At 63.3% G+C, this 55232-nt stretch carries 58 protein-coding genes; 18 read left to right on the forward strand and 40 right to left on the reverse strand.

Translation table 11 applies throughout. The features are described 5' to 3' along the window. Nucleotides 1-43 precede the first annotated feature (43 nt). Complete coding sequence (locus NMG70_RS29585) at nucleotides 44-640, reverse strand: L,D-transpeptidase family protein (RefSeq protein ID WP_254027757.1); 597 nt, start codon at nucleotides 638-640, stop codon at nucleotides 44-46. A gap of 84 nt (nucleotides 641-724) precedes the next feature. Between NMG70_RS29585 and NMG70_RS29590 the strand changes: the two genes are divergently transcribed. Both NMG70_RS29590 and NMG70_RS29595 read left to right on the forward strand, forming a co-directional pair. Further along, nucleotides 725-1408: a response regulator transcription factor gene (locus NMG70_RS29590; protein ID WP_254027758.1), complete on the forward strand. Its 684-nt coding sequence runs from the start codon at nucleotides 725-727 to the stop codon at nucleotides 1406-1408. Nucleotides 1409-1638: 230 nt separating this feature from the next. Then, nucleotides 1639-2094 (forward strand): cyclic nucleotide-binding domain-containing protein, encoded by a 456-nt coding sequence (locus NMG70_RS29595; RefSeq protein WP_254027759.1) that lies wholly within the window; start codon nucleotides 1639-1641, stop codon nucleotides 2092-2094. A 191-nt stretch (nucleotides 2095-2285) separates the two neighbouring features. Here the strand turns inward: NMG70_RS29595 and NMG70_RS29600 are convergent, their stop codons facing one another. From NMG70_RS29600 to tesB, 7 genes are all read right to left on the reverse strand, one after another. Further along, complete coding sequence (locus NMG70_RS29600; RefSeq protein WP_254027760.1) at nucleotides 2286-3092, reverse strand: exodeoxyribonuclease III; 807 nt, start codon at nucleotides 3090-3092, stop codon at nucleotides 2286-2288. Between the two features lie 371 nt (nucleotides 3093-3463). Beyond that, nucleotides 3464-4147, reverse strand: coding sequence for an outer-membrane lipoprotein carrier protein LolA (locus NMG70_RS29605; protein WP_254027761.1), 684 nt, complete (start codon nucleotides 4145-4147; stop codon nucleotides 3464-3466). A 167-nt stretch (nucleotides 4148-4314) separates the two neighbouring features. Then, nucleotides 4315-6969: an FtsK/SpoIIIE family DNA translocase gene (locus tag NMG70_RS29610; protein WP_254027762.1), complete on the reverse strand. Its 2655-nt coding sequence runs from the start codon at nucleotides 6967-6969 to the stop codon at nucleotides 4315-4317. Nucleotides 6970-7289: 320 nt separating this feature from the next. Beyond that, nucleotides 7290-7565 carry a hypothetical protein gene (locus NMG70_RS29615; RefSeq protein WP_254027763.1) on the reverse strand — a complete coding sequence of 92 codons (276 nt, stop codon included), beginning with the start codon at nucleotides 7563-7565 and terminating at the stop codon, nucleotides 7290-7292. Between the two features lie 277 nt (nucleotides 7566-7842). After that, nucleotides 7843-9270 carry an ammonium transporter gene (locus tag NMG70_RS29620; protein ID WP_254022546.1) on the reverse strand — a complete coding sequence of 476 codons (1428 nt, stop codon included), beginning with the start codon at nucleotides 9268-9270 and terminating at the stop codon, nucleotides 7843-7845. Nucleotides 9271-9301: 31 nt separating this feature from the next. Continuing rightward, the gene (locus tag NMG70_RS29625; protein WP_254027764.1) at nucleotides 9302-9640 is read right to left on the reverse strand and encodes a P-II family nitrogen regulator; all 339 of its coding nucleotides are present in this window, start codon (nucleotides 9638-9640) and stop codon (nucleotides 9302-9304) included. 220 nt (nucleotides 9641-9860) lie between these two features. Next, nucleotides 9861-10736 carry an acyl-CoA thioesterase II gene (gene tesB, locus NMG70_RS29630; RefSeq protein ID WP_254027765.1) on the reverse strand — a complete coding sequence of 292 codons (876 nt, stop codon included), beginning with the start codon at nucleotides 10734-10736 and terminating at the stop codon, nucleotides 9861-9863. 157 nt (nucleotides 10737-10893) lie between these two features. Here tesB and NMG70_RS29635 point away from each other — a divergent pair, with 157 nt between their 5' ends. After that, nucleotides 10894-12156, forward strand: a complete 1263-nt coding sequence (locus NMG70_RS29635) for a ubiquinone biosynthesis hydroxylase (protein WP_254027766.1) — start codon at nucleotides 10894-10896, stop codon at nucleotides 12154-12156. A 221-nt stretch (nucleotides 12157-12377) separates the two neighbouring features. Here NMG70_RS29635 and NMG70_RS29640 read toward each other — a convergent pair whose 3' ends face one another. The 3 genes from NMG70_RS29640 to NMG70_RS29650 form a co-directional block, all read right to left on the reverse strand. Next, nucleotides 12378-12905: a hypothetical protein gene (locus tag NMG70_RS29640; protein WP_367185625.1), complete on the reverse strand. Its 528-nt coding sequence runs from the start codon at nucleotides 12903-12905 to the stop codon at nucleotides 12378-12380. Nucleotides 12906-13017: 112 nt separating this feature from the next. Further along, on the reverse strand, nucleotides 13018-13374 hold the full coding sequence (locus NMG70_RS29645; protein WP_254027768.1) for a YciI family protein: 357 nt from the start codon (nucleotides 13372-13374) through the stop codon (nucleotides 13018-13020). Nucleotides 13375-13377: 3 nt separating this feature from the next. Then, nucleotides 13378-13590, reverse strand: a complete 213-nt coding sequence (locus NMG70_RS29650; RefSeq protein ID WP_254027769.1) for a hypothetical protein — start codon at nucleotides 13588-13590, stop codon at nucleotides 13378-13380. Nucleotides 13591-13785: 195 nt separating this feature from the next. Between NMG70_RS29650 and NMG70_RS29655 the strand changes: the two genes are divergently transcribed. Beyond that, a complete protein-coding gene (locus tag NMG70_RS29655) occupies nucleotides 13786-14211 on the forward strand; it encodes an OsmC family protein (protein WP_254027770.1) in 426 nt (141 codons plus the stop codon). 300 nt (nucleotides 14212-14511) lie between these two features. On the opposite strand, the gene NMG70_RS29660 is transcribed toward NMG70_RS29655, so the two are convergent. From NMG70_RS29660 to NMG70_RS29685, 6 genes are all read right to left on the reverse strand, one after another. Further along, complete coding sequence (locus NMG70_RS29660; RefSeq protein WP_254027771.1) at nucleotides 14512-15147, reverse strand: YceH family protein; 636 nt, start codon at nucleotides 15145-15147, stop codon at nucleotides 14512-14514. Nucleotides 15148-15211: 64 nt separating this feature from the next. Next, nucleotides 15212-15991 carry a succinate dehydrogenase iron-sulfur subunit gene (locus NMG70_RS29665; RefSeq protein WP_023800578.1) on the reverse strand — a complete coding sequence of 260 codons (780 nt, stop codon included), beginning with the start codon at nucleotides 15989-15991 and terminating at the stop codon, nucleotides 15212-15214. A 64-nt stretch (nucleotides 15992-16055) separates the two neighbouring features. Next, a complete protein-coding gene (sdhA, locus tag NMG70_RS29670; protein ID WP_254027772.1) occupies nucleotides 16056-17894 on the reverse strand; it encodes a succinate dehydrogenase flavoprotein subunit in 1839 nt (612 codons plus the stop codon). A gap of 4 nt (nucleotides 17895-17898) precedes the next feature. Beyond that, nucleotides 17899-18273: a succinate dehydrogenase, hydrophobic membrane anchor protein gene (sdhD, locus tag NMG70_RS29675; RefSeq protein WP_436798489.1), complete on the reverse strand. Its 375-nt coding sequence runs from the start codon at nucleotides 18271-18273 to the stop codon at nucleotides 17899-17901. A gap of 23 nt (nucleotides 18274-18296) precedes the next feature. Next, entirely contained in the window at nucleotides 18297-18716 is a 420-nt protein-coding gene (sdhC, locus tag NMG70_RS29680; protein ID WP_236378865.1) for a succinate dehydrogenase, cytochrome b556 subunit, read from the reverse strand. A gap of 467 nt (nucleotides 18717-19183) precedes the next feature. Then, the gene (locus tag NMG70_RS29685) at nucleotides 19184-19519 is read right to left on the reverse strand and encodes a hypothetical protein (RefSeq protein WP_254027774.1); all 336 of its coding nucleotides are present in this window, start codon (nucleotides 19517-19519) and stop codon (nucleotides 19184-19186) included. A gap of 224 nt (nucleotides 19520-19743) precedes the next feature. Between NMG70_RS29685 and NMG70_RS29690 the strand changes: the two genes are divergently transcribed. Then, complete coding sequence (locus NMG70_RS29690; protein ID WP_254027775.1) at nucleotides 19744-20109, forward strand: hypothetical protein; 366 nt, start codon at nucleotides 19744-19746, stop codon at nucleotides 20107-20109. Here NMG70_RS29690 and NMG70_RS29695 read toward each other — a convergent pair. Next, on the reverse strand, nucleotides 20093-21316 hold the full coding sequence (locus tag NMG70_RS29695) for a GGDEF domain-containing protein (RefSeq protein WP_254027776.1): 1224 nt from the start codon (nucleotides 21314-21316) through the stop codon (nucleotides 20093-20095). The genes NMG70_RS29690 and NMG70_RS29695 overlap by 17 nt on opposite strands. Nucleotides 21317-21664: 348 nt before the next feature. Between NMG70_RS29695 and NMG70_RS29700 the strand changes: the two genes are divergently transcribed. After that, nucleotides 21665-21976: a hypothetical protein gene (locus tag NMG70_RS29700; RefSeq protein WP_254027777.1), complete on the forward strand. Its 312-nt coding sequence runs from the start codon at nucleotides 21665-21667 to the stop codon at nucleotides 21974-21976. 69 nt (nucleotides 21977-22045) lie between these two features. Here the strand turns inward: NMG70_RS29700 and leuC are convergent, their stop codons facing one another. The 5 genes from leuC to rplS form a co-directional block, all read right to left on the reverse strand. After that, a complete protein-coding gene (gene leuC / locus NMG70_RS29705) occupies nucleotides 22046-23455 on the reverse strand; it encodes a 3-isopropylmalate dehydratase large subunit (RefSeq protein ID WP_254027778.1) in 1410 nt (469 codons plus the stop codon). 278 nt (nucleotides 23456-23733) lie between these two features. Continuing rightward, nucleotides 23734-24369, reverse strand: coding sequence for a class I SAM-dependent DNA methyltransferase (locus tag NMG70_RS29710; protein WP_254027779.1), 636 nt, complete (start codon nucleotides 24367-24369; stop codon nucleotides 23734-23736). 57 nt (nucleotides 24370-24426) lie between these two features. Further along, entirely contained in the window at nucleotides 24427-25242 is an 816-nt protein-coding gene (locus NMG70_RS29715) for an amino acid ABC transporter permease (RefSeq protein WP_254027780.1), read from the reverse strand. 139 nt (nucleotides 25243-25381) lie between these two features. Continuing rightward, nucleotides 25382-26179, reverse strand: coding sequence for a transporter substrate-binding domain-containing protein (locus NMG70_RS29720; protein ID WP_254027781.1), 798 nt, complete (start codon nucleotides 26177-26179; stop codon nucleotides 25382-25384). A gap of 255 nt (nucleotides 26180-26434) precedes the next feature. Further along, nucleotides 26435-26974, reverse strand: a complete 540-nt coding sequence (rplS, locus tag NMG70_RS29725) for a 50S ribosomal protein L19 (RefSeq protein ID WP_077380901.1) — start codon at nucleotides 26972-26974, stop codon at nucleotides 26435-26437. Nucleotides 26975-27303: 329 nt separating this feature from the next. Between rplS and NMG70_RS29730 the strand changes: the two genes are divergently transcribed. Beyond that, nucleotides 27304-28056 carry a sulfite exporter TauE/SafE family protein gene (locus NMG70_RS29730; protein WP_254027782.1) on the forward strand — a complete coding sequence of 251 codons (753 nt, stop codon included), beginning with the start codon at nucleotides 27304-27306 and terminating at the stop codon, nucleotides 28054-28056. Here the strand turns inward: NMG70_RS29730 and trmD are convergent. After that, on the reverse strand, nucleotides 28038-28736 hold the full coding sequence (trmD, locus tag NMG70_RS29735; RefSeq protein WP_254027783.1) for a tRNA (guanosine(37)-N1)-methyltransferase TrmD: 699 nt from the start codon (nucleotides 28734-28736) through the stop codon (nucleotides 28038-28040). The genes NMG70_RS29730 and trmD overlap by 19 nt on opposite strands. Then, nucleotides 28733-29329, reverse strand: coding sequence for a ribosome maturation factor RimM (gene rimM, locus NMG70_RS29740; protein WP_254027784.1), 597 nt, complete (start codon nucleotides 29327-29329; stop codon nucleotides 28733-28735). Before rimM ends, trmD begins: the two co-directional genes overlap by 4 nt. Before the next feature lie 126 nt (nucleotides 29330-29455). Here rimM and NMG70_RS29745 point away from each other — a divergent pair, with 126 nt between their 5' ends. Both NMG70_RS29745 and NMG70_RS29750 read left to right on the forward strand, forming a co-directional pair. Then, nucleotides 29456-30394 (forward strand): tyrosine recombinase XerC, encoded by a 939-nt coding sequence (locus NMG70_RS29745; protein WP_254027785.1) that lies wholly within the window; start codon nucleotides 29456-29458, stop codon nucleotides 30392-30394. A gap of 114 nt (nucleotides 30395-30508) precedes the next feature. Beyond that, nucleotides 30509-31576: a TraB/GumN family protein gene (locus tag NMG70_RS29750; RefSeq protein ID WP_254027786.1), complete on the forward strand. Its 1068-nt coding sequence runs from the start codon at nucleotides 30509-30511 to the stop codon at nucleotides 31574-31576. A gap of 366 nt (nucleotides 31577-31942) precedes the next feature. Here the strand turns inward: NMG70_RS29750 and NMG70_RS29755 are convergent, their stop codons facing one another. From NMG70_RS29755 to mdh, 10 genes are all read right to left on the reverse strand, one after another. Continuing rightward, nucleotides 31943-32161, reverse strand: a complete 219-nt coding sequence (locus NMG70_RS29755; RefSeq protein WP_254027787.1) for a hypothetical protein — start codon at nucleotides 32159-32161, stop codon at nucleotides 31943-31945. Between the two features lie 103 nt (nucleotides 32162-32264). After that, nucleotides 32265-33671 (reverse strand): dihydrolipoyl dehydrogenase, encoded by a 1407-nt coding sequence (lpdA, locus tag NMG70_RS29760; RefSeq protein ID WP_254027788.1) that lies wholly within the window; start codon nucleotides 33669-33671, stop codon nucleotides 32265-32267. 83 nt (nucleotides 33672-33754) lie between these two features. Continuing rightward, the gene (locus NMG70_RS29765; protein ID WP_254027789.1) at nucleotides 33755-34240 is read right to left on the reverse strand and encodes a hypothetical protein; all 486 of its coding nucleotides are present in this window, start codon (nucleotides 34238-34240) and stop codon (nucleotides 33755-33757) included. A gap of 68 nt (nucleotides 34241-34308) precedes the next feature. After that, nucleotides 34309-35616 (reverse strand): 2-oxoglutarate dehydrogenase complex dihydrolipoyllysine-residue succinyltransferase, encoded by a 1308-nt coding sequence (gene odhB / locus NMG70_RS29770; protein ID WP_254027790.1) that lies wholly within the window; start codon nucleotides 35614-35616, stop codon nucleotides 34309-34311. A gap of 49 nt (nucleotides 35617-35665) precedes the next feature. Beyond that, on the reverse strand, nucleotides 35666-38650 hold the full coding sequence (locus tag NMG70_RS29775; RefSeq protein WP_254027791.1) for a 2-oxoglutarate dehydrogenase E1 component: 2985 nt from the start codon (nucleotides 38648-38650) through the stop codon (nucleotides 35666-35668). A 114-nt stretch (nucleotides 38651-38764) separates the two neighbouring features. Then, entirely contained in the window at nucleotides 38765-39667 is a 903-nt protein-coding gene (sucD, locus tag NMG70_RS29780) for a succinate--CoA ligase subunit alpha (RefSeq protein ID WP_128285805.1), read from the reverse strand. A 215-nt stretch (nucleotides 39668-39882) separates the two neighbouring features. Next, nucleotides 39883-40113, reverse strand: coding sequence for a hypothetical protein (locus NMG70_RS29785; protein WP_254027792.1), 231 nt, complete (start codon nucleotides 40111-40113; stop codon nucleotides 39883-39885). 22 nt (nucleotides 40114-40135) lie between these two features. After that, the gene (locus NMG70_RS29790) at nucleotides 40136-40507 is read right to left on the reverse strand and encodes a cupin domain-containing protein (protein ID WP_254027793.1); all 372 of its coding nucleotides are present in this window, start codon (nucleotides 40505-40507) and stop codon (nucleotides 40136-40138) included. Nucleotides 40508-40511: 4 nt separating this feature from the next. Beyond that, nucleotides 40512-41705 carry an ADP-forming succinate--CoA ligase subunit beta gene (sucC, locus tag NMG70_RS29795; RefSeq protein WP_254027794.1) on the reverse strand — a complete coding sequence of 398 codons (1194 nt, stop codon included), beginning with the start codon at nucleotides 41703-41705 and terminating at the stop codon, nucleotides 40512-40514. A gap of 45 nt (nucleotides 41706-41750) precedes the next feature. Continuing rightward, complete coding sequence (gene mdh / locus NMG70_RS29800) at nucleotides 41751-42719, reverse strand: malate dehydrogenase (protein WP_254027795.1); 969 nt, start codon at nucleotides 42717-42719, stop codon at nucleotides 41751-41753. A 238-nt stretch (nucleotides 42720-42957) separates the two neighbouring features. On the opposite strand from mdh, the gene NMG70_RS29805 reads away from it, so the two are divergent. Further along, nucleotides 42958-43386, forward strand: a complete 429-nt coding sequence (locus NMG70_RS29805; RefSeq protein WP_254027796.1) for a GNAT family N-acetyltransferase — start codon at nucleotides 42958-42960, stop codon at nucleotides 43384-43386. A gap of 48 nt (nucleotides 43387-43434) precedes the next feature. Here NMG70_RS29805 and zapE read toward each other — a convergent pair whose 3' ends face one another. After that, the gene (gene zapE, locus NMG70_RS29810) at nucleotides 43435-44637 is read right to left on the reverse strand and encodes a cell division protein ZapE (protein WP_254027797.1); all 1203 of its coding nucleotides are present in this window, start codon (nucleotides 44635-44637) and stop codon (nucleotides 43435-43437) included. 206 nt (nucleotides 44638-44843) lie between these two features. Then, nucleotides 44844-45392 carry a protease inhibitor Inh/omp19 family protein gene (locus tag NMG70_RS29815; protein ID WP_254027798.1) on the reverse strand — a complete coding sequence of 183 codons (549 nt, stop codon included), beginning with the start codon at nucleotides 45390-45392 and terminating at the stop codon, nucleotides 44844-44846. Between the two features lie 294 nt (nucleotides 45393-45686). On the opposite strand from NMG70_RS29815, the gene NMG70_RS29820 reads away from it, so the two are divergent. From NMG70_RS29820 to NMG70_RS29850, 7 genes are all read left to right on the forward strand, one after another. After that, complete coding sequence (locus tag NMG70_RS29820) at nucleotides 45687-46697, forward strand: MBL fold metallo-hydrolase (RefSeq protein WP_254027799.1); 1011 nt, start codon at nucleotides 45687-45689, stop codon at nucleotides 46695-46697. Between the two features lie 84 nt (nucleotides 46698-46781). Then, nucleotides 46782-46943: a DUF1328 family protein gene (locus NMG70_RS29825; RefSeq protein WP_128175373.1), complete on the forward strand. Its 162-nt coding sequence runs from the start codon at nucleotides 46782-46784 to the stop codon at nucleotides 46941-46943. Between the two features lie 177 nt (nucleotides 46944-47120). After that, on the forward strand, nucleotides 47121-48005 hold the full coding sequence (gene dapF / locus NMG70_RS29830; protein WP_254027800.1) for a diaminopimelate epimerase: 885 nt from the start codon (nucleotides 47121-47123) through the stop codon (nucleotides 48003-48005). Continuing rightward, a complete protein-coding gene (mtaB, locus tag NMG70_RS29835) occupies nucleotides 48005-49342 on the forward strand; it encodes a tRNA (N(6)-L-threonylcarbamoyladenosine(37)-C(2))-methylthiotransferase MtaB (RefSeq protein ID WP_254027801.1) in 1338 nt (445 codons plus the stop codon). The genes dapF and mtaB overlap by 1 nt, the downstream gene beginning before the upstream one ends. 11 nt (nucleotides 49343-49353) lie before the next feature. Beyond that, entirely contained in the window at nucleotides 49354-51249 is a 1896-nt protein-coding gene (gene ftsY / locus NMG70_RS29840; RefSeq protein WP_254027802.1) for a signal recognition particle-docking protein FtsY, read from the forward strand. A gap of 61 nt (nucleotides 51250-51310) precedes the next feature. Beyond that, entirely contained in the window at nucleotides 51311-51985 is a 675-nt protein-coding gene (locus NMG70_RS29845; RefSeq protein ID WP_254016997.1) for a septation protein A, read from the forward strand. Between the two features lie 50 nt (nucleotides 51986-52035). Continuing rightward, nucleotides 52036-52656 (forward strand): pyridoxamine 5'-phosphate oxidase family protein, encoded by a 621-nt coding sequence (locus NMG70_RS29850; protein ID WP_254027803.1) that lies wholly within the window; start codon nucleotides 52036-52038, stop codon nucleotides 52654-52656. A gap of 71 nt (nucleotides 52657-52727) precedes the next feature. On the opposite strand, the gene NMG70_RS29855 is transcribed toward NMG70_RS29850, so the two are convergent. Next, nucleotides 52728-53645, reverse strand: a complete 918-nt coding sequence (locus tag NMG70_RS29855) for an SMP-30/gluconolactonase/LRE family protein (protein ID WP_254027887.1) — start codon at nucleotides 53643-53645, stop codon at nucleotides 52728-52730. A 318-nt stretch (nucleotides 53646-53963) separates the two neighbouring features. Here NMG70_RS29855 and NMG70_RS29860 point away from each other — a divergent pair, with 318 nt between their 5' ends. Further along, nucleotides 53964-54113 carry a hypothetical protein gene (locus NMG70_RS29860; RefSeq protein ID WP_254027891.1) on the forward strand — a complete coding sequence of 50 codons (150 nt, stop codon included), beginning with the start codon at nucleotides 53964-53966 and terminating at the stop codon, nucleotides 54111-54113. 259 nt (nucleotides 54114-54372) lie between these two features. On the opposite strand, the gene NMG70_RS29865 is transcribed toward NMG70_RS29860, so the two are convergent. Next, a complete protein-coding gene (locus NMG70_RS29865) occupies nucleotides 54373-54951 on the reverse strand; it encodes a DsbE family thiol:disulfide interchange protein (RefSeq protein ID WP_254027804.1) in 579 nt (192 codons plus the stop codon). Continuing rightward, nucleotides 54948-55115: a heme exporter protein CcmD gene (gene ccmD, locus NMG70_RS29870; protein WP_254016992.1), complete on the reverse strand. Its 168-nt coding sequence runs from the start codon at nucleotides 55113-55115 to the stop codon at nucleotides 54948-54950. The genes NMG70_RS29865 and ccmD overlap by 4 nt, the downstream gene beginning before the upstream one ends. Nucleotides 55116-55232: the final 117 nt, after the last annotated feature.

Here is a 55232-nt window from a genome sequence, read left to right on the forward strand (position 1 = left end):
TGCCCTACTGCCCTATTCCCCTATTCCCCTATTCCCCTACTCCCTACCTCACCACCCTCATCACCGAGCGGTCCGACAGCAGCGGCAACAGCCGAGCCATCGTGCGTGCCGTCACTGCGACGCAGCCTTGCGTCGGCGTGAAGTCGGGGCGCGCCAAATGAAAGAAGATCGCGCTGCCGCGTCCGCGGCGACGCGGCGAAATGTTCCAGTCGAGCACCAGGCAGGCGTCATAAAGCCGGTCGGCGCGCAGCATCCGCTCGTGGCTGGCGCCATAGGGGATCTTGACCGGACGGTTGTAGTTGCGGTCCTCAGGCACTTCGCACCAGCCGAGATCGCGACCGATCGGCGCCATCGCCAGCCGGGTTTTGCGGCCGCCGGGAAAACGATCGTTACGGAAATATCCTGACAGTATCCGCATCGACCCAAGCGGCGTGGCGCCATCGCCTTCGCGCTTGCCGGCCGATATGCCGCCGCGCCCCAGCGCACAGGAAAACACCAGTTTGCCAGCCTGCAGGAGCCCCTGGCCGGGGTGACCGGGCCTGGTGCGCACCGTGAGAACACGAAGCTCTTTTCGCAAAAATGCGCTCGCCTCATTGCACGCGCGTTTTTTCTTGTATGATCGTGCCACGGAACAAATCATTGTGATCGGCTGTTGTGCCGGTCAGCTTCCGCATAAACAGGCAGCGGTCAACTGAATTTTCTTTTCAAAACAACGGATTGATCCATGACTTCACGCACCATTCTGATCGTCGATGACGATGACGACCTGCGCGGCACGCTCGTCGAGCAATTGTCTCTCTATGAAGAATTCGACGTCCTGCAGGAATCAACCGCCGCCAAAGGCATTGCCACGGCCCGCGGCGGCGTCATCGATCTGCTCATCATGGATGTCGGCCTCCCCGACATGGATGGCCGCGAGGCGGTGAAGATACTGCGCAAGGGCGGCTACAAGTCGCCTATCATCATGCTGACGGGACACGACACCGATTCCGACACGATTCTCGGCCTCGAAGCCGGCGCCAACGACTATGTGGTCAAGCCGTTCCGCTTCGCGGTTCTCCTGGCCCGCATCCGTGCCCAGCTTCGCCAGCATGAGCAGAGCGAAGACGCCACTTTTTCGGTCGGCCCCTACACTTTCAAGCCTAGCCAGAAGCTTCTGATCGACCAGCGCGGCGCCAAGGTGCGGCTGACCGAAAAAGAAGCCTCGATCATCAAGTATCTCTATCGCGCCGACCAGAAGGTGGTGACGCGCGACGTGCTGCTCGAGGAAGTGTGGGGCTACAATTCCGGCGTCACCACGCACACGCTGGAGACCCATGTCTATCGGCTGCGCCAGAAGATCGAGCGCGATCCTTCCAACGCAGAAATTCTTGTGACAGAAAGTGGCGGCTACAAGCTGGTTCCTTAAACATTTAATCATTCAATCGGCGGTCGGGGCAGGGGCCGCTTTCGGGTACGATCCTGAGACTGGAGGTGGTTCTGGATCGAGCTCGCTGACCCATCGGCCCAAAAATCGGGATCGATTTTGGAAAGCACGGTGCGTCGATTTCAAGGCGTTTAGAGCGTCCTTTGCGCGTCCAAAGGGAGGCTCGGCGCTCCAAGGGAGGGATTGGACTGGCCGTTCGGGGACACAGCTAGATGGCGTTGGATGACGACATCCGCATCCTGTCCGCCGTGAGGCTCTTCGAGAGCTTCACGGAGGAACAGCTGCGTCTGCTCGCCTTTGGCGCGGAAACCACCAGGCTGCAGGCCGACCACAAGCTTTACCGCGAGGACGACGAGGCCGATTGCGCCTATATCGTGGTCAGCGGGCGCATCGTGCTGTATCGCGAGCAGGATGGCGCCCGCGTCCCGATAGGCACGGCCGGCCCCGGTACGATGCTGAGCGAACTGGCGCTGATCGCCGACACCAACCGGCTGACCAGCGCATCCGCCGAGATCGATTCGGAAGTGCTGCGGCTCAGCCGCAAGATGTTCCACCGCATCCTGGAGGAATATCCCGATATCGCGGTCCACCTGCACCAGCGCATCTCCGAGGATTTTCTGGCAATGATCCGCCGCATCGAGGAACTGGCGCCGCGTTTCGAGAACTGAGCCCGGATCAGGGCGGGAAGGCTTAGGTGTATCGAGATTCAGATCAGGCCGAGCCGGAGTCGAAGACGGGCGCGAAGCGACCAGAATGGTGGGATGCGAGAACCGGAGCGGAGCGTACTTTTGGGTACGTGAGCACCGGAAGCGCAGGAAACCAGCGTTCGCAGGCCGGCCTCATCTGAATATCGATACACCTAATCCAGGTCGAACCGCGCTATGACCGGCACATGGTCCGAAGGCCGTTGCCAGCCGCGCGCCGGCCGCAGGATCTCGTAGCCGGCAAAGCTCGTCACCAGGTTTGGCGACGACCAGACATGGTCGAGCCGCCGGCCGCGATCCGACGCCTCCCAATCCTGCGCGCGATAGCTCCACCAGGTGTAGAGCTTCTGCTCATAAGGCACGTTGAGCCGCATCAAGTCGACCCAGTCGCCGGCGAGCCGCATCGCCTCGAAACTTTCCGTCTCGACCGGCGTATGGCTGACCACTTTCAGGAGCTGCTTGTGCGACCAGACATCGTGCTCGAGCGGCGCGATGTTGAGGTCGCCGACCAGAATCGAGCCGGACACTTCGTCGTGCTCGGCACGGATGGCGTTCATTTCGGCGACGAAATCCAGCTTGTGCCTGAACTTGCGGTTGATCTCCGGATCGGGCTCGTCGCCGCCGGCCGGCACATAGAAATTGTGCAGCAAGATCGCCTTGCCGCCGGCCCGCACGGTGACCGACAGATGCCGGCAGTCCTCGATCTCGCAGAAGCGGCGCTTTTCGACAATCGCGATCGGCCGGCGCGCCACCGTCGCCACGCCGTGATAGCCCTTCTGGCCGTGGAAGGCGATGTGCTGATAGCCGAGCTTGCGAAACGCCTTCTCGGGAAACAGTTCGTCGGGAACTTTGGTTTCCTGCAGGCAGAGCACGTCCGGTGCCTGTTCGATAAGCAGGCGTTCGACGAGCGGCATGCGCAGGCGGACGGAATTGATGTTCCAGGTGGCGATGGAAAAGGGCATGCGGTGAGTCCGGGATAGCACGGGACCGCAGGAACCGGGATGGCTCCGACGGGCTGGTGCCTTTTTGGCAAGGCAGTTCCGGAAACTACTGCCAGCCATACGCTGCAAAAACAAGCCGGGCGCCTGGCCGGACCTGTTGATGTCATGGTCGACCTCGCCGCCGCCCCTCATCGCCCTGCCGGGCACTTCTCCCCGTATAGTGACGGGGAGAAGTGGCTGACCGCACCCTTGGCGCTCGTTTTGCTACGCTGACAATTGGCGAAATCATGGATGAAGGAACTCCTCTCCCCGTCACTATACGGGAAGAGGATGCCGGCAGGCAGGTGAGGGGCAGCACCAACGCCTGGAAACCTTCCGGCAGCGATGGAAAGCTACCGCGACTTGGTGTTCAGCTCGCGGTTCGCCGTGTAGTCGATGGCAAAGGTGTCGGGGGCGAAGCTTACGCCTTCCCTGACGTTGAAGATCATCACCGTCGTGTCCTTGCCTTGCGCGTCGGTGATCGTCCACTGGCGCAATTCGTAGGTTTTCGGATCGAACATCATGGTGATCTTCGAACTGCCGAACACCGATTTGTCGGCGAGTTGGATGGTGGTGACGTCGTTCTCTTCCTTGACGCTTTTGACGCGGCCGCCGGAGAGGTCGATCTTGGTGTCGAGCAGCAGCTTGAGCGGCGTTTTCGACAGTGGGTAGAGATCGGACGTTTTCAGCCGCTTGTTGAGGATGACCACCGACTTGCCGTCGGAAATCACCCGGAAATTCGACGTCCCATCATAGTTGAAGCGTATCTTGCCCGGCCGTTCCAGAAAGAACTTGCCGCCGGTCTGCTCGCCCTTGGGTCCGAACTGCACGAATTCGCCGGCCATCGATTTGACTGAGGAAAAATGGTCGGCGATCTTCTGCGCGGTGGCTGGCACCGCCGCTTGCGCCGACGCCAGCAATTGGACCCCGGGCACGACATTGATGGCCGCGGCACCTGCCAGGACTAAGCCGAGGCCAAGCAGTTGGCGGCGGGTCGGGGCAAAATCGCTGATCGTGGCGAAAGAAGAGTTTTTCATGCCGGTTACTCTCGTCTGGTTTATCTGTTGTCGCAGTGTTTGGCCCCCCAGTTGGGCTTAAGTTTGGCGGCCGAACAGCGCTTGGTCGTTGCAAACGCGCCAGAAGGTTCAAAGTTGCTGCCGTCAGATTGCAGCCGCGAAAATCCTATCGGTTCGTGCCGGGCGGATCAGAACTTGTCGTCCTCCGTCGGCACCAGAATCTCGCGTTTTCCGGCATGGTTGGCCGGGCCGACAATGCCTTCCTTCTCCATTTTCTCGATGATCGAGGCGGCGCGGTTGTAGCCGATGCCGAGCCGGCGCTGGATGTAGCTGGTCGAGGCTTTGCCGTCACGCAGCACCACCGCAACCGCCTGGTCGTAAGGATCGTCGGAATCCTCGAAATTGCCGCCGCCACCGCCCGAGCCACCCTTGCCCGACGGCTCGTCGTCGTCCTCGTCGTCATCCTCGGTAATGGCATCGAGATATTCCGGCACGCCCTGCAGCTTCAGATGCGCGACGATCTTCTCGACCTCGTCATCGGAAACGAAGGGACCGTGCACGCGCTGGATGCGGCCGCCGCCGGCCATGTAGAGCATGTCGCCCATGCCAAGCAGCTGTTCGGCGCCTTGCTCGCCCAGAATGGTGCGGCTGTCGATCTTCGACGTCACCTGGAAGGAAATGCGGGTCGGGAAGTTGGCCTTGATCGTGCCGGTGATGACGTCGACCGACGGCCGCTGCGTCGCCATGATGACGTGGATGCCGGCAGCGCGCGCCATCTGCGCCAGGCGCTGCACCGCGCCTTCGATGTCCTTGCCGGCGACCATCATCAAATCGGCCATCTCGTCGATGATGACGACGATGTAGGGCATTGGCTCGAGATCGAGGTTTTCCGTCTCGTAGACCGCTTCGCCGGTCTGCCGGTCGAAGCCGGTCTGCACGGTGCGCGAGATCTTCTCGCCTTTCTTCTCGGCCTGCTGCACCCGCGCGTTGAAACCGTCGATGTTGCGGACGCCGACCTTGGACATTTTGCGGTAGCGGTCCTCCATCTCGCGCACAGTCCATTTCAGCGCCACCACCGCCTTCTTCGGATCGGTGACGACAGGCGTCAAAAGATGCGGGATGCCGTCATAGACCGAGAGCTCGAGCATTTTCGGGTCGATCATGATCAGCCGGCAGTCCTGCGGCGTCAGTCGGTAAAGCAGCGACAGGATCATGGTGTTGATGGCGACCGACTTGCCCGAGCCGGTGGTGCCGGCGACCAGCACGTGCGGCATCTTGGCGATGTCGACGATGACCGCCTCGCCATTTATGGTCTTGCCGAGCGCCAGCGCCAGCTTGGCCTTGGTGGTCTCGAAATCGCGGCTGGCCATGATTTCCCGGAGATAGACAGTCTCGCGCTTGGCGTTCGGCAGCTCGATGCCAATGGCGTTGCGGCCCGGCACCACGGCGACGCGGCAGGCGATCGCGCTCATCGAGCGGGCGATGTCGTCAGACAGGCCGATGACCCGCGACGATTTGATGCCGGGCGCCGGCTCCAGCTCGTAGAGCGTGACGACCGGGCCGGGGCGGACATGGATGATCTCGCCCTTGACGCCGAAATCCTCCAGCACGCCTTCGAGCAGACGGGCATTCTGCTCGAGCGCGTCCTTGGACAGGCTGGCGTCGCGCACGACGTTCTTCGGTTCGGACAGGAAATGCAGCGACGGCATTTCGAATTGTTCGGAGCCGATCAGCGAGGTCTGAGCTTCGCGCTGGACGCGAGCGCCCGGAACCGGTCGGGGCGCCGGCGCCGCGACGCGTGTGGCCGCATCGGAGCGGAACGGCTGCACCTTCGCATTGGGCGCAGCGCTGCGCTGGCCCGCGGCCTCCGGCGCAAAATCCATGTCATCGTCATCGTCGAAGACATCGGCGTCGTCGGGATCAAGCGAGGCACTGCGGTCGTTGACCATTGCGGCGAAGAATTCCGGCTCGACGCGGGCGCGGCCATCGGCGCTCACCCGCGATTCGGCGAATTCGGCCGATTCGACCCGTTCGGCAGCGCGCCGCCAGGCGCTGGCGCGCGGCTCGATCTCCGGTTCGAAATCGTCGCGCTCGCGGCGGCGAGCGGCGCGGCGGCGGAGGTAGGCCCGCAACGACAGCCACCAATGCGTGATCGCGCCAAGCGCCAGAATGCCCTCGTCGCCCTCGTCCTCATCATTGTCGAAAAGCAGATCGTCCTGATCCCTCGGATCGGGTCCAGCCGGTTGCTCCAGGACGGCGAAACCGTTCTTGCGTGCAATCAGCGCCGAGCCGTAGGCAAACAGCCACAGTGCCGGCGCGGCCAGAAGCACGGCGAGCACGCTGGCGACGAGACCGGTCGGATAGCCGCCGACGACGAGACCGGGAATATTGAGCACCATGTCGCCGAACACGCCGCCGAGACCGGTCGGCAGCGGCCAGGTCTTGGGCGGCACCACGCAGCCGGCCATGGCCGCGGCAAGCACCGCGTAGCCGAACCAGGCGAGCCCGCGCTTCGGCAGCCTGTCGACGCCGCGCGCCGAAAACAGCAGAAATCCCCAGACCACCGCCGGCACCAGCGCCGCGACCGCAGCAAGGCCGAAGAACTGCATGGCAAGGTCGGAGAAGACAGCGCCCACATAGCCCATGGCGTTGGTGACGATGTTGTCGGTGGCGTGGGAGAAGCTCGGGTCGGCGACGTTCCAGGTGGCGAGGCTGGCGACGCCGAAGGCGACCAGCGCAAACAGGCCGGCACCGACCAGCCGGCCGACCTGACGCCGCGCGAACGCCCGGATGCCGTGCCCCGTATCGGCCAGCGCAAGCGGTGCTGAAGCCCCTGAACGCATTCGTCAATCCCCGTCTGTCATGGACTGGCCGGACGCATGACGCACTCCGGCAGATTCGGATGCCAGACTATCGGCGGGAAGGTTAAGGCCGCATTAACCATGGGTGGATGCCGGCGCTCCCCGAATGGAAAACGGTCACACAAATGGCGGGCACGCTGGCCCGCCATCATTTTGGTTCGGCAGGTCGATCAGGGGCTCAGCCTGATCGCCAGACCATAGACGCCCGCACGTCCTGTCGGACGGCCGCTCCAACACGAATTTTATTGGAGCATGATCCTTTCCGAACCCAGGTTCGGGGGTCATGCGTTCGGGATCATGCGCTAGTTGGCGCCGCCGAGCGCCTGCACGTTCGCACAGAACTCGGCATACGGCTTGCTCATCGCCGCGTCGTTGCATTCTTTCTTCATTGCTTCCTGCTTTTCCTTCGGCCTCGACATGAAGGTCGTCTTGAACTCCGCCATCGGCTGCATCGTCTTCATGCTGGAGTCGGCGTAGAACGGCGCCATGTTGTCGGGCGAGTCGAGAGCGCCGGCAAATGCCGCTCCGCTGACCATGGAAAGAGCGAGCGCTCCAAGGCAGATGTCCCTGATGTTCATGACTGGTTTCCTTCCCTGTTGTTTTCACGAGCGCCCAAACGACGATCGCCACCACAGTTCGGACCAGCGCGGCCGATGTTTCATGGCCAAGATCGATCAAGCGCCCGATCAAGCGATTGTGACCGAGCCTGGACTGCAACCGGGCGTCGCACACGAAAAAGAGGCCCGGAACCGGTCCGGGCCTCAATGCGTGAGCCCTTTTCGGGAGCGTCACGACGGGAGGGAAGGATGCAGGGCGGCCGAGGCCGCCCCAGACCAGACTCACAGGTGACCAGGCTTACGGGTGATACGCCGCTTCGCCATGCGCGGTGAGGTCGAGCCCTTCGCGCTCTGCATCGGCTGTCGGACGCAGGCCTACGATCATATCGACGATCTTGTAGAGGATGGCGCTGCCGATGCCCGACCACAGGACGGTTACCAGGACCCCCTTGAACTGCGACCACAGCTGGGTCGCCGTGCCGGCATAGCCGGCGGCGAAGTCTGCTGTCGAATAATCGACGATGCCGGCGCCGCCGAGAGCGGGGTTGACCAGGATGCCGGTGCCGAGCGCGCCGATGATGCCGCCGATGCAGTGGATGCCGAAGACATCGAGGCTGTCGTCGTAGCCGAACTTGTTCTTCACGACCGAGACGAAGAAATAGCAGACGCAGCTGGCGACGATGCCTAGCACGATGACGCCCATCGGTCCGCCAAAGCCGGCGGCGGGCGTGACGGCGACAAGGCCGGTAACAGCGCCCGAAACCGCGCCAAGCATGGAGGCTTTGCCGCGCAGCAGCGTTTCAAGCACGATCCAGGTCACTGCCGCAGCCGCCGTGGCAACGAAGGTGTTGACCATGGCCAGCACCGCATAGGCGTTGGCTTCGAGGTTCGAACCGGCATTGAAGCCGAACCAGCCGACCCACAGCAGCGACGCGCCGACCATGGTCAACGTCATCGAATGCGGCGCCATGACGTCCTTGTTGTAGCCGATGCGCTTGCCGATCATCAGCGCGCCGACAAGGCCGGCGATGCCCGCATTGATGTGAACGACGGTGCCGCCGGCGAAGTCGATGGCGCCGAAGCCGAAGATGAGCCCCGACGGGTCGCTGTAAGCACTCGGGCCGCCCCAGAACCAGACCATATGCGCGATCGGGAAGTAGACGAATGTGACCCACAGGATGGTGAAAAGGATCACGGCCGAAAACTTGACGCGTTCGGCGAAGGCGCCGACGATCAGGGCGGGCGTGATGCAGGCGAAGCTCATCTGGAAGATGACGAACACCAGCTCAGGAATGGCGACGCCCTTGGTGAAGGTTTCCGACACCGTCGTCACGTCGACGCCGGCGAGAAACATCTTGGAAAGGCCGCCGACGAAGGCATTGCCGGGGGTGAAGGCAAGGCTGTAGCCGTAGAAAACCCAGACGATCATGACCACGCTGGTGATGGTGAAGACCTGCATCAGCACCGACAGCATATTCTTGGCGCGAACCAGGCCGCCGTAGAAAAGGGCAAGGCCGGGAATGGTCATCAACAGCACCAGGATGGTGGAAATCATCATCCACGTCGTGTCGCCCTTGTCGACGGTAAAGGCCGGCGCTGCTGGGGCGGCCGGTGCGGCCGGCGCCGCTTCCTGTGCGAATGCGGCGACCGTGCCCAGTGCTGCGATAGCGAGTGAGCCCAGCAGCGCGGTGCGCGCCGCCGACTTCAAAGTAGAAGGAATATTCATTGAACTCTCCATTGGAATACGTGTCCGCAGCTCAAAGCGCGTCGGTGTCTGTTTCGCCCGTGCGAATGCGCACCGCCTGGTCGATGCCGAAAACGAAGATTTTGCCGTCGCCGATCTGACCGGTCTTGGCCGCCGCAGTGATGGCTTCGACGGCCCTGTCGACCATGTCCAGGCCAACCGCGACTTCGATCTTGATCTTCGGCAGGAAGCTGACCGCGTATTCCGCCCCGCGATAGATTTCCGTGTGTCCCTTCTGACGCCCGTAGCCTTTGACTTCGGTGACGGTCAGGCCCTGGATGCCGACCGCGGTGAGCGCTTCGCGCACCTCGTCGAGCTTGAACGGCTTGATGATTGCCATCACGATTTTCATAAGGTTTCACCCTTTAATGTTGCGGGTCCCCCGCGTTTGCACGACTTCGCCGATCCCCATGAGAGCCGGAGAGTGCCCGCTAGAATTCAAGCTCCGTGCCAGTTGCCGAAGCAGGGGGTTAAGCTGCTGTTAAATAACGACTTGGGGAAGGTTTGTCGGCTGACTGTTCATAGTCGCGGCAGCGCAGTTGATAAAAAAGTAGGCAATTTTGCAAAATTGCCTATTCCGCGGGCGGCCGCTTCAGCCTGATCAGGCCTTCCTGGGCAACCGAGGCGATCAACGTGCCGTCGCGGGCAAACAGTGACCCGCGAGTGAACCCCCGCGACCCTTGCGTCGACGGGCTGTCCTGCGTGTAGAGCATCCAGTCGTCGAGTGGATGGCTGCGATGGAACCACATCGCGTGATCGAGGCTCGCCGCCTGGATGTCGCTATCGAAGATGGCGCGGCCATGCGCAAAGGTCGAGGTATCGAGCAGCGTCATATCGGAAAGATAGGCAAGCACGGCCGCCTGCGTGGCGCGATCGCCCGGAACCGGGCCGGTCGTGCGGATCCAGATGTTCTGCTTCGGCTCCAGCTTCTCCCGGCTGGTGTAATGCTCCAGCATCACCGGCTTCATCTCGATCGGCCGGTCACGCTCCCAGTAGCGCCTGATGCCGTCGGGCACGGCCGCGCCGAACTTGCCGATCAATTCGCGCTGCGACAGCAATGTATCGGGCGCCGGCACGTCCAGCGGCATCGGCACCTGGTGCTCGAGACCGATCTCGTCCTGCTGGAACGAGGCTTCCAGCGAAAAGATCGCCTGGCCGTGCTGGACCGCCACGACGCGCCGCGTGGTGAAGGAGCCGCCGTCGCGGATGCGGTCGACCTGGTAGATGATCGGCACCTTGGTGTCGCCCGGCCGCATGAAATAGCCGTGCAGCGAATGGACGTGGCGTTCGGGCTCGACCGTTCGCTGGGCGGCGACCAGCGCTTGGGCGATGGTCTGGCCGCCGAAGACACGCTGCCAGTCGAGTTTGGGGCTGCGACCACGGTATAGGTTGTGTTCCAGCTGCTCGAGGTCGAGAATGCCGAGAAGCTCGTCCATGGCCGCCGTCATGTTTCGCGCCCTCGTGTCGATTTGATTCCGAAGTTCGCCTGAATTCGATATTTCGCTCGAAGCGAACTTCAGAAGCCGCAAAAGTGTTATGGCGGTTTCCGACAGGAACGACGGGCAGTCAAGGGCCGGAAGGATTTTGGCCGGAAAGGAATTTGCCATGGTCGACGGCAAGGCGGATGCAAAAAACCGAACTGCGCTCGACATTCTGGTCGCCGGCGCCGGCTATGTCGGCCTCGCCGCCGCCGTATCGCTGAAACAGGCGCGACCGAGCCTGGCGGTCGCTGTCGTCGATGCCGCGCCCGCCGGCGTCTGGCAAAAGGACGGCCGCGCCTCGGCGATCGCCGCTGCCGCTTGCCGCATGCTCGACCAGCTCGGCGTCTGGGCCGAAATCGCACCAGAGGCGCAGGCGATCACCGAAATGATCGTCACCGATTCGCGAACGTCCGATCCGCTGCGCCCGGTGTTTCTCACCTTCGATGGCGAGGTCGCACCCGGCGAAGCGTTTGCGCATATGGTCGCCAACAGGGATTTGAACGGCGCCTTGCGCCGGCGCGCTGAAGCACTCGGCATCGACATCATCGAAGGCGTCGCCGTCAGCGCCTTCGACGTCAACGGCGCCGGCATCACCGTGCATCTTGCCGACGGCGCGACGCTGAAGGCGCGGCTGCTGATCGCCGCCGACGGCGTCAACTCGAAGCTGCGCGACATGGCCGGCATCAAGACGGTGAAATGGGAGTACGGCCAGTCCGGCATCGTCTGCACCGTCGCGCATGAACGGCCGCATAATGGCCGCGCCGAAGAGCATTTTCTGCCAGCTGGCCCGTTCGCTACGCTGCCGCTCAAGCCGGACAAGGACGGCACCCACCGCTCGTCGATCGTCTGGGTCGAGCGGTCGGAAGATGCCGAAAAACTGGTCGACGGCGATGACCTCGTCTTCGAGCACGAGCTGGAACAGCGGTTTGGCCTGAAGCTCGGCGAAATTCGCGTCGCCGACCGGCCGCGCGCCTGGCCGCTCGGCCTGACCATCGCCCGCGACTTCGTCGCGCCGCGCATTGCGCTCGCCGGCGACGCCGCCCACGGCATCCACCCGATCGCCGGCCAGGGCCTCAATCTCGGTTTCAAGGATGTCGCGGCATTGGCCGAAGTGGTGGTCGAGGCCAACCGGCTCGGCCAGGACGTCGGCGCGCTCGATGTGCTCGAACGCTACCAGCAGTGGCGGCGCTTCGACACGCTGCAGATGGGCATCACCACCGATGTCCTCAACCGGCTGTTTTCCAACGACATCGGCCCGTTGCGCGCCGTCCGCGACATCGGCCTCGGCGTCGTCGAACGCATGCCGCGGCTGAAGGATTTCTTCATCCGCCAGGCGTCCGGTCTGTCCGGCGACACGCCGAAACTGCTCAAGGGCGAGGCGATCTGAACCCGTCTCACGGGCATGCCAGGGTGTGTTGGGGGGCAGGTCAGGCCGAGCCGAGAATGGCGGATTCCGAGAACTGGAGTGGAGCGTACTTTTCGTACGTGAGCCCACGCAAAATCAGAGTTCAACAGCGTCCTTTGCGCGCCCAATAAGGCGCGCGGCGCTGTAGTAAGCGCAGGAGGTCACCGTTCGCAGGCCGGCATCACCTGAATATCAGCACACCTTTAATTGACCTCGAAGCCGAGTTTCTGGCGCAGCCGCAGTATCCTCTGGTCGGATATTTTTAGGGGTTGCTCACCAGCCTGCGCCGCACGGTCCACCATCTGCAACAAATCGTTTCGCTCAGTCACATCCAGACGTTCGCGCAGAAACGGCGCCAGTTTGTCGATGACGATCGTGGCATCGTCGATCTGTGACGCCGCCCATTTGGCGTAGACCACGGCCTCATCGGTCTTCTTGTCGTCCGCAATCTCCGAAATCACCGACCGAATCACGGCTTCGCGCTGCGGCAGGACAGGGCCGTTCTCGGAAATGATGGCGGTGATCAGCGTCGCGGCCGCCACGACCGGGTCGTCGATCGCCGTCAGCGGTGAGAGCGCCGCCTGCTTGCGCAGTCTCTTGCGCCGAATATTGCCTTGCACACGCCCGACGACGTCCGCGACCTCGCGCGCCGCATCGTTCATGGCCTTCATCCGATACCACCAGAACGCCGCCACTCCCAACAGCCCAATTGCAGCACTCAGTATATGCATGCCCAAAATCCCCCAACGCCAGCGACGATAGGAGAAGTGCTGCCGCGCTTCAACACGCAAAAGTTGCGCCCGCCGAAGAAATTGATTCCGCCGGACGCAAACGGCATAATCTCTAGGATTCCGGCACGTTGTAGATCGCCCTGACCTCGACCGTGCCGATTTCGGCCAGCGGAATGCCGCCGGCAATCTCCAGCGCCTCGTCGATATCCCCGGCCTCGATCATGACAAAGCCGAGCAATTGCTCCTTGGTCTCGGCGAAGGGACCATCGGTGATCAGCCGCTTGCCCTTGCGCCGGCGCACGGTTTTCGAGGTTTTTACCGATTGCAGCGCCTGCGCGATGATCAGCCGACCGCTTTGCTCTATCGATTTGTCATAGGCCAGCGAGTCGGCGTCGAGCTTGGCCAGCCTCTCCGGACTCATTGCATAAAGGTCTTTTTCCCCACCATAGACCAGGCAAACATATTTCATCTCTCATCTTCCTTGTTGTGACGAACCGTTGGCAGCCAAGGTCTCAGCCGGGCTTTTGACCGCCGCATGATCGAGAAGGGATACCGCAACCCCTATCACGGCGACCGCCACAAGCAGTCGACCGAACCCGCAAGGTTGCCGATCCAACCAGTCGGCTTCCTGTTCGGCCGCCTTTCGGCCGGCGTGTCCCCAGTGAGCAGAAAACAGATTATTCATGGTGTCCTCCATTCGGCCACGAAACCCGTGGCCGCCCGCAGGACGGCCGAGGCAGATGGAAGTCGACATTTTTGCAGGCAGATTTTTTTAACGCGTCGCCATTGGCGCGAAAGCACAGGTGGCCTTCGTGCCCGCGCGCGCTATAGTCGACCAGACGCCGATCACGGCTCAGCCACCACAATCAAGGAGGACTTCATGGACCGCACCGCAAACGCCGTCTGGCAAGGCAATCTGAAAGAGGGCAACGGCACGCTTGCCACGCAGAGCGGGGCCCTGAAAGGCACGCCCTACTCGTTCAAGGCGCGGTTCGAGGATGAAAGCGGCAAGGCCGGCACCAATCCGGAGGAACTCATCGCCGCCGCGCATGCCGGCTGCTACGCCATGCAGCTTTCGCATTTCCTGGCCGAAAATGGCACTCCCGCCATCGAACTCGACGCCAAGGCGGTGGTGACGCTGGTTCCAGGCACCGGCATCACCGGCAGCGCGCTCACGCTGGTCGGCAAGGTGCCCGGCATCGATGCCGCGAAGTTCCAGGAGCTCGCCGAAAAGGCCAAGGCCGAATGCCCGGTGTCGAAGGCGCTCGGCGCCATAAAAGTGTCGCTCGACGCCAAGCTCGGCTGAGAGAGCTTTCACGTGTACCAATTCCAGCCGGTGCTGGAAGTCATCATTGTTGAAGCCGGCTCCGCCCCTCATTGCCCTGCCGGGCATTTCTCCCCGTATAGCGACGGGGAGAAAAAGCCGGCCGCCACCGCGGCACCCTTCTTGAAAATGCTTATAACTGGCGAAAACGTCGATGAGCGTCCCTCACCCCGTCACTATACGGGGAGAGGTCGCCGGCAGGCGGGTGAGGGGCAGCGCCAACCGATCGAGAGTGGCAGCGAACAGGATTCCTGGAGGGGGCGCTGTCCTCTCGAAAATTCGCTATCGTCCGTCGCCGGTCAGCGCGTCGATGCGTGCGCGCAGCTGTGCGACCTCCTCCTCGAGCGCCTGCACGCGCGCTTCGAGATCCGAGGCCGGTGCTTGCAGGGGCGTTGCAGCCATTACCGGCGTCTGCACAGGCCCGCCCAAGAGATGCACATAGCGATCCTCACGCTGGCCGGGACCACGGTCGATCTGCTGAACGAGCGGCGGCTTGCGGCCGATCAACAGGTCGAGATTGCTGCGAAGCTCGTCGATGGAGGGCAGGCGCGCCATGCGCTCAGCTCGCGCCAGCAATTCATAGGCGGTCTGCGGACCGCGCAGCAACAGCAGCCCGAGCAGCGCGATCTGCGCTGAGGTCAGCGAAAAGCGCTGCGCGACGACATGCTCGTAGCGCTCGACGCGCGAGGCAAAGACCTGCCTGACCAGCCCCTTGTGCTCGAGTTGGCCAAGCGCTCGTCTGACCTCGACAAGCTCGACCGACATCACCGGCTCGCGCGCCGTCTTCTGGTTGGCGGCGGCAAGTGCCGCATTGAGCGTCAGCGGGTAGATGTCGGGCGTCAGCTCCTTCTTTTCGATCAGGCAACCGAGCACGCGCGCTTCGACAGGAGAAAGGATGGGGAGTTCGGTATCGGTCATAGGTCGGCTATCCCTTTTGAAGTAGACGGGATCGACAGCCGAGCGAAGCGGAAACCGCCAAAGGCTAAACCCTTCTCTCCACCATCATCTTCTTGATCTCGGCGATCGCCTTGGCCGGGTTGAGCCCCTTGGGGCAGGTCTGGGCGCAGTTCATGATGGTGTGGCAGCGATAGAGCCGGAACGGGTCTTCGAGGTTGTCGAGCCGTTCGCCCTTGGCCTCGTCCCGGGAATCGATCAGCCAGCGATAGGCCTGCAACAGCGTCGCCGGGCCGAGATAGCGGTCGCCGTTCCACCAATAGCTCGGACATGAGGTCGAGCAGCAGGCGCACAGGATGCATTCATAGAGCCCGTCGAGCTTTTCGCGGTCCTCATGGCTCTGCAGCCATTCCTTGGCCGGCTCGGGCGAGACCGTCTTCAGCCATGGCTCGATCGAGGCGTGCTGGGCGTAGAAATTGGTCAGGTCGGGCACCAGGTCCTTGACCACCGGCATATGCGGCAGCGGGTAGACCTTGATCGCGCCGGAAATGTCGTCGCAGCCCTTGGTGCAGGCGAGCGTGTTGGAACCGTCGATATTCATCGCGCAGGAGCCGCAAATGCCCTCGCGGCAGGAGCGGCGCAGCGTCAGCGTCGGGTCGATCTTGTTCTTGATGTAGAGGAGCGCGTCGAGCACCATCGGCCCGCAATCGTCCATGTCGACGAAATAGGTGTCCATGCGCGGGTTCTCGTCATCGTCCGGCGACCAGCGGTAGATGCGGTACTCCCGCAGATTGGTCGCACCCTCTGGCTTCGGCCAGGTTTTTCCGGCCTTGATCTTCGAGTTTTTCGGAAGGGTGAGTTCGACCATTATCTCTGGTCCTTTCGGATGACGAGCTTCAGCCTGGACCAAGCCCCGTTCACGGCGGCCATCATCAATACACCCTGGCCTTGGGCGCGATTTTGGCCAGGTTGATGCCGCCGTCTGGTTCCCTAAGCAGCGGCTCGGTGTGCACCGGCCGATAGCTGAGCGACACCTCGCCGGCCTCGCTGAGCCGGGCCAGCGTGTGCTTGCGCCAGTTGGCGTCGTCGCGCGCCGAAAAATCTTCCCGCGCATGCGCGCCACGGCTCTCCTTGCGCGCCTCGGCGGCGTAGACCGTGGTGATGGCGTTGGCCATCAGGTTTTCCAGCTCCAGCGTCTCGACCAGGTCGGAGTTCCAGATCATCGAGCGGTCGAACACTTTTACGTCGTTGAGCTCGCCCCAGATCTGCGAAATGCGCTTGCAGCCGCTTTGCAGCGATTCCTGCGTGCGGAACACCGCCGCATCGTCCTGCATCGCCTTCTGCATCCTTTCACGCAATACCGCCGTCGGCGTCGAGCCGTTGGCGTGGCGCAGCCGGTCGAAGCGGTCCATGGTCTTCTCGACCGAGGCTTCGTTGGGCGACGGGATCGCCGCGTTGCGGTCGATCACCTGGCCAGCCCTGATCGCGGCCGCACGGCCGAACACCACCAGATCGATCAGCGAGTTGGAGCCCAGCCGGTTGGCGCCATGGACGGAGGCGCAGCCGGCTTCGCCGACCGCCATCAGCCCGGGCGACACCTGGTCCGGGTTCAAGGCGCTCGGGTTGAGCACCTCGCCCCAGTAATTGGTCGGCACGCCGCCCATATTGTAGTGGACCGTCGGCAGCACCGGGATCGGCTCCTTGGTCAGATCGACGCCGGCAAAGATTTTTGCCGACTCCGAAATCCCCGGAAGCCGCTCGTGCAAAACGGCTGGATCGAGGTGGTCGAGGTGGAGAAAAATATGGTCCTTGTTCTTGCCGACGCCGCGTCCCTCGCGGATCTCCAGCGTCATGCAGCGCGAGACCACGTCGCGCGAGGCAAGGTCCTTGGCCGATGGCGCGTAGCGTTCCATGAAGCGCTCGCCCTCGGAGTTGACGAGATAGCCGCCCTCGCCGCGCGCGCCCTCGGTGATCAGGCAGCCGGCGCCGTAGATGCCGGTCGGGTGGAACTGCACGAACTCCATGTCCTGCAGCGGCAGCCCGGCCCGCGCCGCCATGCCGCCGCCGTCGCCGGTGCAGGTGTGCGCCGAGGTCGCCGAGAAATAGGCGCGGCCATAGCCGCCGGTCGCCAGCACCACTGTTTTTGCCGAAAAACGGTGGATGGTGCCGTCATCGAGGTTCCAGGCGACGACGCCGGTGCAGGTGCCGTCCGGCTCCATGATCAGGTCGAGCGCGAAATACTCGATGAAGAACTGCGCGTTGTTCTTCAGCGACTGGCCGTAGAGCGTGTGCAGGATGGCGTGGCCGGTGCGGTCGGCGGCCGCACAGGTGCGCTGCACCGGCGGGCCGTCGCCGAAATTCATCATATGGCCGCCGAACGGCCGCTGGTAGATCTTGCCCTCTTCGGTGCGCGAGAACGGCACACCGTAATGCTCAAGCTCATAGACGGCGGCGGGCGCTTCGCGCACCAGATATTCCATGGCGTCGACGTCGCCGAGCCAGTCCGATCCTTTCACTGTGTCGTACATGTGCCACTGCCAGGAATCGGGGCCCATGTTGGACAGCGAGGCGGCGATGCCGCCCTGAGCGGCGACAGTGTGCGACCGCGTCGGGAAAACCTTGGTGATGCAGGCAGTGCGCAGGCCCTGTTCGGCCATGCCAAGCGTGGCGCGCAGGCCGGCTCCGCCGGCGCCGACCACCACCACGTCGAATTTGTGGTCGACATAGCTGTAGGCGGGCGCCGTGTTGGCGTTGTTCGGGTCCTTGGCCAAGATCTCAGCCTCCAAGTGCCAGTTTGAGCAGGGCAAAGATCGAGGCGACGCCGACCACTACGGGAAAGAATGTGTTGAGGGCGAGCAGCGCCAGCCTCATGCCCTCGCCATGCACATAGTCCTCGATGATCGCCTGCATGCCGAGCCGCATATGGTAGAGCCCGGAGAACAGCACCAGGGCCAGGACCAGCGCCACGAACGGGTTGGCAAGTGCGGCACGCACTTGCGCATAGCCGGCGCCGTTCAGCGCGATCAGAAAGCCGACGAAGAACAGGATCAGCGGAATGTTGGCGATCGCCGTCAGGCGCTGGCGCCAGAAATGCTCCGTGCCCTCGCGGGCGGAGCCGAGGCCGCGGACCTTGGCCAGCGGCGTGCGCATGTCGGTGTTGTGGTGGCTCACGCTCAGGCTCCCCGCGCCATATAGCCGGCGATCCAGATCAGCAGCGTCAGCACAATCGAGCCGGCCAGCGTCGCCCAGGCGACCCTGGAGGCGGTGTCCTTTTCAAGACCGGCCCCGGTGTCCCAGATCAGATGGCGCACGCCGCCCAGCATGTGGTGCATCAGCGCCCAGGTATAGAACAACAGCACCAGCCGCCCCAGCCACGAGCCGAAGGCCCAGTTGACGGCATCGAAGGTGGATTGCGAGCTCGCCGCCGCCATCAGCCACAGCGCCACCAGCAGCGTGCCGAAATAAAGTGCCCCGCCGGTGACGCGATGGATGATCGACATCGTCATCGTGATCGGCGGTCGATAGACGGTCAGATGCGGCGAAAGCGGCCGTTCACGTCTGGCAAATTCGCGGGTGGCTGGTGATTTGCTCATGGCTCCCCCAGTTCGGCGTCTCTGGAGCCCCAGGTGGAAATGCGGCATTACCGCTCCCGGTTGCGACTTTGGACAGCCCGGTTTCTAATGCTCTTTTTGCACCGCGTCAAAGCCGGAAAATCGTTCGAAAACGTAATTTAGTCTGACAAAATGGCCCGGTTTCGCTTCAATCGATTAGGGGGCGACCCAAAGCCGGCGCAATGTTCGCTGCAGTGCGGTATATTTGTCCGGTTTGGCGCCCCGGTGGGCTGAGATTCAGGTCAGGCCGCGCCGAAAATGATGGATGCCGAGAACCGGAGCGGAGCGTACTTTCGGGTACGTGAGCCCGCGCATGACCTCACGGGTTATGCGCAATCAAAGTTCTACCCACAGCGTCCTTTGCGCGCCCAAGAGGGCGCACGGCGCTGTAGCTAAGCGCAGGCATCCACCATTTGCAGGCCGGCCTCACCTCAATATCAGCACACCGCTCAGCGGGTGCAGGTGAGCGGCGTCTTCCCGCTCTTCATCACCAGCGCGTCGCGCCCGTCGATCACGATTGCGTCATGCGCCGCGCCGAAGCGGCTGCTTTGATTGGCTGGCGAAGCCGGCAGATCCTCGCTGGCGCCGTCCGGGCCAAGCACCCGCACCGAAGTGCCGAGGTTTTCGATGGTGATCCTGGCGCCATCGGCGCAAGTGTAGGTTGCGGTGCGCGGCTGCGGTGAATCGGTCGCGGCGGCCGGCGCATTGGTATGCGACACGCAGGCGAAAGTGGTCAGCAATGGACAAACCGCAAGCGTCACCCGAAACGTCCGGCCTAACGCCATATGCTGCCTCCCGCGCGTCAATCCAGCCGCGATGCTTGCCAGGATCGCTCGATGCTCGGCGCCGGCTGCGATGGTGGGGGCAAGCATGGCCGAAAGATGGCCGCGCGGATATTAACCATGTTTGCCGAGACCTGGCGGCGAGCAGGGCTGGCCTCTTAACAAAGGTTAAGAAAAGGTTAATTTATGATTCGAGCAAGACTCAGCCTCTGACAAAAGGGGACGCCATGCGTTCGAATTCAGGCAGATCGCGCCTTGCGGCGGCCGTCTTGATGGCCGTCCTGATGGCGGTGGCCATCGGCTTCGCAGCACCGTCACGCGCCGGGACGCGCGACCGCGTCTATGCCGATTCCTTCGGCAATCTCGTCATCGAGAGCGCCGCCGGCTGTAAGCGCATCCTCGTTGGCGAGGGCAAATTGGCCAAGGAATTGTCGGATTACGCCGGCGCCGGCCAGCCCAAAATCGTCTATCAAGACGAACCCGACGATGTCAGCAGCCGCGACTGCTACAGGGCGCCGGTTTTCGTGAAGGGCCGCAGCTATATGTACGGGCTCTCCGACGGTGAGATGCCAGAGCTTAGCCCCTGCCGCTGATCTTCGGCCCGGCATTGGCGACAGCCGGCTGCCGGGCGGCGATAGATCCTATCGAGATCCGCACGCAATTGCGTCCGCTGCCTTTCGCTTGATAGAGCGCTTCGTCGACGCGCCGCAGCAGGTCGGAAAAATCCTCAGTCGGGTGGAGCTCGGCAACGCCGAAGCTGGCGGTGCAACGATGGTCCGCCGGCAGACAGTCGATCGGCAACGCCCCGAAAGCGCTGCGCGTGCCTTCGGCGAAGAGCCGCGCGGCGGCGAGGTTGGTTCCCGGCAGAATGATGGCGAATTCCTCACCACCGATGCGGCCGGCGACGTGATGCTCGGCGGCCGCATCACGCAGGAAGCCGGCAAAGGCCTCGATGACCCGGTCGCCGGATGCGTGGCCGAAACTGTCGTTGATGCTCTTGAAATGATCAAGGTCGGCGATGACCAGGGCGACCGGAATACCCCTGCGCACGGCGTCGCGCATGGCGAGCTCGGCATGACGCTCGAAGCCGCCTCGGTTGAGCAACCGTGATAGCGTGTCCGTCTCCGACTTCGACGTCGCTTCGGCGAGCACGTCGCGGACCAGAATGATCAGGATGAGAAGCGCGATTGTCATGGCGAAGACCGTGCCGAGCGATTGCGACACCAGAGCGTAGTTGCTCTGCAGATAGGCCTGCGGACTGGCTCCCCAGCCGCCCAATGCATGGGCGATGAACGGCTTGCTCACGAATTGCAGGGCGCTGGCCGCCAGTACGGCCATCAGCGCATGGTCGAGCCAGTCGCGTCTTTGCCTGGACGACCAGACGATGCCGACGCCGACGAACTGCATGGCGGCATAGGGAAGCTGGTAGGCCATCATGCGGGCAAGTGACTGGCGCGGCAGATCCTGCACGAAATACACGGCCACGGTGGCCGCCAACAGGAAGACGAGCATCGGCGCCCAGGGCGGCGCCAGGCCGTATTTATGGGCTAGCCCGCCATTGAAGGCGATGGTCGCGCCAAGGAAAACGGCGAAGCCCGCGACGACTGCGGGTCGCGCATTGTCGAAGACCGGAATACTGAACTCGATGGCGAAATAGGCCATCCCGAGCAGATAACCAAAGACCAGACAGCGCGCCGGCACGCGCGCCGCATCGTTGAACGAGATGGTCATGAAGGCAGCCGCCAGCAGGCCGGCGACGAGCAAGTTGATTGCAAGAATGAACTCTGCGCCGCCGCCCATGTGGTCTTTCGCACTCCCTGCGCCAGCAGATCACGAACGGGCGAAAAAGACGTTAACGTGGGGTCTGATGATCATCCGGCTTTGGACGGCTCCACATCAAGCACGCCTCCAACTGTTGATAAGGCCGACCGTTGATAGGACGGCTTGTTCCGTTTGGCTTTTGTAAAGCGCCTCGTAGGCGCGGGTGCATCAAGCGGCTCCAGCTCTGCCTCGCCGGTGGGGGCCGCCACGCCGAAGCTCGCGGTTACTCTCGCGCCGGGCGGAAGCCTACCGACGCGATGAGGCCGCTGCACGGAACTTGAAACCGCGGCCGGCGTTTTCCGGCAGCAGCCAAGAGGAGACGCTTTCATGGCCGATACGATCATGCTGACCGACCACGAGGCAATTCGCTCATGGGCCGCGGCGCGCGCTGGGTTTCCAGCAATCGTAGACGTGTCGCCCGAAACGGGAACGCAAGCCATGCTGAGGCTGGTCTTCGGCCAGCACGCCTATCAGGACCAGGATCAGGCCGAACGCCCGGCCAACGCCGGCGGCTACGAACTGGTTGAATGGGATGAGTGGTTCAAGCTGTTCGACGAACGACAGCTCGCGCTGGTGGTCGCCGCGGAGCAACCCGGCCGGCGTGAGCAATTCCATGAACTCGTCAGGCGCCCGGCGTGAAAAGAGCCCGAACCGCATCGCGGTTCGGGCTCTGGCATGCATTCATATACGGACAGTGGCAGCCCTGAGTTATTTCCACTCGCGGATGTCGACGAAATGGCCGGCGATCGCCGCCGCCGCCGCCATGGCCGGCGATACCAGATGGGTGCGGCCCTTGAAGCCCTGACGGCCCTCGAAATTGCGATTCGAGGTCGAGGCGCAGCGCTCATGCGGCTTCAGCCGATCGTCATTCATGGCAAGGCACATCGAGCAGCCCGGCTCACGCCAGTCGAAGCCGGCGGCGACAAAGATCTTGTCGAGACCCTCGGCCTCGGCCTGCTCCTTGACCAGACCGGAGCCCGGCACGATCATCGCACTGACCCGCGGATTGACTTGTCTGCCCTCGATCACCTTGGCGGCGGCGCGCAAATCCTCGATGCGGCCGTTGGTGCAGGAGCCGATGAAGACGCGGTCGAGTTCGATATCGGTGATTTTCGTACCAGGCTTCAGGCCCATATAGTCGAGCGCGCGCTGCTTGGAGGTGCGCTTGTTCTCGTCAGCGATATCATCGGGGTTCGGCACGATGCCCTGGACCGAGACGACGTCTTCGGGCGAAGAGCCCCAGGAGACGATCGGCGGCAATTTCGCCGCGTCGAGCACGACCACCTTGTCGAAATGCGCGCCCTCGTCGGACTGCAGCGTCTTCCAGTAGGCGAGCGCGGCGTCCCACGCCTCGCCCTTCGGCGCGCGCGGCTTGTCCTGGACGTAGGCGAAGGTCGTCTCGTCAGGCGCGATCAGGCCGGCCCGGGCGCCGCCTTCGATCGACATGTTGCAGATGGTCATGCGGCCTTCCATGGACAGCGCGCGGATCGCTTCGCCGGCATATTCGATGACGTAGCCGGTGCCGCCGGCAGTGCCGATCTCGCCGATGATCGCCAAAATGATGTCCTTGGCGGTGACGCCTTCCGGCAGTACGCCGTCGACGCGCACCAGCATGTTCTTGGCCTTGCGCTGGATCAGCGTCTGCGTGGCCAGCACATGCTCGACTTCCGAGGTGCCGATGCCATGCGCCAATGCGCCGAAAGCGCCATGCGTCGAGGTGTGGCTGTCGCCGCAGACGATGGTCATGCCGGGCAGCGTGAAGCCCTGCTCGGGACCGATGATATGGACGATGCCCTGGCGGATATCCTTCTCGGAATAATATTCGACGCCAAAATCCTTGGCGTTCTTGGCCAGCGCCTCGACCTGGATGCGGCTTTCCTCGTTCTTGATGCCGAACTTGCGCTCGGGCGAGGTCGATACATTGTGATCGACCACGGCCAACGTCTTTTCCGGATGGCGGACCTTTCTACCGGTCATGCGCAGGCCTTCGAAAGCTTGCGGGCTGGTCACTTCATGGACGAGGTGACGATCGATATAGAGCAGGCAGGTGCCGTCGTCCTGGCGGTCGACGACATGGTCGTCGAATATCTTGTCGTAGAGGGTGCGCGGTGCGCTCATGTGCGTAAATCCGTCGATATGAAAACGGGAAGGGACTAGCGCCGGCTAACCGGCGAACACGGCCTAGCGAAGTCGGCTGGTCAGAGCGCCGGAAACGCGCGCCGAGAATCGCGACGGCAGGCGTTTTCTGTCCTGCAGCACGAAACCCTTGTAAGCCGGATCGCCAAAAAGCTGTTCCATGCGCCTGCTCTTATCAATCTTTGCCGATTTCGGCAATCCGCAGGTGTGGCGCGGCTTCCCCTTCTCCCCTTGTTGTGGGAGAAGGAAGAAGGCGCTGCTCAAACCACCTCGAACACAAATGTCTTCACCAGCGCCTCGGGCTCTGCGATCGCATAGCAGCGGAACCACGGGCTTTCCTCGACCGGCCGCCATTTTTTCGCCTGCTCCAGTTCGTCGAACGTCGCCTGAAACCCGCCGCTCGCAAAAACCTGGTCGCGAACGGTGAAGATGGCGTGGCCGCCCTTCCTGGTGATGCGCACCAGTTCGTGCAGGCCGGAGGCCGGTGCATGGCTGATGGTGAACACGCCGGTCGAGAAGAACCCGCGAAAGTACCCGTCCGGCCAGGGCAGCGGACCGCCGAGCATCACCTGTTTCAGCTCGCTGTAGGCCTGCCGACTGCCGGCGATGTCAAGCATTTCAGCCGACAGGTCGAGCCCGGCGATGTCATGATAGCCCAGCGCCTTGAGCGACGGTCCCGACAGGCCGGTGCCGCAGCCAGCGTCGAGCAGCGGCCCCTCGCCTGACGGCACATGGCGCGCCACCCAGGCGGCGATCAGGAACGGCAGGAGATAACCGAGCGACGCCGTTTCGCTGTCATAGGTCGCCGCCCATGCGGCATAGGCTTGCGCCAGTGCTTCCGGCGTATCGGCCGTATAGACCGCATCCAGCGCCGCATTGGCCTTGTCGATGATCATGGATCTGATCCTCCAAAACATACTGGCCGCAATGGTAGTGCCGTCCTCGCCTGCCGGCTATTGCTCATCCTGGCGGCGCAGCCGCTTCTCCAGCGCCCGCAAGGCCAGCGACAGGCCGACCGTCAGGATGAGATAGATATAGGCGACGATCGAATAGGTCTCGAAGAAGCGGAACGAGCCGGCGGCGTAGATCTTGCCCATCTGGGTGATGTCGGCGACGCCGAGCACCGAGACCAGCGAGGAATCCTTGACCATCGCCACGAAATCATTGCCGAGCGGCGGCAGGATGGTGCGGATCGCCTGCGGAAAGACGATCAGCCGAAAACGCTGCGTGCGCGTCAGCCCCAGCGCCTTCGCCGCCTCGATCTGGCCCTTCTCGACCGCCTGGATGCCGGCGCGGAAGACCTCCGAGATGAAGGCCGAGTAGCCGATTGTCAGCGCCATGATCGCGCGCCACAGTAACGACACGTCGCGTATCATTAGCTCGCCGAACAGCCCGGCGCTTTGCAGCGGCGCCGTCAGCGCGTTCCATCCCGCGACGAAGGCCGGTGCGCCGGCGAAGGCGATCCAGAACAACAGCACCAGCATCGGCACGCCGCGAATGATCTCGACATAGAAGCGAGCGATCTGGCGCAGCCAGCGCGACCCCGACAGCCCCATCAGCGCAATGCCGAGCCCGATTGCCGAGGCCAGCGCGAAAGCGACCACTGTGACGAAGACTGTGACGCCGATGCCCTTGGCGACGGTCGCGAAAACCTGGGCATAGAGGTCGCTTGCGGCGATGAAGATAGCGGCTGCCAGAGCGAGCGCCGCGGCCACGGCGAGCCACCACGGGAAGTCGGATTTGGCGGTGGAGGATGCGGGCGTTGCCATCAAGGCGCGCCGACGAACCAACGTCGAGCCAAGCCACCCCCCTCTGTCCTACCGGACAGTCCGGTAGGACAGAGGGGGGTGCACGGGCGCAAAGTCAGCGCGAGTTCCCACGCATCACCCGGTACCCGCGACAAAAGTCCTACTGCCCCATCTTGTAGTCAAGGAACCATTTCTTGTTGAGCGCGTCGAGCGTGCCGTCGGCCTTCAGTGCGGCGATCGCCGCATTGACCGGTTTCACCAGATCCGAGCCTTTCGGGAAAATAAAGCCGAAATCCTCGGTGCCGAGCGGGCCGCCGATCAGCTTCAGCCCGCCATTGGACGCCTCGACATAGCCTTTGCCGGCAGTGCCGTCGGTCAAAACGACATCGACGTCGCCGGTCTTCAGCGCCTGCACCGTCGCGCCGAACGTCTCGAACAGTTTTATGCGTGGGTTCTGCTCATTGCCGTCCAGGACGCTGTACACGGCGGTGTAGAAGGGCGTGGTGCCGGCTTGCGCGCCGATCAGCCCGTCCTTGAAGGCGCCGAAGCTCTTGGCGTCGGTGAAGCGCTTCTCGTCGCCGCGCACCAGCATGAACTGTTCCGAGCGCATATAGGGGTCGGAGAAATCGACCTTCTGCTTGCGATCGTCCTTGATGGTGATGCCGGTCATGCCGATGTTGTACTGGTTGTCGGAGACCGCCTGGATCATCGCGTCCCAGGAGGTGTTCTGGTACTCGACCTGGAAATTCAGCCGCTTGGCGATCTCGTCCATGGCGTCATATTCCCAGCCGATCTGCTTGCCGGTCTTGGCATCGATGAATTGCAGCGGCGGATAGGCGTTTTCCGTCACCACCACCACTTTCTTGCCGCCGAGATCGGGCAGCGCCTGCGCCAGGGCGGCGACAGGTGCAAAAACCAGAGCCAACAGGCCGGCCAACAGCAGTTTCGATTTGATCATGGTACACCCCGAGAATTTGAACGGCCTCGACATTGTCGAGGCCTGCAGGAAATCCGGCGCCGACTTTAGCTTTCCGCAGGCGGCTTGCAAGACGGCTTGATGCGGCCTCGCGCGAAATGGATTCCATGCTTTCAGGGCGTTACGGAACGATCCGTTTCGATTGCGCACCGACGCGGCCCGGCAAAATCGAACCATTCCGCACGACAAAAAAGGCGGCCGAAGCCGCCTTTTCCAAAACATGATTGTTGAAGACGCTTATTCGGCGGCAGCGGCTTCCTCGGCCTTAGCGGCCTCGTCGGCGGCCTTCTTCTCGGCGGCGTCCTGCGCAGCCTTCTCGGCGGCCAGCGCCTGGGCGGCGGCCACCTTCTCGGCCTCGATGCGGGCCTTTTCGGCGTTCAGCGCATCGCGCTCATCATCGTTCAGCTTGCGGGCGCGCACGCCGGTGTTTTCCGAAATGCGGGCCGACTTGCCGCGGCGATCGCGCAGGTAATAGAGCTTGGCGCGGCGCACCTTGCCGCGGCGCACGATCTCGACGCCTTCGACCATCGGCGAAAAGACCGGGAACACGCGCTCCACGCCTTCGCCGTAAGAAATCTTGCGAACGGTGAAATTCTCCTGGAAACCGGCGCCGGCGCGGGCGATGACGACGCCCTCATAAGCCTGGACGCGGGTGCGGGTGCCTTCGGTCACGCGGACCTGGACACGCACTGTGTCGCCGGGCTGGAATTCGGGAAGCTTGCGCTTGGCTTCGATCTTGGCGGCCTGTTCGGCCTCGAGCTGACGGAGAATATCCATCTCAAAAATCCACTTCTTGTTCTTCCGACAGTCAGAGCGTCCGACACTCGCCTTGCAGTTCCATCGACCGCTCGGCTACGCCCTTTGTTCGAGAACATCTGTCGGGAACATCGGGCAGGGGCGACTACACCGTCATTGTTGACGGGTCCGGCAGATTCTTCTTCCGGTTCGGCGGGCACATACAGCTATTTCGACGCTTTGTCACGCCTTCGCCGTGTCTTTTTTGGTCATTGGCCGACATTGCAATCTTTCAGCGCAGGGGTTGCGTCGAAGGCCCAAGCTTCTTAAGCCGGGTAAAATGTGACTTTCCTCCGGCGGCAACACCTTCCATGCCAGTTCTCGATGCGGCCCTGCTCTTTTTCGCGGGCTTTCTCTCAGGTGTCGTCAACGCCATAGCCGGCGGCGGGACGTTCATAACCTTCGGCGCCATGTCGCTGGTCGGCTTGCCGCCGATCGTCGCCAACGCCACCTCGTCGGTGACACAGCTTCTCGGCTACATCACCTCGACGCTAGCATACTGGTCCGACATCAAACATTTCTGGCGCGCCGCATTGCTGCTCGGCCTGATCTCGGCTTTCGGCGCACTGGCCGGCGCGCTCATCCTTCTGGCGCTCGACAATCCGTCGTTCCGCGTCCTGGTGCCATGGCTGCTGCTGGCGGCGACCGCGCTGTTCGCCGCCGGGCCGTGGCTAAAGCCGGCGCCCAAGCCGGGGCATGAGGCCGCGGTTAGTTCGCTGGTCGGTTCCCTGGCGCAATTCGCGACCGCCGTCTATGGCGGCTTCTTCGGCGCCGGCATGGGCGTCATGATGCTGGCGACGCTCGGCCTCACCCTGCCCGGAGACTATCACCGACTGAACGCGCTGAAGAACATGCTGGCCGTGGTCATCGCGGCAGTAGCCATCCTGGTCTTCATCTCGGGCGATATCATCGCCTGGCGGCAGGCGATCGTCATGATACCGGGCGGCGCGCTGGGCGGCTATGCCGGCGTCTGGATCGCCAGGCGCGTGCCGCAAATTGCCGTGCGCGGCTTCGTCGTTGGGGTCGGCGTGTTCCTGGCCTTTTACTATTTCACCAAGGGGTGAGCGGCCAGCAGGTCCGGCCGCCTTTCCCTGGTCAGCCTTTCCGACTCGGCGCGCCGCCATGCGGCGATCTTCTTGTGATTGCCCGAGGTGAGAACCTTGGGGATTTGCCGGCCCTCGAATTCCTGCGGCCGCGTGTAGTGCGGATGTTCGAGCAGGCCGTTTTCAAAGCTTTCCTCATCGCCCGACACGACGTTACCCATCACGCCGGGCAACAGCCGCACCACGGCGTCGAGCAGCACCAGCGCTGCCGGCTCGCCGCCGGAAAGGATGAAGTCGCCGATCGAGATCTCCTCCAGCCCCCGCGTGTCAATCACCCGCTGGTCGACGCCTTCGAAGCGTCCGCAGACGATGACGACACCCGGCCCGGCGGCCAGTTCGCGTACGCGCACCTGCGTCAGCGGTTTTCCACGCGGACTCATCAGCAGGCGCGGCCGCGAATCGCCCGCCGGCGAGATATGGTCGATCGCCTTGGCTAGCACATCGGCGCGCATCACCATACCGGCGCCGCCGCCGGCCGGCGTGTCGTCGACGGTGCGATGGCGGTCGCTGGCGAAATCGCGGATCTGGATTGCTTCCAGCGACCATGTGCCGGCCTCCAGCGCCCTGCCGGCCAGCGACACGCCGAGCGCGCCGGGAAACATCTCCGGATAGAGCGTCAGCACCGAGGCGGAAAAACTCACCGGTTGCCCCCGGCGTCCTTCGGCCCGCGCGGCCTGCCCTTCGGGTCGAAACCGTCGCGGCCGGGTTCGTCGCCGTCTTCGTCATCGGTCAAGCCCGCGGCCGCTGGATCGATACGGACGAAGCCGTCTTTGATCGACACGTCAGGAACGGCGGCCTGGGTGAACGGGATCAGCACGCCTTTGCGCCCCGCCAATGTCACGTCGAGAATGTCGCCACCGCCGAAATTATGCACGGCGACGACCTTGCCGATGTCAGCACCGGTATCGTCCCGGACCGCCAGCCCGACGAGATCGGCATGATAGAATTCGTCCTCTTCGCCGTCAGGCAGCATCGAGCGGTCGACGAACAATTCTGTGCCGGCGAGCGCCTCGGCGGCATTGCGGTCGCTGATGCCCTTGAAACGCACCACCACGACGTTGTTGGCCGGCCTGATGTCAACAATCTGGAAGGTGCGGCCGTCCCTGGCATAGAGCGGCCCGTAATCGGCCAGCGCCAACGGATCGCCGGTAAAGGTTTTCACGCGCAATTCGCCCTTGATGCCGTGGGCGGCGCCGATCACGGCCATCTGGACGGGGTTTTGCGGTTTGGTCATCGGTGGTTCCTTTGCCTTGCTCTAGCTCCAGCCTCTTGTCATTTCAATGACGCGGCTCTTCACCGCTTCCTAACCCGGCTGCCGGAAGATGGCCCAGAATTGGAAGAACGGAATCGGAAGAGCGCAATGCAGGAATTCATCGTCCCGGCCAAACCAGACCTTCAGGCGGCCCGTGAAAGCTGGCTGAAGATGCTGGCGCGCGAACGCCGGCTGTCGCCGGAAACCGTGGAAGCCTATGAACGCGACACGCGCCAGTTCCTGCAGTTCCTGACCGGCCATTGCGGCGGCTCGCCCGGCATTGCGGATATCGCCGATCTGCGCCCGGCCGATCTGCGCGGCTTTCTCGCCACCCGCCGCGCCGGAGGCGCCGGCGCGCGCACGATCGGGCGGGGGCTGGCCGGCATCCGCTCGCTGCTGCGCTATCTGGAGCGGCGCGGCCTCGTCAATGCGGCGGGTGCTGCGGCACTGCGCGCGCCACGGCAGCCGAAGTCGCTGCCCAAGCCACTGACGGCTAGCGATGCGAAACACGCCGTTTCGGTAGAAGGCCAACTGGCGGAGGAACCGTGGATGGCCGCCCGCAACGCCGCCGTGCTGACGCTGCTCTACGGCTCGGGCCTGCGCATTTCCGAGGCGCTCGGCCTGTCTGGCGCCGATCTGTCGTCGCCTGATGAAGCGGTGCTGCGCGTCTCCGGCAAGGGCGGCAAGACGCGGCTGGTGCCGGTGCTGCCGATCGCACTGCGGGCGATCGCCCAATACCGGCAGCTCTGCCCCTATCATCTCGATCCGAAGGGCCTGCTGTTTCGCGGCGCCCGCGGCGGGCCGCTCAACCCGGCCATTGTCCAGCGCGACATGGCCAAGCTGCGCTCGGCGCTCAATCTGCCGGACACCGCCACGCCGCATGCGTTGCGCCATTCCTTCGCCACACATCTGCTTGGGCGCGGCGGCGACCTGCGCACCATCCAGGAACTTTTGGGCCACGCCAGCCTGTCGACGACGCAGATCTATACCGGCGTCGACACCGCGAGGCTGCTCGAAATCTATGAAACGGCCCATCCGCGGGCATAACCGAGGCATGATTTCGCAAAGTTGCAGCCAGCATATGAGCCGTGGACCAAGTCCGAGACAATTTTGCCGCGCCGGTTAACCGTTTCGCCGTTCTTTGTCTCTAAAAAGCGAGCCATGAAACGCGTCATTGCCATAGCCGAGCGCACGGCCTTTGCTTCGTTGAAGCTGCTCGTGGCGCTGAACGTCCTGTTTTTCCTCTCTTTCCTGGTCGTCGCGCTGCTCGCCGCCGGCAAGGCGCGCGCTGAAACCCCGGTCTGCGCCGGCGCCGACATGCTGTCGGCCTTGCAGAAGGACGACCCGGCCGCCTACCGCAAGATCGAGACGGAAGCGGCCGCGACACCGAACGGCAAGGGCCTGTTGTGGAAACTGGAAAAGGCGGGTGAAAGACCGTCCTTCCTGTTCGGCACCATGCACATGACCGACCCGCGCGTGACCACGCTGCCGCCCGCCGCGCAAAAGGCCCTTGACGCCGCCGACACTGTCGTCATCGAGACAACGGAGGTGCTCGATAAGCAGAAGATGATGGCGGCGTTCCTGAAAGAGCCGGAGCTGATGATGTTCACCGACAGCACCACGCTGTCCTCGCTGCTGTCGCCGGACGATGCGGCGGCGGTGAACAAGGCGCTCGACGCGCGCAGCATTCCACCGGCGAGCGTCGCCAAGATGAAGCCGTGGATGCTGTCGACCATGGTCGCGCTCCCGGCCTGTGAACTGGCCCGCCAGGCCGGCGGCACGCCGGTGCTCGACATCAAGCTTGCAGAGGACGCCAAAGCCTCAGGCAAGGCCGTCGATGGGTTGGAGACCGTCGCCGACCAGCTTCGCGCCATGGCCTCGCTGCCGCTTTCGTTTCATATGAAGGGCCTCGTCGACACGCTGAAGCTCGGCGACAAGGTGAACGACGTCAACGAAACCATGATCGTGCTTTACCAGCGCGGCGACATCGGCATGCTCTGGCCGCTGTTTCGTGCCGTCCTGCCGGGCGGCGAAGACGATTCGGCGGGCTATGCCGCCTTCGAGGAAACCATGATCACCCGCCGCAACAAGGTGATGATCGATCATGCCGGGCCGATCCTCGCCAAGGGCAACGCTTTCATGGCGGTCGGCGCCTTGCACCTCCCGGGCGCGGAGGGTCTGGTCGAGGATTTCCGCAAGGCCGGCTACACTGTCACTGCCGTCGACTAGTTGCACGGTTGAGTTGCGGGCCCGGCAAGGCGTGATTCGGGCCGATGCCTTTGCCGAATCACGGGAGGCTTGTCCCGGCACAGGACGGTCGAAAGGTTTAATTTGGCTCGATAGCCGCGAGTTTTGTGAGTAAAGTGCTTGCAGACAAACGATTCGCGGCGAAGAATGCCCTGTTTTCGGCGTTTTCGATCCCTAGCGTGAAACCTGTTCAACGATTGCGCGTTGATGTGTGTTGATTGATACTTTTCATCCACGGAGGACACTTTATGGCGAATCCAAACGACCCGTACACCACTCCGACACCCCCTCCCAAGTCGGGTGGCGGCAGCACCGGCTGGCTGATTGCCCTGGTTGTCGTTATTTTGGCTATTGTCGCTTACTATGTTTTTGGAAGAAGCGGTGAAGAGCCAGCGCCTGCCGAACCGCCGGCCGCCACCACGCCGGCGCCAGCGCCCGCTGAGCCGACGCCTGCTCCGGCCCCTGCAGAGCCAGCACCTGCCCCGGCGCCTGCAGAACCAGCGCCTGCTCCGGCGCCAGCACCTGCTCCGGCACCTGCGGAGCCAGCACCTGCTCCGGCGCCAGCACCAGCCCCGCAGTGATCGCCTGCTGACTTCAAATACGAACGGCCCGCTGAAAAGCGGGCCGTTTTGCTTTGAGCCGCCAAATGGATGCCGACGGTGAGGAAGGCCTACATATGGATCGGCTTGAAGAAGGTCGCCAGCGCCGCTTCCTTCACCGCTTCCGACATCGTCGGGTGGGCGTGGCAGGTGCGGGCAAGATCTTCCGACGAGCCGCCGAACTCCATCAGCACCGCCGCCTCGTGGATCATCTCGCCGGCGCCGAAGCCGACGATGTGGACGCCGAGCACGCGGTCGCTCTGCTTTTCAGCCAGGATCTTCACGAAGCCGTCGGTATGCAGCATGGCGCGCGCCCGGCCATTGGCGCTGAACGGAAACTTGCCGGCCTTGTAATCGATGCCGGCCTTCTTCAACTCTTCCTCTGTCTTGCCAACCGAGGCGATTTCCGGACTGGTGTAGACGACGTTCGGGATCACCTCATAATTCACATGGCCGGCCTGGCCGGCAATGATCTCGGCCACCGCCACGCCCTCGTCCTCGGCCTTGTGGGCGAGCATGGGCCCGGCGATGACGTCGCCGATGGCGTAGATGCCAGGGACATTGGTGGTGAGATGGCCGTCGGTCTTGACCCGGCCGCGCTCGTCGACCTCGACCCCGGCCTCCTTCAACCCGAGGCTGTCCGAATAGGCCCGGCGTCCCGTCGCGATCAGCACCGCGTCCGCCTCGATGGTCTCGGCCGCACCGCCTTTGACCGGCTCGAAGGTGACGCTGGCGCCCTTCTTGGCCTTGGCGACACCCGTCACCTTGGCGCCAAGCCTGAATTCTATGCCTTGCTTGGACAGCATGCGCTGGAACTGTTTGGCGACCTCGCCGTCCATGCCGCCCAGTATGGTGTCGAGGAACTCGACGACGGTCACCTTGGCGCCGAGCCGCGCCCATACCGAGCCGAGCTCCAGCCCGATGACGCCGCCGCCGACCACCACCAGGTGGCCCGGCACCTTGCCCAGCGACAACGCGCCGGTCGACGACATGATTACCTTCTCGTCGATGTCGACCTTGACACCGGGAATGCCGGCGACGTCGGAGCCGGTGGCGATGACGATGTTCCTGGTCTCGATCTCCTCGACCTTGCCGTCCTCGCCGGTCACCGACACTCTTCCCGCGGACAGGACCTTGCCGGTGCCGCGAAAGCTGTCGATCTTGTTCTTCTTGAACAGGAAGGCGACGCCGTTGACATTGGACGCCACCGTCGCGTCCTTGTGCGCCATCATCTTTTCCAGGTTGAGCTTTGGCGCGCTGATTTCGACGCCCAACGTATCGAAGGAATGGCCGGCCTCAGAAAATATCTCGGAGGCATGCAGCAGCGCCTTGGACGGGATGCAGCCGATATTGAGGCAAGTGCCGCCGAAGGTCGGGTTCTTCTCGACCACCGCCGTTTTCAAGCCGAGCTGTGCCGCCTTGATGGCGCAGACATAGCCGCCTGGTCCCGATCCGATGATAACGACGTCATAAGCCATGATTTGTCCTTCTGGTCTGGCACTCAGCCTTGGCTGGGATTAGCGGCCGCCGCCGGTCACCGGCAGCATTTTTTTGGACACGCTCATTCCTGACAGCCCTTCAACGAAAAAACATCCCACGGCACCTTTGAAAACCCGTTGGCGCCATAGGCGGTCGACATCCGCAGCGACGGTCCGAGGTCGGGAAAGATGAGTTTCGCCGGAGCATCTACCCCTTCGGCCGGCAGCAGAGCGATGTTGCCCTTGTCGTCAGCGCTGTAGACGACCCCCTCCCACAGGGTGCAGGCGGCGAGTTCGTCGCCGGTGACGTCGCCTGTCGGGCATTTGTACATCAGCGAGCCATGCGGCCGCGCCACGACTTGCGTCCACATGACGATGCCGTCGAGCACGACGCCGTTGTCGAGCACCATCTTGAACGTGTTGGTGACGACAGCCGATCCCCCGGTCGGCCTGAAATCGATCTCGGCCGCACTTTCGGCATCGCCATAGACGGCGAGTTCGAGCGGGCATGCGGCAAAGGCTGCCGATCCCGTCTGCGCAACGCCGGCCGCGCACAGCGTGAAAAACATTCCGGAGTGCAAACGAGAGGAACTCATTCGGTGGCGCAGATCCATTCTCCGGCTCACCTCGACCGGCTCTAGAGATCGAGCACCAGCCGTTCCGGATCCTCCAGGCTTTCCTTGACCCGCACCAGGAAGGTCACCGCTTCCTTGCCGTCGACGATGCGGTGATCGTAGGAGAGCGCCAGATACATCATCGGCCGGATCACGATCTGGCCGCCGACCACCACCGGCCGCTCCTGGATCTTGTGCATGCCCAGAATGCCCGACTGCGGCGCGTTGAGGATCGGCGTCGACATCAGCGACCCGTAAACGCCGCCGTTGGAAATCGTGAACGTGCCTCCTTGCATGTCCGCCACGGAAAGCTTGCCGTCACGCGCGGCGACGCCCAGCCGGCCGATCTCCTTCTCGATCTCGGCTATTCCCATCTGGTCGGCATCGCGCACCACCGGCACGACGAGGCCTTTTTCGGTGCCGACGGCGACGCCGATATGGGCGTAGTTCTTGAAGATGATGTCGGTGCCGTCGATCTCGGCATTGACCGAAGGGATTTCCTTCAGCGCATGGGTGACGGCCTTGGTGAAGAAGCCCATGAAGCCCAGCTTCACGCCGTGCTTCTTCTCGAACACGTCCTTGTATTTGGTCCTGAGCGCCATCACCGCGCTCATGTCCACCTCGTTGAAGGTGGTCAGCATGGCGGCGGTCGACTGCGCTTCCTTGAGGCGGCGCGCGATGGTCTGCCGCAGCTTGGTCATGCGCACCCGCTCTTCGCGCGACGCGTCGTCGGCGGAGGACGGGGCACGGGCGGCGACCGGCGCAGGCGCCTTCGGCGTCTCGGCCGGCTGCGACGGAGCGCCCCTGGCGATCGCGTCGAGCACGTCGCCCTTAAGCACCTGGCCGCGCTTGCCGGAACCCGAGATCTGGTCGACCGCGAGATTGCTCTCGGCGAGCAGCTTCGCCGCCGCTGGCGCCGGCGGCATCGCGCGCGCCTCGATCGGCCCGGCATCGCCGGCGATCTTGGCGGTCTCGGCCGCGGCTTGCTTGACGGTGGATGCGGCGGTCGGCGCCGAGGCCTGCGATACCGCGTCCTGCTTCGGTTCGGACGTTGACGCCTTCGCGGGTGCGGGTGCTGCCGCTTTTGCCCCGTTGCCCGCCGAAATCATGCCGAGCAAAGCGCCGACTTCGACCGTCTCGCCTTCCTTGACGGCGATCTCGCTGAGCGTTCCTGCGGCCGCGGCCGGCACTTCGACCGTTACCTTGTCGGTTTCGAGCTCGACCAGCGGCTCATCGGTGGCGATCGCGTCGCCCACCTTCTTGAACCATTTGCCGATGGTCGCCTCGGTGACGGATTCGCCAAGAGTGGGGACGCGGATTTCGGTAGCCATTGTGCCTGTCCGTTTTCTGTCGGTTCTGTTCTATTCGCCGAACTCTGTTCTATTCACCGAGCGCGTCTTCGAGCAAGGCGGCAAGCTGGGCGAGATGCTTCGACATCAGCCCGGTCGCCGGCGAAGCCGCGGCCGGCCGGCCGGTATAGCGCACCCGCTGGTGCTTGGCGTCGATATGCGCCAGCACCCATTCCAGATAGGGATCGATGAACGACCAGGCGCCCATATTCTTGGGCTCCTCCTGGCACCAAACCATCTCGGCGTTGCGGAAGCGTGACAGTTCGGTGATCAGCGCCTTGGCCGGGAACGGATACAGCTGTTCGACGCGCAGCAGGTAGATGTCGTTGATGCCGCGCTTCTCGCGCTCCTCGTAGAGGTCGTAATAGACCTTGCCCGAGCAGAGCACGACGCGGCGAATCTTCGAATCCTTGGTGAGCTTGATCGCCTGGCCGGGGAGCTGCTGGGCATCGTCCCACAACAGCCGGTGGAACGCGCTTTCGCCCGACATCTCCGGCAGCGTCGACACCGCCCGCTTGTGGCGCAGCAGCGACTTCGGCGTCATCAGGATCAGCGGCTTGCGGAAATCCCGCTTCAACTGCCGGCGCAGGATGTGGAAGTAGTTGGCCGGCGTCGTGCAGTAGGCCACTTGCATGTTGTCTTCGGCGCAAAGCTGCAGGAAGCGCTCGAGCCTGGCCGACGAATGCTCCGGCCCCTGGCCTTCATAGCCATGCGGCAGCAGGCAGACGAGGCCCGACATTCTGAGCCACTTACGCTCGCCCGACGAGATGAACTGGTCGAATACCACCTGGGCGCCGTTGGCGAAATCGCCGAACTGCGCTTCCCAAAGCGTCAGCGCCTTCGGCTCGGCCAGGCTGTAGCCGTATTCGAAGCCGAGCACGGCCTCTTCCGACAGCATCGAGTTGATGACCTCGAAGCCGGCCTGCGCCGCCGACAGATTGTTGAGCGGGATGTAGCGTGTCTCGTCGCGCTGGTCGTAGAGCACGGAGTGACGTTGCGAGAACGTGCCGCGCTCCGAATCCTGTCCGGACAGCCGGACCGGATTGCCGTCGAGCAGGATCGCGCCGAAAGCCAGCGCCTCGGCCGTCGACCAGTCGATGCCTTCGCCCGACTCGATCGCCTGGCGGCGATTCTCGAGAAAGCGCAGGATCGTCTTGTGCGCCTCGAAATCCTTCGGCACCTCGGTCAGCTTCTTGCCTATTTCCTTCAGCGTCTTGACCGGCACGGCGGTCTTGCCGCGCCGCTGTTCGTCCTGGTTGTCGGCTGTGCGCAGGCCCGACCAGGCGCCATCCAGCCAGTCGGCCTTGTTGGGCTTGTAATGCTGGCCGACCTCGAATTCCTGCTCGAGATGTGCCCGCCAGTCGGCCTTCAGCCTGTCGAATTCGGCCTGGCTGATATGACCTTCGGCGATCAGCCGGTCGGCATAGATCTGCACCGTCGTCTTATGGTTGCGGATGTTGCGATACATGATCGGCTGGGTGAAGGCCGGTTCGTCGCCCTCATTGTGGCCGAAGCGGCGGTAGCAAAACATGTCGACCACGACAGGCTTGTGGAACCTCATGCGGAATTCGATCGCCACCTTGGTGGCATGGACCACGGCTTCCGGATCGTCGCCATTGACGTGGAAGATCGGCGCCTCGATCATCTTGGCGACATCCGATGGATAGGGCGACGAGCGCGAGAAGCGCGGGTTGGTGGTGAAGCCGATCTGGTTGTTGATGATGAAGTGCAGCGTGCCGGCGACGCGGTGGCCGCGCAGCCCCGACAAGCCGAGGATTTCGGCAATCACGCCCTGGCCGGCAAAGGCCGCGTCGCCGTGCAGGAGCAGCGGCAGCACCTTGGCGCGCTCTTCCAGCGGCACGATCTCCTCGCGGCTGCGGCCGAACAGAGAGTCCTGCTTGGCCCGCGCCTTGCCCATCACCACCGGATCGACGATTTCCAGATGCGAGGGATTGGCGGTCAGCGACAGGTGCACCTTGTTGCCGTCGAACTCCCGGTCCGACGAAGCACCGAGATGGTACTTCACGTCGCCCGAGCCCTCGACCTCGTCGGGAGCGGCCGAGCCGCCCTTGAACTCGTGGAAGATGGCGCGATGCGGCTTGGCCATCACTTGGGAGAGCACGTTCAGCCGGCCGCGATGCGCCATGCCGAGCACGATCTCCTTCATGCCGAGCTGGCCGCCGCGCTTGACGATCTGCTCCAGCGCCGGGATCAGCGCCTCGGCGCCGTCGAGGCCGAAGCGCTTGGTGCCCTTGTACTTGACGTCGATGAACTGCTCGAAGCCTTCGGCCTCGACCAGCTTCTGCAGGATCGCCTTCTTGCCGGCGGCGGTGAAGGAGATCTCCTTGTCGGTGCCCTCGATGCGCGCCTGGATCCAGGCCTTCTCCTCGGGATCGGAAATATGCATGAACTCGACGCCGAGCGTCGAGCAATAGGTGCGGGTCAGGATGTCGAGCATCTGCCGGATGGTGCCGAATTCGAGCCCGAGCACATTGTCGAGGAAGATCGGGCGGTCGTAGTCGGCGGCGGTGAAGCCGTAATTTTCCGGCGACAGCTCGTTGTAATCCTCGAGCTTGGCGATGCCGAGCGGGTCGAGATTGGCGTGCAAATGGCCACGCATGCGGTAGGCGCGGATCATCATGATGGCGCGCACTGAATCGCGCGTCGCCTGATGCACGTCGGCGTCGGACAGGGTGACTCCGTTCATCACCGCCTTGTTCTGGACCTTCTTCTCGATGTGCTTCTCGACGATGCCCCAATCGCCGTCGAGCGCCGACACCAGTTCGCCATTGGCCTGCAGCGGCCATGAGGGCTTGGCCCATGAGGCGCCCTTGGCATTCTTGCGGACATCGCCGGCGTCGTCCTTCAGCGCCGCGAAGAAATCCTGCCATTCGGGGTCGACCGAAGCGGGATCGTCCTCATAGGCGGCGTAGAGCGCGTCGATATAGTCGGCATTGCCGCCATAGAGGAAAGAGGTAAGCGAAAACTGGTCGTTGGCCTGATCTTGTCTTGCCATTTTTTCCGCGGAGCCTGGCTCCGTCTCCTGTTTTTGGGAGGGGAGTAGGGGAGTAAGGGAATAGGGCATTTTTGCCGCTGGTCCTTTGCCCTACTGCCCTACTCCCTTACTCCCTTAACCCTTGATCGCCTCGACCAGCGTCGTGCCGAGCCGGGCCGGCGACGGCGAAACCTTTATTCCAGCCGATTCCATCGCCGCGATCTTGTCCTCGGCGCCACCCTTGCCGCCGGAGATGACCGCGCCCGCGTGACCCATGGTGCGGCCGGCCGGAGCCGTGCGCCCGGCGATGAAACCGGCCATCGGCTTTTTGCGGCCACGCTTGGCTTCGTCCTTGAGGAACTGCGCGGCGTCTTCCTCGGCCGAGCCGCCGATCTCGCCGATCATGATGATCGACTGGGTCTCGTCGTCGGCGAGGAACATCTCCAGCACATCGATGAACTCCGTGCCTTTGACGGGATCGCCACCGATGCCGACGGCGGTGGTCTGGCCGAGGCCGACATTGGTGGTCTGGAACACTGCCTCATAGGTAAGCGTTCCCGAGCGGGAAACAACGCCGACCGAGCCCTTGCGGAAGATGTTGCCCGGCATGATGCCGATCTTGCATTCGTTGGGGGTCAGGACGCCGGGGCAGTTGGGACCGATCAGCCGCGATGTCGAGCGGTCGAGCCGCGCCTTGACCTTGATCATGTCGATCACCGGGATGCCCTCGGTGATGCAGATGATCAGCGGGATCTCGGCTTCGATCGCTTCCAGGATCGCCTCGGCGGCGCCCGCCGGCGGCACATAGACGACAGACGCATTGGCGCCGGTCTTCGCCTTGCCTTCAGCGACGGTGGAAAAGATCGGCAGGCTCTCGCCCTTGGCGCCGGTCCACGTTTCGCCGCCCTTCTTGGGATGGATGCCGCCGACCATTTTTGTCCCGTGATAGGCCAGCGCCTGTTCGGTATGGAACGTGCCGGTCTTGCCGGTCAGGCCCTGCACGAGCACCTTGGTGTTCTTGTCGACGAGAATGGACATTTTTTTGCGACCTGATCAGTGAGTGCGGAAGGGGTTGATGGCGACCACGGAGCCGTAGGCCTGCCCGTGGTTGAGGTCTTCGGTGTAAGTTGAGGTCTTCGGTGTAAAGTGTCTTGACGCCAAGGCGCTCGGCGGCTGCGATGATTGCGCCATAATCCGCGCGCTTGGAATCGTGTCCGATGGCATAGACGAGCATGTTCGTATCGAGGCAGCACTCAGCGGTCATAGAGAGCTTCCCGGTTCCAATTCTTGCCGCCCATGTCGCCTGAAGTCTCGCAAGCAAGCCTCAGCAGGGCTACCCGTGCCTCGTCCTTGGCACGACGCTTCGCGGCCACCGTCGCGAAAAACTCCCGCACCAAGGCGTCGACGGTCGTTCCCTGTTCAGCGGCCGTCAGCTTGACCTGCTCCAGAACCTGATCATCAACCGCCAGCGTGATGTTCTTCATTTCTCTTCCTCGCACAAGCTCCCTAAAGCCGCTTGAGATCGGCGACGGTGAGGTCGCTCTTGGCGTTGCCGGTGTTGAGCGTCGTCGCCGGCTCGAACATCAGCACCACCGGCTCCTCGCTCAGCGAGCGCGGCCGGTGCTCGACGGCGCGCGGCACGACGATGAACTCGCCGCTGCCAAGCTCCACCGTGCCGTCGCGGAAATCGATGGCGATGCGGCCGCGCAGCACCAGGAACGCTTCGTCCTCGTTGTCATGCGCATGCCAGTCGAAGACGTCACCGAACTTGGCGATCTTGACCTGGGCATCGTTGACGTCGCCGGCGATGTGCGGATCGAAGACCTTTTTGATCTTCTGATCCGCCGCTTCGACCAGGTTTATCTTGCGCGGAGGCACCAGATCAGCCCTTCACCGCCGCCACGATCTTCTTCGCCGCGTCGTCGAGGTCGTCGGCCGAGACGACGTTGAGCCCGCTGTCGTTGATGATCTTCTTGCCGAGCTCGGCATTGGTGCCTTCGAGCCGCACCACCAGCGGCACCTGCAGCCCGACTTCCTTGACGGCGGCGATCACACCCTCGGCGATGATGTCGCACTTCATGATGCCGCCAAAAATGTTGATCAGAATGCCTTCGACCGCCGGGTCCTTGGTGATGATCTTGAACGCCGCAGTCACCTTCTCCTTCGACGCGCCGCCGCCGACGTCGAGGAAGTTGGCCGGCTCGGCGCCATAGAGCTTGATGATATCCATCGTCGCCATGGCGAGGCCGGCACCATTGACCATGCAGCCGATATTGCCGTCGAGCGCGACATAGGCGAGGTCGTATTTCGACGCCTCGATCTCCTTCTCGTCCTCTTCGGTAATGTCGCGCAGCTCCATCACGTCGGGATGGCGAAACAGCGCGTTGTTGTCGAACGACACTTTTGCGTCGAGCACGCGCAGCCGGCCGTTTCTCATGACGATCAGCGGGTTGACCTCGAGCAGGCTCATGTCCTTCTCGACGAAGGCTTTGTAGAGAATCGGGAACAGCGTCTCGCCGTCCTTGGCGGCATCGCCGTCGAGCTTCAGCGCGCCGTTGAGTTCTTTCAGATCATCCGCCGTTATGCCTTTTTCCGGGTCGATGGCGACGGTGATGATCTTTTCCGGCGTGTCGTGGGCGACCGCCTCGATGTCCATGCCGCCCTCGGTCGAAACGACGAAAGCGATGCGGCCGACGGAGCGATCGACCAGCAGCGACAGATAGAGCTCGCGCTCGATGTCGGCGCCGTCCTCGATGTAGAGGCGGTTGACCTGCTTGCCCGCCGGGCCGGTCTGCTTGGTGACCAGCGTGTTGCCAAGCATTTCCTTGGCATTGGCGACCACTTCGGCCACCGACTTCGCCAGCCGCACACCACCCTTGGCGTCGGGGCCGAGTTCCCTAAACTTGCCCTTGCCGCGGCCGCCGGCATGGATCTGGCTCTTGACCACATAGAGCGGGCCGGGCAGCGCCTTGGCAGCGGCTTCCGCCTCGCTTTCCCTAAACACCGGCACGCCTTCGGCCACCGGTGCGCCAAAGCCCTTCAGCAGCGCCTTGCCCTGATATTCATGGATGTTCATGCGCGTTGTCTCCAGATCACTACTGACGGATCACTTGCTGCGAGATCACTTGGCGGCGAGATGCGGAGCGATCTTGACGCAGGCCTCGCACAGGCCCTGCACCGCCGCCACCGAATTGTCGAACATCTTCTGCTCTGGCTTGCTGAGCTCGATCTCGATGATGCGTTCGACGCCGCCGGCGCCGATCACCACCGGCACACCGACATAGGTGTTCTTGACACCATACTGGCCGGAGAGATGCGCAGCACAGGGCAGCACGCGCTTCTTGTCCTTGAGATAGGCTTCGGCCATGGCGATTGCCGAGGCGGCCGGTGCGTAGAAGGCCGAGCCGGTCTTGAGCAGGCCGACGATCTCGGCGCCGCCGTCGCGGGTGCGTTGCACGATCTGATCGAGCTTTTCCTTCGAGGTCCAGCCCATCTTGATGAGGTCGGGCAGCGGGATGCCGGCGACCGTCGAATAGCGGATCATCGGCACCATGGAATCGCCATGGCCGCCGAGCACGAAGGCGGTGACATCCTCGACCGACACCTTGAATTCCTCGGCCAGGAAATAGCGAAAGCGCGAACTGTCGAGCACGCCGGCCATGCCGACGACATGGCTCTTCGGCAAGCCGGAGAACTTCTGCAGCGCCCAGACCATGGCGTCGAGCGGGTTGGTGATGCAGATGACGAAGGCTTTCGGCGCGTATTTCTTGAGACCCGCGCCAACCTGTTCCATGACCTTCAGATTGATGCCGAGAAGGTCGTCGCGGCTCATGCCGGGCTTGCGCGGCACGCCGGCGGTGACGATGCAGACGTCGGCGCCCTCGATGCCGGCATAATCGTTGACGCCGGTCAGCCTGGAATCGAAGCCATCGACCGGGGACGACTGCGCGATATCCAGCCCTTTGCCTTGCGGGATGCCCTCGGCGATATCGAACAGCACAACGTCGCCGAGATCCTTGAGACCGATCATGTGGGCTAGCGTGCCGCCGATCATGCCCGAGCCGATGAGCGCTATCTTGTTGCGTGCCATGTCAGGATGTTTTCCCTTTAGACTGTGACAGCGTCCAAATCCCTTAACGAAATTGGGTGACGGCGTCGAGGAAGGAGACCGGAATGCCGCGGGGAAGCCGCGAAGATCGCCGCACCCAATAGCCCCGACGCATAAAATATTCAAACGGTTATTTTGGAGCGAGATTTTTCAATCGGTTAGATGGGTTGGGATTTACGTAAACGTCAAAAGAATTGAGCCGACTTGGGAAAGTTACGCAATGAAGATGAAAATAAGAAGGCTATTTCCCGGCGATGACGCCCTTGTGATGCGGGTCGCCGAAGATGTGTTCGATGAACCAATCAGGCTGGATCGGCTTGCCGCCTATCTCGCCTCATCAGGTCATTTCATGATCGTGGCATTGGCCGATGGCATAGTCGTCGGCCAATGCGCGGCCGTCATCCACCGCCACCCCGACAAGGTGAGCGAACTCTACATCGACGAAGTCGGCGTGGCACCGGCCTTCCAGCGCCAGGGCATAGCGACGAAGATGCTCGACGCCATGTTTGAGCTCGGCCGGGAGCATGGCTGCGAGGAGGCTTGGGTCGGCACCGAGCCGCACAATGTCTCGGCGCGCTCGCTTTATGAGGCGCGGAAGGAGCCGCACGGGCCGGCGGAGGATTTCGTGATGTATGTTTATCGACTCTAGGCGCCGGCAGGACAGAGGGGGGTGTGGCGGAACGCTACGAAACGAGGTTCAGGCCTGCGCCTGCCTCGCCTCCACAGGCACCACACGCGCCTTCTGCCTCCCCACCCAGCCTTCCAGCCATTCGTGGCTCTGCATCTCGATCAGCCGCGACGCGGTGCGCTCGAACTCGAAGACCTCGTTGCCGCGCTTGGCCGTATAAAGCTGCGCTGGCGGTGCGGCGGCGCTCACCACCAGCCGCACATGATGGTCGTAGAGCGTGTCGATCAGCAGGATGAAGCGCTTCGCCTCGTTGCGCATGCCTTCTCCAAGCACCGGCACATGATCGATAAAGACCGTCGAGAAGCGGCCGGCAATCGCCAGGAAATCGCGGGCACCGAGCGGGTTTTCGCAGAGATCGGCAAAGGAAAACCGCGCCGCGTCGCCGGCGGCGCGCGGCACGAGGACCTGCCGGCCCTTTACCGTCAGGGCCGCTGCCTGCGTCGGCCTGCCATGCGTCATCACGTTCCAGGCCTCGTCGAGGACAGCATCGGCGGCGGCATCGGCAGGGGTGACATAGACCGGCAGGCGGCTGAGCTTGTCCAGCCGATAGTCCTTGTCGGCATCGAGGGCAATCACCTGCGCATGCCGCTCCAGGATGCCGATGAAGGGCAGGAAAAGCTTGCGATTCAAGCCGTCGCCGTAGAGATCCTGCGGCGCGACATTGGACGTGGCGACCAGCACGACGCCATTGGCAAACAGCGCCGAGAACAGCCGCGACAGGATCATCGCATCTGCGATGTCGGTGACGGAAAACTCGTCGAAGCACAGCACCCAGGCTTCCTCGGCCAACGCGCGGGCCACCGGCGCGATCGGGTCGTCTTCCCTGACGGTGCCCTCTTTACGCGCCTGCCGGTGCTTCTGGATGCGGTCCTGCACATCGGCCATGAAGTCGTTGAAATGCACACGACGCTTGCGCCGGACCGGCACCAGCTCGAAGAACATGTCCATCAGCATGGTCTTGCCGCGGCCGACGCCGCCGTGGATATAGAGGCCCTTGACGGCCTCGCGCGTCTCGCGCTTGCGAGCGAACAGCCAGCCCAGCGCGCTCGATTTGTGCGCCAGCCGTTTTGCCGAAATCTCGTCGATCAGCCGGTCGAGTGCCGCGACGATCCGCTCCTGCGCCCGATCGCGGTCGATCAGGCCTGACACAACCAGATGGTCGTAGCGCTGCCGGACGGTCGCATGGGTCTGTAGGCCGTCACGCAGATGCATCGGTCACGTCGTTCCGGAGCAATTCCAAGAAAAGTGTGTAGCGGTTTTCTGTCCGGAATTGCGTAAAAACAAAAGAGAGCAATTCCGGGAAAAGTGTGTAGCGGTTTTCTGTCCGGAATTGCGTAAAAACAAAAGAGAGCAATTCCGGGAAAAGCGTGTAGCGGTTTTCGGCCCGGAATCGCGTAAAAACAATAAGGGCGAGCGGATCAGCCTCTTGTAAGCGAGATCGGCAGGCCGTTGGAAGTCTGGCCGTCGAATTTCTCTCCGCCCGAGGAATAGAGCCGTGCCAGCGTGCCGCCATTCTCGTCGTACAGCGTCAACTGCTTGCCGGCGACATTCCAGGATTTGATGCCGTCGATCGGTGCCGGGCAATGCAGCGGTCCAGCCCGATAGCCGGAGCCGAATTTGGTCTGCGGCGTCGCCACCTGGCAGCTCTGGCCGGACACGCTGGCCTTCCACACGCCGGCGACGCTGCTTGCGGTAAGATCCGGGGCTCCAGCCGGAGCCGTTCCGTCCGGCGGCAGCGAGGCGACCTGGGGGTTTAGCGTGCCTTGCGGCGCCGTCGGAAATTTCGACGGGTCGGCGGTGCCGGGCGACGCCGGCGGCGGCAGCTGGTTTGCGGTCACCTTGCCGGAGGGCGCGGCTTGCAGCGGCGCCGGCTGCTGGTCCATCGACGAGAACCGTGACGTTGAACAGCCGCTCGCAAAGAGCGCGGCCAGCGATACGGCCAGCAAACCGGTTTTCGAAAAATCCATTTCAAACCTCCGTCGGATCCGGCCGGGCTGCCGTCCGCACAATATCCCCTCTACCAAGACGGAGAAGGTGGCAAAATTTCAACCCTATATGGTTAAAAGAGCATTTGCGGCGGCACCTGTTGCAACTTTGCCACAAATGCGTGCCGCCCGAAAGCCTGCCATAGGGGTCTGACCCGAGACTGCGCAGCGGTTTGCCTGGACAGGCCTGCCCCCTGGCGTCCGGCCGCCAAATGCTTGCGCCAGCCCGCTTCGGTCCTATCTCTGATGAAACCGAACCTTGCCGGAGGCGAAATCTTGGCTGCGAGGAAAAGGGCGGCCAACCGCTACTATAGCGGGCCGCCCAGCGATCATTTCGACGGCACCTTGTTCTTCAATCCCGACGGCAAGCCGCCTGCCCGCTTTTCCGATCTTTTGAAGTGGCAGCTGGGCGGCGAGCGCTCGAAATGGCCGACGGCAGATCCGAGCCCGTTTCATCAGACGACCCCGGCCAAGCGGATCGACGGCTCCGGGCTAAGGATGACCATGGTCGGCCACTCCTCGCTTCTCATCCAGACAGCCGGCCTGAACATCCTTACCGACCCGGTCTGGTCGCAGCGCGCCTCGCCGCTTCCCTTTGCCGGGCCGAAACGGGTCAATCCGCCGGGCATCGCGTTTTCCAACCTGCCGCAGATCGACCTCGTGTTGGTCAGCCACAACCACTACGATCACCTCGACCTCGCCACGCTGAAGCGGCTGAAGACAAGGCACGACCCGTTGGTGCTGACGCCGCTCGGCAACGACGCCATCATCGACGCTGGCGTTCCCGGCATGCGGCTTTCCGCGCATGACTGGGGCGAGCGGGTCGAGATCGGCAAGGACGTCGCCGTCCATGTCGAGCCGGTGCACCACTGGTCGGCGCGCGGCACCCGCGACCGGCGCATGGCGCTGTGGGCGGGTTTTGTGGTTGAGACGCCGGGCGGAAAAATCTATTTTGCCGGCGACACCGGTTTCCACGATGGCATCAACTACCGGCTGATGGCCGAAAGGCACGGCGGCTTCCGCCTCGCTATCCTGCCGATCGGCGCCTACGAGCCGCGCTGGTTCATGGAGCCACACCACCAGAACCCGGAGGAGGCGGTGCAAGGCATGCTGTTGTGCAACGCCGCCTATGCCGCCGGCTGCCATTGGGGCACGTTCCGGCTCACCAACGAGCCGATCGACGAGCCGGCAAGAAAGCTGGGCGAGGCCCTCGACGATCAGGGTGTCCCGCAAGAACGCTTTCGCGCCCTGCGTCCCGGCGAGGTCTGGGACGTGCCGGCGCTCTAGGCAGGCGACCGGCCCCAGGGGAACCGGGGACGTCGTAACCGCGTTGGTAGTCGTCCACAACCGTCGGCTGCGAGGGATTTTCCCATGATCAAATGGATCGTGATTCTTCTGATTATCGCGGCCGCGGCCAGCCTGCTCGGCATGCCGGCATTGGCCGGAGCCGCCGCCACCGGCGCCCGCATTCTCATCGGCATCGTGCTGATCATCTTCCTGCTGGTCATGCTTGGCGTCTTCGCGGTGGCGTAGTCGCATCGGCCCGAAAATCGGAATCGATTTTCGGAAAGCACATTGCGCGGGTTCAAAGTGTCAGAGCGTACTTTGTGCGTCCAAGTGGACGCAGGTCGCTCTGACACGTGCGCACACTGGTAATTCCGGCCGCTATCCGCCATATAGGCGCCAAACCGGCATGAGACCTTTCGATCCATGGCAAGAACTGCCCCCTTCGCCAAGATGAATGGCATCGGCAACGAAATCATCGTTGCCGACATGCGCGGTCGCGCCGATCGGGTGACGCCGGCTGCCGCCCTTGCGCTCAATGCCGATGCCGCGACGAAATTCGATCAGATCATGGCGATCCACGACGCCAGAACACCAGGCACCGCCTTTTTCATCGACATCTTGAATTCCGACGGAACCGGCGCGCAGGCCTGCGGCAACGGCATGCGCTGCGTGGTGCAGGCGCTAGCCGCCGAGACCGGCCAGAAGACATTCGCCTTCGAGACCGTCGCTGGCATCCTCAACGCCGAAGAACATGCCGACGGGCTGATCTCGGTCGACATGGGCACGCCGCGTTTTGGCTGGCAGGATATTCCGCTCGCCGAGGAATTCCGCGATACCCGCATGATCGAGCTGCAGGTCGGCCCGATCGACGCGCCGGTGCTGCACTCGCCCTCGGTCGTGTCGATGGGCAATCCGCACGCCATCTTCTGGGTCGACCGCGACATCTGGTCCTATGAGCTCGACCGCTTCGGTCCGCTGCTCGAAAACCACCCGATCTTCCCCGAACGCGCCAACATCACCATCGCGCGGGTGACCTCTCCCGAGACGATGGTCATCCGCACCTGGGAGCGCGGCGCCGGCCTGACCAAGGCCTGCGGCACGGCGGCTTGTGCCGCCGTCGTCGCTGCCGCGCGCACCAGGCGGACCGGACGCAGCGTCTCTCTGGTGACGCCCGGAGGCGGCTCCTTGCATGTCGAGTGGCGCGGCGACGATCACGTCATCCTCACCGGTGCCGCCGAATGGGAATTTTCCGGCAGCTTCGACCCGGCGACCGGTGCGTGGGCCCGCGACACCGAAAGCGCCGCCTGATGGCCGCTCTTGCCAAGAAGGGTCCCGCTCTTTCCGGGGATCCCGTTTTCTCCAAGGGCGTTGATGTCGTCACCTTCGGCTGCCGGCTGAATACCTATGAATCCGAGGTGATGCGGCGAGAGGCGGAAAGCGCCGGCCTTGGCGCGCTGGAAGGCGGCGCCATCATCTTCAACACCTGCGCCGTCACCGGCGAGGCGGTGCGCCAGGCAAAACAGTCGATCCGCAAGGCCCGCCGCGAGAACCCGCAGGCCCGCATTATCGTCACCGGCTGCGCCGCGCAGACCGAGCCGCAGAATTTCGTCGCCATGGACGAGGTCGATCTCGTCCTTGGCAATGAGGAAAAGCTGAAGGCGCATTCCTATCGCGGGCTGCCGGATTTCGGCGTCAACGACACCGAGAAGGCTCGCGTCAACGATATCTTTTCGGTACGCGAGACGGCCGGCCACATGGTCGATGCCATCGAAGGCCGGGCGCGAGCATTCGTCCAGGTTCAGAACGGCTGCGACCACCGCTGCACCTTTTGCATCATACCGTATGGCCGCGGCAATTCGCGCTCGGTGCCGATGGGGGCCGTGGTCGAGCAGGTCAAGCGGCTGAGCGGCAACGGCTATGCCGAGATCGTGCTGACCGGCGTCGACATGACCAGTTTCGGTGCCGACCTGCCGGGCAGCCCGAAGCTCGGCAAATTGGTCAAGACAATCCTGAAGCAGGTGCCTGACGTGAAGCGCCTGCGCCTTTCCTCCATCGATTCGATCGAGGCTGACGACGATCTGCTCGACGCCATCGCCACCGAGCCTCGGCTGATGCCGCATCTGCATCTGTCGCTGCAGTCCGGTGACGACATGATCCTGAAGCGGATGAAGCGCCGGCACAACCGGGATCAGTCGATCCGTTTTTGCCAGGATTTGCGCAGATTGCGTCCCGGCATCGTCTTCGGCGCCGACATCATCGCCGGCTTCCCGACCGAGACGGACGCCATGTTCGAAAAATCGCTGGAGATCGTCGAGGAATGCGGCCTGACGCATCTTCACGTTTTTCCGTTTTCGCCGCGCCAAGGCACCCCCGCCGCGCGCATGCCGCAGCTTCGCCGCGAACTGGTCAAGCAGCGCGCGGCACGGCTGCGCGCCGCCGGTGACGCCGCTTATCGCAGCCACCTTTCCTCGCTCGCCGGAACACGCCAGTCGATCCTGGTCGAGCGCGAGGGGCTCGGCCGCACCGAAGGCTTCACGCTCGCTGCGGTCTCCGCCGGCGCGCCGGGCGAAATCGTTGACGCCGCTATCGCCGGCGATGACGGTGTCAGACTGATCGCGGCGCCGCTTGCCGCCCGCGCCGCCTGAGACGCAAGAACATGGCTGGTTTTCTCAAGAAGATATTTTCGTTCGGCAAGAAGGAAGTGGTCGAGGAGCGGATCGACGAGTCAGCACCGCTGCCGCCGATCAAATGGGATGCGCTGGAGGCGCTGAAACCGGCGGCCGAGCAAGCAGTTCCGGAATTTTTGAAACGTGAAGAGCCTCGGCCCGAGGCAGAAGCTGCGCCTCCGCCACCGGTCGAGGCGGAAGCGCCGCCCGCGCCGCTGCCGGCGCCTGTTGAAGAGGCCGAGCCCGCTCCGATCATTTCCCCCGAGCCAGACATCCAGCCGGAACCCGCTCCGGTCAAAGAGCCGGAGACGCCTGCCGAGGAGCCGGCGCCAGAGGAGATTCCGGCGGCTCCCGTCATCCCCGAGTCTCCTCCGGAGCCAGGGCCGGAGGAAATTCCTGAGCCAGCACCGACGCAGCCAGCGATCGTCCAGACTGAGGGTCCGTCGCCGGAGCGTGGCGCTGCCCCTCATCCGCCTGCCGGCACCTTCTCCCCGTATAGTGACGGGGAGAAGGGTGCTGATCGTCCCGCCGAGCCTGCTATTGAAAGCGGCAAAGAAGTAGCTCCGACGCTGACGCCCTCCGCTCCCCGTCCTTCACGGGGAGAGGGTGAGGGTGAGAGGCAGCGCGAAGATATCGCACCGGCGGCCGAAATCCCGCCCCCGATTCGCCAGCCGGCGCCGGTTGAGGCAAAGCCTGTGGTTGCCGGGATCGCGCCCGAGCCTGAAGCCGTGCCAGCGCCACACCCTCCCCTCGATGGGGAGGGTCGCCGCGAAGCGGCGGGGTGGGGTGACAGCGCCGGCGCCAGTCACCTCCGAGCTTCGCTCGGGACCTCCCCCATCGAGGCGGAGGTAAAGCGCGAGCCCGTTCCGCAACCACCGCCGGAGCCAAAGCCGGCTCCCGGCAAGGTCACCGTCACCAAGAAGGTCGAGCAGAGAGCCGAGCCGCAGAAGGCGCCGGAACCGGCACCGAAACGCTCGTGGTTCCAGCGCATGAAGGAGGGGCTCGCCCGCTCTTCCCGGGAACTGTCCGGCAACATCGCCGGCGTCTTCACCAAGCGCAAGCTCGACGAGGACACGCTGCAGGATCTGGAGGACGTGCTGATCCGCGCCGATCTCGGCATGGAGACGGCTTTGCGCATCACCGATTCGCTGGCCGCCAGCCGCTACGGCAAGGACGTCTCCGAGACGGAAGTGCGCGCCATCATGGCGACCGAGGTGGAGAAGGTGCTGACCCATGTCGCCTTGCCGCTGGAGCTCGACCTCAGCCACAAGCCGCATGTCATCCTTGTCGTCGGCGTCAACGGCACCGGCAAGACCACGACCATCGGCAAGCTGGCGGCAAAGCTCACCGACGGCGGCCTGTCGGTGATGCTCGCCGCCGGCGACACGTTCCGTGCCGCCGCGATCGAGCAATTGAAGATCTGGGGCGAGCGCACCAAGTCGCCGGTCATCGCCTCGAAGCTCGGCGCCGACGCCGCCGGCCTCGCCTACGATGCCTTCGAACAGGCCAGGCAAGCCGGCTCCGACGTGCTGATCATCGACACCGCCGGGCGGCTGCAGAACAAGACCGAGTTGATGGCGGAACTGGAAAAGATCGTCCGGGTGCTGGGCAAGCTCGATCCGGAGGCGCCGCACACCGTGCTGCAGACGGTCGACGCCACCACCGGCCAGAACGCGCTCAACCAGGTCGAGATCTTCCGCAATGTCGCCGGCGTCAACGGCCTGGTGATGACCAAGCTGGACGGCACGGCACGCGGCGGTATTCTGGTGGCGATCGCGGCAAAGCACAAATTGCCGGTCTATTTCATCGGTGTCGGCGAACAGGTCGACGACCTCGAACCATTCTCCGCAAGCGAGTTCGCCAGGGCGATCGCTGGAGTGGCATAACAAGCATGATCCCAAGAAGTTGCAGACTTTTGGGACAGGATCATGCGCAAGAAGGAAAGCTATGAACCCGCGCATCCTCGAACGCGACCCGTCCGACCCGCAAAAACAAAAGAAGGAAGGCGTCAATCCGCTGCTCAAGATGGTGCTGGAGCTCGGCCCGTTGATGGTGTTCTTCTTCGCCAACGCCCGCGGCGCATGGCTGTCGCAGAAATTTCCGGCGCTGGCCGAATTCGGCGGGCCGATCTTCGTCGCCACCGGCCTGTTCATGGCCGCGACCGCGATCGCGCTGGCCGCGTCCTGGCTGCTCACCCGCACCTTGCCGATCATGCCGATGGTGTCTGGCGTCGTCGTCTTCGTCTTCGGCGCGCTGACGCTCTACCTGCAGGACGACATCTTCATCAAGATGAAGCCGACCATCGTCAACATGCTGTTTGGCGGCGTGCTGCTCGGCGGCCTGTTTTTCGGCAAGTCGCTGCTCGGTTACGTCTTTGATTCGGCCTTCAGCCTCGATGCCGAGGGCTGGAAGAAACTCACCTTCCGCTGGGGCCTGTTTTTCCTGTTTCTGGCCCTTGTCAACGAAGTGGTCTGGCGGAATTTTTCCACCGACGCCTGGGTTGCCTTCAAGGTCTGGGGCATCATGCCGATCACCCTTCTTTTCACCTTCAGCCAGATGCCGCTGATCATGCGCCATTCGCTTGAAGGCAAGACCGGAACAGAAGGGAAGCCCGGCAAGTAACTGGCCCCGGCAAGTAACTGGCCCCGGCAGGTAACTGGCAAGGAGAGGGCATGGAATTCGTCACCACGCGCGAAGAACTGAGAACGATCTACAAGACGCCTCGGCCGACCGACGGCTCGATCCGCAAGGAATTGAAGGCGCTGGATGGCCACAGCCGTTCCTTCATCGGCAAGAGCCCGTTCGTGCTGATCGGCTCCTCCGACGGCGCCGGCAATGCTGATGTGACGCCGAAGGGCGACAGGCCGGGCTTTGCCGCCGTGCTCGACGAGAAGACCATCGCCATCCCCGACCGGCCCGGCAACAACCGGCTCGACACGCTGGAGAACATTCTTCTCAACCCTTCGGTAGGCCTGCTCTTCCTAATCCCGGGCATGAACGAGACGCTGCGCGTCAATGGCGACGCCCGCATCACCGTCGATGCGGCTTTGCGCGAGCGGCTCGCCGTCGACGGCAAGCAGCCGCAAAGCGTCGTCCTGGTGACGGTCAAGGCCGCCTACATGCATTGCGCCAAGGCTTTCATGCGCTCTGATTTGTGGAAGCCGGAAACCTGGTACGACCGCGCGACGCTGCCGACGCTCGGCCAGATCCTGCGCGACCAGCTGGCGCTCGCCGATTCGGCCGAGGCGACCGACCGCTGGCTGGACGAAGAATACAAACACACCATGTGGTAAATCCGCTCGGTCGCGATCCGCCCGAGAAGGCATAGCAAAGGCCTCGCTTGGATATTGCTTTGGCGGGCCGCTCAAAATGTCTTTGCGCCGTTGACCATCAGCCGGACCATGTAGAGCGAGGTCGTGCCGGCGATGTAGAGGCAGTTCAGCTTGTTGCCGCCGAACACGCAATTGGCGACGACTTCCGGCACCTTGACCTTGCCGATCAGCGTCCCGTCCGGATCATAGCAATGGATGCCGTCGGCGGCACTGGTCCAGATTCGGCCATGGTCGTCGAGCCTGAAACCATCGAACAGGCCGGCCGTGCAATCGGCGAAAACCTTTCCGCCGGAGACCTTCTTGCCGGCCTGGTCGACATCGAACACCCGCATATGCGCCGGATTCTGCCCGCCATGCGTGCGGCCGGTATCGACGACGTAAAGCTTGCTCTCGTCGAGCGAGAAGGCAAGCCCGTTGGGCCTGACCATGTCGGTGATCACCGCTTCGATCTCACCGGTGCCGGGGTCGGCCCGGTAAACATGGCAGGCGCCGATCTCGCTCTCGGCCTTGTCGCCCTCATAATCCGTATCGATGCCGTAGGTCGGGTCGGTGAACCAGATCGAACCATCGGACTTGACCACCGCATCGTTGGGCGAATTCAGCCGCTTGCCGCGCCATCTGTCGGCAATGGTGGTGATCGAGCCGTCGTGCTCGGTGCGGCTGACGCGGCGGCCCGAATGCTCGCAAGTGACCAGCCGGCCCTGCCGGTCGACGGTGTTGCCGTTGGAATTGCCCGACGGCTGCCGGAACACGCTGACGCTGCCGTCGGTCTCGTCATAACGCAGCATGCGGTTGTTGGGAATGTCGGACCAGACCACATAACGGCCGGCCGCAAACCAGGCCGGCCCTTCGGCCCACCGGCATCCGGTGAACAGCTTGTCCACCTGCGCGTTGCCGTTGAACAGCCGCGCAAAGCGCGGATCGAGAATCTCGTAGTCTTCGGCGGGCATGGTTTCCTCCCGGTCATGCAAATCGTTGGTGCCGGCGCGATCAAGCCAGCCGGCGATCGATATGGCAAGACCGTTGATATCGGTCTCACCGCATCTTGAGGCATCCGGGCAGGCAACGCCGCGCTTGCTCAGATGACTAGGCCCAATGACGGGGTACATGCGCCGTCAACCGGCTATGCGCTCAGTGCAATGGTGCATTGCAACATCTTCTTTTTGCGGCGCATCATAACTATGTCATGCTGCGTATCGATCAGGGAGGAACAACCTGCCGCAAGAATGCGGCGCAGAAGGAACCTCGCTATGATTTTCGAAAGCCTCATGAGCCGTGCTCGCACCAGCATCGCCAAGCGCCGGCAATACAACCGCCTCATCGCTGAAATCGACAGCTTTTCCAGCCGCGATCTGGCCGACATGCGCGCCGACCGCAGCGAAATGCTCTACCAGGTCCACAAGCAGATCTACGGCTGAATCTTCGGTCAACCTTTCACGTTCGTCATCCTTGGGCGTAGCGACGCGAAGCGGAGCGAAGACCCAAGGATCCATGCCGTGGCATCTGCCGAAGAATGCGACGGTCCAGAACAGCCGCTGTTACGCGCGAAATCACGGACCATCGCAAAACAAGCGTTCTGCATCGCTGTGGCGCTCGAAAGCCACGGCATGGATCCTAGGGTCTTCGCCGCGTCGCTGCGCTCCTTGCTCGCCCTAGGATGACGAAAACGGCGGGCCATCAGCCCGGAGCCGCCAGCGCTTTTTCGATTTCGGGCAGCAGCAGCGTCTGTGCCGAGCCCGGCGTCAGCGGGCCGACATGCTTGTAGGCGATCTTGCCGTCCTTGCCGACGACGAAGGTTTCCGGCACGCCGTAGACCCCCCAGTCGATTGCCGCCCGCCCCGCCGCGTCGACGCCGATCGCCTGGAACGGGTTGCCGAGATTGCCGAGGAACCGGCGGGCGTTTTCCGGCTGGTCCTTGTAGTTGAGCGCGGCCATGACGAAGCGCTTGTCCTGTGACAGTGCCAGCAGCACCGGATGTTCGTCGCGGCATGGCCCGCACCAGGACGCGAAGACGTTGACCAGTGTGACCTTGCCGGCGAACTGACTGGAATCGAGCCCGGGCAGATTCATGCCCTCAAGCGCCGGCAGATTGGTCTGCGGCGCCGGCAGGCCGATCAGCGCCGATGGCACTTCCGAAGTGTCGCGGCCGGACAGCAGCTGCGTCAGGAACAATCCCGCCAGCCCGAGGAAAATCAGCAGCGGCAACAGCACGATCAGGCGCCGCCCGCGCGCCGGCGTCTCCGTTTCCATGCTCATGATTTCCCCGCCTTGTCGGAGCGCCGCCGCACGCCGGACGCTTCCAGCTCGGCGAGGTCCCTCTTTCGTGCCCGCTGGTCGAACAGGATCCAGCCGATCAGCCCGGCCAGCACCACGGCCGTGATGGCATAAGCAGCGGTCACATAGAGCGCATGCGCGCTCATAGGGGTCGCGCCTCCGGTGCAAAGCCTTTCAGCCGGACCATTTCGCTTCGTTCCAACATGCCTTCCCTTAACCTTGCGCCATCGGCTTCGCAATCGACAGCAGCGCCGCAGCCTTTG

Origin of the sequence: Mesorhizobium ventifaucium (genome assembly GCF_935822925.1) — a bacterium.
Taxonomy (GTDB): domain Bacteria; phylum Pseudomonadota; class Alphaproteobacteria; order Rhizobiales; family Rhizobiaceae; genus Mesorhizobium; species Mesorhizobium ventifaucium.

Bases quoted from the DNA above. Each gene is read 5' to 3' on its own strand.
- NMG70_RS29585 (WP_254027757.1), bottom strand. From the start codon at position 640: ATGATTTGTTCCGTGGCACGATCATACAAGAAAAAACGCGCGTGCAAT.
- NMG70_RS29590 (WP_254027758.1), top strand. From the start codon at position 725: ATGACTTCACGCACCATTCTGATCGTCGATGACGATGACGACCTGCGC.
- NMG70_RS29595 (WP_254027759.1), top strand. From the start codon at position 1,639: ATGGCGTTGGATGACGACATCCGCATCCTGTCCGCCGTGAGGCTCTTC.
- NMG70_RS29600 (WP_254027760.1), bottom strand. From the start codon at position 3,092: ATGCCCTTTTCCATCGCCACCTGGAACATCAATTCCGTCCGCCTGCGC.
- NMG70_RS29605 (WP_254027761.1), bottom strand. From the start codon at position 4,147: ATGAAAAACTCTTCTTTCGCCACGATCAGCGATTTTGCCCCGACCCGC.
- NMG70_RS29610 (WP_254027762.1), bottom strand. From the start codon at position 6,969: ATGCGTTCAGGGGCTTCAGCACCGCTTGCGCTGGCCGATACGGGGCAC.
- NMG70_RS29615 (WP_254027763.1), bottom strand. From the start codon at position 7,565: ATGAACATCAGGGACATCTGCCTTGGAGCGCTCGCTCTTTCCATGGTC.
- NMG70_RS29620 (WP_254022546.1), bottom strand. From the start codon at position 9,270: ATGAATATTCCTTCTACTTTGAAGTCGGCGGCGCGCACCGCGCTGCTG.
- NMG70_RS29625 (WP_254027764.1), bottom strand. From the start codon at position 9,640: ATGAAAATCGTGATGGCAATCATCAAGCCGTTCAAGCTCGACGAGGTG.
- tesB (WP_254027765.1), bottom strand. From the start codon at position 10,736: ATGACGGCGGCCATGGACGAGCTTCTCGGCATTCTCGACCTCGAGCAG.
- NMG70_RS29635 (WP_254027766.1), top strand. From the start codon at position 10,894: ATGGTCGACGGCAAGGCGGATGCAAAAAACCGAACTGCGCTCGACATT.
- NMG70_RS29640 (WP_367185625.1), bottom strand. From the start codon at position 12,905: ATGCATATACTGAGTGCTGCAATTGGGCTGTTGGGAGTGGCGGCGTTC.
- NMG70_RS29645 (WP_254027768.1), bottom strand. From the start codon at position 13,374: ATGAAATATGTTTGCCTGGTCTATGGTGGGGAAAAAGACCTTTATGCA.
- NMG70_RS29650 (WP_254027769.1), bottom strand. From the start codon at position 13,590: ATGAATAATCTGTTTTCTGCTCACTGGGGACACGCCGGCCGAAAGGCG.
- NMG70_RS29655 (WP_254027770.1), top strand. From the start codon at position 13,786: ATGGACCGCACCGCAAACGCCGTCTGGCAAGGCAATCTGAAAGAGGGC.
- NMG70_RS29660 (WP_254027771.1), bottom strand. From the start codon at position 15,147: ATGACCGATACCGAACTCCCCATCCTTTCTCCTGTCGAAGCGCGCGTG.
- NMG70_RS29665 (WP_023800578.1), bottom strand. From the start codon at position 15,991: ATGGTCGAACTCACCCTTCCGAAAAACTCGAAGATCAAGGCCGGAAAA.
- sdhD (WP_436798489.1), bottom strand. From the start codon at position 18,273: ATGCGCACGCCGCTGGCCAAGGTCCGCGGCCTCGGCTCCGCCCGCGAG.
- sdhC (WP_236378865.1), bottom strand. From the start codon at position 18,716: ATGAGCAAATCACCAGCCACCCGCGAATTTGCCAGACGTGAACGGCCG.
- NMG70_RS29685 (WP_254027774.1), bottom strand. From the start codon at position 19,519: ATGGCGTTAGGCCGGACGTTTCGGGTGACGCTTGCGGTTTGTCCATTG.
- NMG70_RS29690 (WP_254027775.1), top strand. From the start codon at position 19,744: ATGCGTTCGAATTCAGGCAGATCGCGCCTTGCGGCGGCCGTCTTGATG.
- NMG70_RS29695 (WP_254027776.1), bottom strand. From the start codon at position 21,316: ATGGGCGGCGGCGCAGAGTTCATTCTTGCAATCAACTTGCTCGTCGCC.
- NMG70_RS29700 (WP_254027777.1), top strand. From the start codon at position 21,665: ATGGCCGATACGATCATGCTGACCGACCACGAGGCAATTCGCTCATGG.
- leuC (WP_254027778.1), bottom strand. From the start codon at position 23,455: ATGAGCGCACCGCGCACCCTCTACGACAAGATATTCGACGACCATGTC.
- NMG70_RS29710 (WP_254027779.1), bottom strand. From the start codon at position 24,369: ATGATCATCGACAAGGCCAATGCGGCGCTGGATGCGGTCTATACGGCC.
- NMG70_RS29715 (WP_254027780.1), bottom strand. From the start codon at position 25,242: ATGGCAACGCCCGCATCCTCCACCGCCAAATCCGACTTCCCGTGGTGG.
- NMG70_RS29720 (WP_254027781.1), bottom strand. From the start codon at position 26,179: ATGATCAAATCGAAACTGCTGTTGGCCGGCCTGTTGGCTCTGGTTTTT.
- rplS (WP_077380901.1), bottom strand. From the start codon at position 26,974: ATGGATATTCTCCGTCAGCTCGAGGCCGAACAGGCCGCCAAGATCGAA.
- NMG70_RS29730 (WP_254027782.1), top strand. From the start codon at position 27,304: ATGCCAGTTCTCGATGCGGCCCTGCTCTTTTTCGCGGGCTTTCTCTCA.
- rimM (WP_254027784.1), bottom strand. From the start codon at position 29,329: ATGACCAAACCGCAAAACCCCGTCCAGATGGCCGTGATCGGCGCCGCC.
- NMG70_RS29745 (WP_254027785.1), top strand. From the start codon at position 29,456: ATGCAGGAATTCATCGTCCCGGCCAAACCAGACCTTCAGGCGGCCCGT.
- NMG70_RS29750 (WP_254027786.1), top strand. From the start codon at position 30,509: ATGAAACGCGTCATTGCCATAGCCGAGCGCACGGCCTTTGCTTCGTTG.
- lpdA (WP_254027788.1), bottom strand. From the start codon at position 33,671: ATGGCTTATGACGTCGTTATCATCGGATCGGGACCAGGCGGCTATGTC.
- NMG70_RS29765 (WP_254027789.1), bottom strand. From the start codon at position 34,240: ATGTTTTTCACGCTGTGCGCGGCCGGCGTTGCGCAGACGGGATCGGCA.
- odhB (WP_254027790.1), bottom strand. From the start codon at position 35,616: ATGGCTACCGAAATCCGCGTCCCCACTCTTGGCGAATCCGTCACCGAG.
- NMG70_RS29775 (WP_254027791.1), bottom strand. From the start codon at position 38,650: ATGGCAAGACAAGATCAGGCCAACGACCAGTTTTCGCTTACCTCTTTC.
- sucD (WP_128285805.1), bottom strand. From the start codon at position 39,667: ATGTCCATTCTCGTCGACAAGAACACCAAGGTGCTCGTGCAGGGCCTG.
- NMG70_RS29785 (WP_254027792.1), bottom strand. From the start codon at position 40,113: ATGAAGAACATCACGCTGGCGGTTGATGATCAGGTTCTGGAGCAGGTC.
- sucC (WP_254027794.1), bottom strand. From the start codon at position 41,705: ATGAACATCCATGAATATCAGGGCAAGGCGCTGCTGAAGGGCTTTGGC.
- mdh (WP_254027795.1), bottom strand. From the start codon at position 42,719: ATGGCACGCAACAAGATAGCGCTCATCGGCTCGGGCATGATCGGCGGC.
- NMG70_RS29805 (WP_254027796.1), top strand. From the start codon at position 42,958: ATGAAGATGAAAATAAGAAGGCTATTTCCCGGCGATGACGCCCTTGTG.
- zapE (WP_254027797.1), bottom strand. From the start codon at position 44,637: ATGCATCTGCGTGACGGCCTACAGACCCATGCGACCGTCCGGCAGCGC.
- NMG70_RS29815 (WP_254027798.1), bottom strand. From the start codon at position 45,392: ATGGATTTTTCGAAAACCGGTTTGCTGGCCGTATCGCTGGCCGCGCTC.
- NMG70_RS29825 (WP_128175373.1), top strand. From the start codon at position 46,782: ATGATCAAATGGATCGTGATTCTTCTGATTATCGCGGCCGCGGCCAGC.
- dapF (WP_254027800.1), top strand. From the start codon at position 47,121: ATGGCAAGAACTGCCCCCTTCGCCAAGATGAATGGCATCGGCAACGAA.
- mtaB (WP_254027801.1), top strand. From the start codon at position 48,005: ATGGCCGCTCTTGCCAAGAAGGGTCCCGCTCTTTCCGGGGATCCCGTT.
- ftsY (WP_254027802.1), top strand. From the start codon at position 49,354: ATGGCTGGTTTTCTCAAGAAGATATTTTCGTTCGGCAAGAAGGAAGTG.
- NMG70_RS29845 (WP_254016997.1), top strand. From the start codon at position 51,311: ATGAACCCGCGCATCCTCGAACGCGACCCGTCCGACCCGCAAAAACAA.
- NMG70_RS29850 (WP_254027803.1), top strand. From the start codon at position 52,036: ATGGAATTCGTCACCACGCGCGAAGAACTGAGAACGATCTACAAGACG.
- NMG70_RS29855 (WP_254027887.1), bottom strand. From the start codon at position 53,645: ATGCCCGCCGAAGACTACGAGATTCTCGATCCGCGCTTTGCGCGGCTG.
- NMG70_RS29860 (WP_254027891.1), top strand. From the start codon at position 53,964: ATGAGCCGTGCTCGCACCAGCATCGCCAAGCGCCGGCAATACAACCGC.
- NMG70_RS29865 (WP_254027804.1), bottom strand. From the start codon at position 54,951: ATGAGCATGGAAACGGAGACGCCGGCGCGCGGGCGGCGCCTGATCGTG.
- ccmD (WP_254016992.1), bottom strand. From the start codon at position 55,115: ATGAGCGCGCATGCGCTCTATGTGACCGCTGCTTATGCCATCACGGCC.